At 65.2% G+C, this 57,671-nt stretch carries 23 protein-coding genes and 2 pseudogenes (2 of these 25 only partly in view); 10 read left to right on the forward strand and 15 right to left on the reverse strand.

Annotated elements, in window-relative coordinates; genetic code table 11:
• The 4 genes from RRX38_RS04040 to RRX38_RS04055 form a co-directional block, all read left to right on the forward strand.
• Window positions 1-442: the end of a zinc-dependent alcohol dehydrogenase family protein gene (locus tag RRX38_RS04040; protein ID WP_315961638.1), read on the forward strand. Its footprint begins 581 nt before the window's first position; only the last 442 of its 1,023 coding nucleotides appear in the window; its start codon lies off the left edge, out of view; the stop codon is at window positions 440-442.
• Between the two features lie 499 nt (window positions 443-941).
• Window positions 942-2,396, forward strand: coding sequence for a hypothetical protein (locus RRX38_RS04045; RefSeq protein ID WP_315961639.1), 1,455 nt, complete (start codon window positions 942-944; stop codon window positions 2,394-2,396).
• Between the two features lie 71 nt (window positions 2,397-2,467).
• Complete coding sequence (locus tag RRX38_RS04050; protein ID WP_315961640.1) at window positions 2,468-3,862, forward strand: PLP-dependent aminotransferase family protein; 1,395 nt, start codon at window positions 2,468-2,470, stop codon at window positions 3,860-3,862.
• Between the two features lie 154 nt (window positions 3,863-4,016).
• Entirely contained in the window at window positions 4,017-4,652 is a 636-nt protein-coding gene (locus RRX38_RS04055; protein WP_295475456.1) for a trypsin-like peptidase domain-containing protein, read from the forward strand.
• A 3-nt stretch (window positions 4,653-4,655) separates the two neighbouring features.
• Here the strand turns inward: RRX38_RS04055 and RRX38_RS04060 are convergent, their stop codons facing one another.
• From RRX38_RS04060 to tauA, 8 genes are all read right to left on the reverse strand, one after another.
• Window positions 4,656-5,846, reverse strand: a complete 1,191-nt coding sequence (locus tag RRX38_RS04060; protein ID WP_315961641.1) for an HlyD family type I secretion periplasmic adaptor subunit — start codon at window positions 5,844-5,846, stop codon at window positions 4,656-4,658.
• Window positions 5,843-8,002, reverse strand: coding sequence for a type I secretion system permease/ATPase (locus tag RRX38_RS04065; RefSeq protein WP_315961642.1), 2,160 nt, complete (start codon window positions 8,000-8,002; stop codon window positions 5,843-5,845). The genes RRX38_RS04060 and RRX38_RS04065 overlap by 4 nt, the downstream gene beginning before the upstream one ends.
• Complete coding sequence (locus RRX38_RS04070) at window positions 7,999-9,390, reverse strand: TolC family outer membrane protein (protein ID WP_410524894.1); 1,392 nt, start codon at window positions 9,388-9,390, stop codon at window positions 7,999-8,001. The genes RRX38_RS04065 and RRX38_RS04070 overlap by 4 nt, the downstream gene beginning before the upstream one ends.
• Window positions 9,391-9,627: 237 nt before the next feature.
• Window positions 9,628-23,133, reverse strand: a complete 13,506-nt coding sequence (locus tag RRX38_RS04075; protein WP_315961644.1) for a BapA/Bap/LapF family large adhesin — start codon at window positions 23,131-23,133, stop codon at window positions 9,628-9,630.
• Between the two features lie 497 nt (window positions 23,134-23,630).
• The gene (tauD, locus tag RRX38_RS04080; protein ID WP_315961645.1) at window positions 23,631-24,464 is read right to left on the reverse strand and encodes a taurine dioxygenase; all 834 of its coding nucleotides are present in this window, start codon (window positions 24,462-24,464) and stop codon (window positions 23,631-23,633) included.
• A 31-nt stretch (window positions 24,465-24,495) separates the two neighbouring features.
• Complete coding sequence (tauC, locus tag RRX38_RS04085) at window positions 24,496-25,341, reverse strand: taurine ABC transporter permease TauC (protein ID WP_410524866.1); 846 nt, start codon at window positions 25,339-25,341, stop codon at window positions 24,496-24,498.
• Window positions 25,338-26,132 (reverse strand): taurine ABC transporter ATP-binding subunit, encoded by a 795-nt coding sequence (gene tauB / locus RRX38_RS04090; RefSeq protein WP_295475436.1) that lies wholly within the window; start codon window positions 26,130-26,132, stop codon window positions 25,338-25,340. Before tauB ends, tauC begins: the two co-directional genes overlap by 4 nt.
• A gap of 28 nt (window positions 26,133-26,160) precedes the next feature.
• Window positions 26,161-27,144 carry a taurine ABC transporter substrate-binding protein gene (gene tauA / locus RRX38_RS04095; protein WP_315961646.1) on the reverse strand — a complete coding sequence of 328 codons (984 nt, stop codon included), beginning with the start codon at window positions 27,142-27,144 and terminating at the stop codon, window positions 26,161-26,163.
• 293 nt (window positions 27,145-27,437) lie between these two features.
• Between tauA and RRX38_RS04100 the strand changes: the two genes are divergently transcribed.
• A complete protein-coding gene (locus RRX38_RS04100; protein ID WP_315961647.1) occupies window positions 27,438-27,842 on the forward strand; it encodes an antitoxin Xre-like helix-turn-helix domain-containing protein in 405 nt (134 codons plus the stop codon).
• On the forward strand, window positions 27,836-28,528 hold the full coding sequence (locus RRX38_RS04105) for an RES family NAD+ phosphorylase (RefSeq protein WP_315961648.1): 693 nt from the start codon (window positions 27,836-27,838) through the stop codon (window positions 28,526-28,528). Before RRX38_RS04100 ends, RRX38_RS04105 begins: the two co-directional genes overlap by 7 nt.
• Window positions 28,529-28,711: 183 nt before the next feature.
• Here RRX38_RS04105 and betA read toward each other — a convergent pair.
• Both betA and betB read right to left on the reverse strand, forming a co-directional pair.
• Window positions 28,712-30,391: pseudogene (gene betA / locus RRX38_RS04110) on the reverse strand (choline dehydrogenase); the annotation flags it as partial.
• Between the two features lie 121 nt (window positions 30,392-30,512).
• Complete coding sequence (gene betB, locus RRX38_RS04115; protein WP_315961649.1) at window positions 30,513-31,985, reverse strand: betaine-aldehyde dehydrogenase; 1,473 nt, start codon at window positions 31,983-31,985, stop codon at window positions 30,513-30,515.
• Window positions 31,986-32,781: 796 nt separating this feature from the next.
• On the opposite strand from betB, the gene RRX38_RS04120 reads away from it, so the two are divergent.
• A complete protein-coding gene (locus tag RRX38_RS04120; RefSeq protein WP_315961650.1) occupies window positions 32,782-33,201 on the forward strand; it encodes a hypothetical protein in 420 nt (139 codons plus the stop codon).
• 351 nt (window positions 33,202-33,552) lie between these two features.
• Here the strand turns inward: RRX38_RS04120 and RRX38_RS04125 are convergent, their stop codons facing one another.
• Both RRX38_RS04125 and RRX38_RS04130 read right to left on the reverse strand, forming a co-directional pair.
• Window positions 33,553-34,257 (reverse strand): DUF3841 domain-containing protein, encoded by a 705-nt coding sequence (locus RRX38_RS04125; protein WP_295475419.1) that lies wholly within the window; start codon window positions 34,255-34,257, stop codon window positions 33,553-33,555.
• A 160-nt stretch (window positions 34,258-34,417) separates the two neighbouring features.
• Entirely contained in the window at window positions 34,418-35,590 is a 1,173-nt protein-coding gene (locus RRX38_RS04130) for an efflux RND transporter periplasmic adaptor subunit (protein ID WP_315961651.1), read from the reverse strand.
• 393 nt (window positions 35,591-35,983) lie between these two features.
• Here RRX38_RS04130 and RRX38_RS04135 point away from each other — a divergent pair, with 393 nt between their 5' ends.
• The 3 genes and pseudogenes from RRX38_RS04135 to RRX38_RS04145 all read left to right on the forward strand — a co-directional run bounded on the left by RRX38_RS04135 (window position 35,984) and on the right by RRX38_RS04145 (window position 39,798).
• Window positions 35,984-36,775 carry a helix-turn-helix transcriptional regulator gene (locus RRX38_RS04135; RefSeq protein ID WP_295475415.1) on the forward strand — a complete coding sequence of 264 codons (792 nt, stop codon included), beginning with the start codon at window positions 35,984-35,986 and terminating at the stop codon, window positions 36,773-36,775.
• A gap of 63 nt (window positions 36,776-36,838) precedes the next feature.
• Window positions 36,839-38,244 (forward strand): annotated as a pseudogene (locus RRX38_RS04140) (efflux transporter outer membrane subunit).
• A gap of 714 nt (window positions 38,245-38,958) precedes the next feature.
• Window positions 38,959-39,798, forward strand: a complete 840-nt coding sequence (locus RRX38_RS04145; RefSeq protein ID WP_315961652.1) for a helix-turn-helix transcriptional regulator — start codon at window positions 38,959-38,961, stop codon at window positions 39,796-39,798.
• 228 nt (window positions 39,799-40,026) lie between these two features.
• Here RRX38_RS04145 and RRX38_RS04150 read toward each other — a convergent pair whose 3' ends face one another.
• The 3 genes in view from RRX38_RS04150 to RRX38_RS04160 are tightly spaced (at most 60 nt apart) and all read right to left on the reverse strand, a layout consistent with a single transcriptional unit that may run on beyond the window.
• Window positions 40,027-41,988: a MacB family efflux pump subunit gene (locus tag RRX38_RS04150; RefSeq protein WP_315961653.1), complete on the reverse strand. Its 1,962-nt coding sequence runs from the start codon at window positions 41,986-41,988 to the stop codon at window positions 40,027-40,029.
• Window positions 41,985-43,163, reverse strand: coding sequence for a macrolide transporter subunit MacA (gene macA / locus RRX38_RS04155; protein WP_315961654.1), 1,179 nt, complete (start codon window positions 43,161-43,163; stop codon window positions 41,985-41,987). The genes RRX38_RS04150 and macA overlap by 4 nt, the downstream gene beginning before the upstream one ends.
• 60 nt (window positions 43,164-43,223) lie before the next feature.
• Window positions 43,224-57,671: the 3' end of a non-ribosomal peptide synthase/polyketide synthase gene (locus RRX38_RS04160; protein WP_315961655.1), read on the reverse strand. Its footprint extends 16,317 nt past the window's final position; 14,448 of the gene's 30,765 nt are visible here — the last part of the coding sequence; its start codon lies off the right edge, out of view — the gene reads right to left on this strand; the stop codon is at window positions 43,224-43,226.

Here is a 57,671-nt window from a genome sequence, read left to right on the forward strand (position 1 = left end):
AGTGGTGACCGAAGAGCAGGACCTGCTCATGGCGATCAACAAGTACACCGACAGTCGCGGTGTGGACGTGGTCTGCGACGGCATGGGTGGCCCACAGATGTCGCTGATGGGCGACGTGCTGGCGCCACGTGGCAGCCTGATCCTCTACGGCCTGCAGGGCGGCAACCAGACCCCGTTCCCGGCTTGCGCGGCGTTCCAGAAGAACATCCAGTTCTACCTGCACTGCCTGGGCAACTTCACCGGCAAGCCGCAGTTGGGTATCGATCAGGACAACGAAGCACTGCAGCGTGCCCTGCGTGATATCAACCAGCTGACCGGCGACGGCGTGCTGCAGCCCCTGGCGATCAAGCCATTCGCATTCGAGCAGGTCGCCCAGGCGCACCGTTATATGGACGGTTGCCCGATCGGCGGCCGCGCCGTACTGGAGCTGCCGGTCACCTGACCCCTACCGATTCGCCCTGCTCACCAGGAACCCGGTCGCTGACAACGACCGGGTTCTTTGTTTTTCAAACTTCCTACAAGTAATAGCGTGTATTTGTAGGAGTGTTCGCTACTCGATTAGGCGCATGTCTGACGTTTTGTCGTGCCGATAAACATATGAAACTCCAGCACGCGCCAAGCATTATCTGACCCGGTATGTCCGGTCTGCTTCAGTCTGATACGAAGAGGCGCTGCGGGGCGCCGTGCCAAGGGCTGGGGCGATGCCGGGCCAGGTACGCAGCACAAAGCACAGCGCGTGTAATGGTTCTTCAAATGTCGTGAACATGGCGTTTAAAGAGACGAAAAGGGTGATCTTTGACCCTTTTCGCGTCGCTTGTAATCAAAAAGTCGATCCCGATAATGAGCCGTGATCTATTACTCAGGGAAAGAGCCGTGCTCAACGACAATAATGATTTCCAGCACTCTGCCGTTCCAACTTCGTGGCCTGCGGAGTTCGCATGATGAGCGATCTCCATGAACAGGCGATGAACTATGTCTACCAGCAAGTTCTGCAGCGTTTGCTGGGGCACCTGAGCCGTGCCGAACGCACCGCGTTGCAGCTGTTGATCCAGCGCTTGCTGGTGGCGGCGGGCGGCGCCGAACGCATCAGTGACTTCGTCCTGCTGGTGCCCTTCGGTGGTGGCAAGGACAGTGCCTACACCCTGGCGCTGTTGCGCGCTGCGCAACTGAGCATCTGCACCCGGGCGCCAGGCACCTTCAAGCTGCGCGTCGCGACCCTGCGTCATGCGGGCCTCAGCCCGGCGGTGATGGGCAATATCCATCGGGTGTATTCGGCGTTGTTCCTGTATGACGATCCGCGGGTCGAAATGCTGGTTTTCGATGATCAGCGCACCCATGCGTTCGAGCCGGACCTGCCGTTCTCCGCCGCTGGCCGACGCCAGAACCGCGCCGACATGCTGCGTGCCGGACACCTGACGGCGGGCGACGGGCGCAGCACCTTCTGTGACAGCTGCCACCTGAACCTGGCCGATGCGTTCTACCGTGCGATGACCTGGGGGGAGGGCGTCGGGGCGGTGGCCACTGGCGACTCACGCAAGGAGCAGAAGCAGTACATCACCTGGCTGATGCGTCTGGCCCAGGCGACCGGGCAACAGAACGGGCACTGGCGTCACCAGAGTTTTCAGGCGGTGATGCGCAGCCTTGGCAGCCTGACCCAGGCCTGGCGCCAGGAACTGTATGGCGAAGCCGAGGCCGCAAAGCCGCTTGGGCTGCCGGCCGGCAAAGCCGTAATGCCGGTACACGTGGCGGTGGGCGAGCTGTTCAATGGGCGGGCCGATGAGCACTGGGACTTGCTGACCGACTTTCTCGGCTTTCGCTTCGACGACCTGGCCCTGGCCTTCAGCGAGTCGGACTGCGCCAACCCGCTGCTGATGGCGCATCTGCAAGGCTTGCGCAGCCAATACCTGGACGGCGGCCGGTATGCCGATGGCATTGCCAGCTACCTGCAGGACGCGCGCCGGCTGATGCGTCGCAAGCGTATGCCGGCGCGGCTGGTCGCCCAGGTGCTGGCCGCCTTCGACGGCGACGCCTGCATCCAGGCTCAGCGCGCGCTGGCCGCCGGTTTCGCCCAGCAGGCCTATGGCCTCAACGAAGCGCAACTGGTGTGCATGCTGTATTCACCGTTCGTCGATCAGGGGCAGGGGATGGAGCGCTACCTGCGTGATTGCCACCCCGGCATGCTGGTGGCACTGCCTGACCTGCACCGCGCGTTGTCCGGCCAGCAGGTACCGGAGCAGGTCCTGCAATGGCTGATGGAAAGCAGCGCAATGAGCCTGGCCGAGCTGCAGGCGTTGTACGCCAGGCGACGCATCGACCTGGCCAGCAGCGACTCGATCATCGCGCGTATCCGCGCCGCCGACCCCGAACGCTCGCTGCAGCGCCGCGCTGTAGCCTGAACCCGGCGTGCCCGAGCCGCCGGGCTCGGTGGCAACTGCCTGACTCATTTCCCTTTCCGGATGGCCATGCCATGAAAGAAAAAGACGATTTCGCCTATCAGACGGTGTATCGCTACCTCGTGCGCCTGATCGACGAGATGCAGACTGACTCGACCCTCAAGATGCCGTCGCTGCGCCAGCTGGCAAGGCGCCTGCGGGTATCGATCTCCACCATTCAGAGCGCCTATGGTCTGCTGGAGCAGGAAGGGCGTATCTGCTCGGTGCCCAAGTCGGGTTACTACGCCATGCCCGGCAGCTTCGACGGCGAGGCTGCCTGCCCCGGTGGCAGCCTGCTCGACCGCCTTTACCACAACGTTCGCCGACCAGGGGTGACCATGCTGTCGGGCGACGAACCGCACCTGCTGCTGTCGCTGGAAGGCGCCTTGCAGAGTACCGAACGCGAACTGATGCGCCAGTACCCGCAGCCGCTGGCCACCGGCTTCCAGCCGTTTGGCGATCTGGAACTGCGCAGCGCCCTGGCCGCGCGATACACCCGCAATGCACAGGATTGCTGGCATGCCGAGCAGGTATACGTCGGCCCGGATCTGCTGGGCATGCTCAAGATCGTCGTGCAGACCCTCAATCTGGTCGGCACCACGGTGCTGGTGGAGTCGCCTTGCACCTGGACGGTCCTGCGCCTGTTGCAGGCGCTGAACGTCCAGGTGGTCGAGCTGCCGCTGGGCGAAGATGGCAACGTGCGCCTGACCGAACTCGACCACCTGCTGCTGGAGTACCCGATCAGCCTGGCCATCCTGCCGTCCTCGTTGAACCCGGTACGCGGCACACGGCAGAGCCTGGACAATCGCCGCGGCATGGCCCAGTTGCTCAACCGCTACGGCACCTGGGTGCTGGAGAACGACAGCCATGGCGAGCTGGCCTTCGCCGCTGCGGGGCCCTGCCTGCGCGAGCTGATCGACCCACAGCGGCTGTTGATTCTCGGCAGTTTCGACAAGGTGCTGGGGCCGGAAGCGCCCTATGGCTACCTGCTGTGCAAGCAGTTCGACGAGCGCTGGCAGGCGTACTTTCTGCTGCGCGCCTTCGACCTGCCGCCCGTGCGCCAGAAGGCCATCGCCCGGTTGTGCAACAGCGGGCGCCTGGATGAGCATCTGGCGGAACTGCGCAGGACGCTGGAGGCGCGCATGCAACAGATGGGCGAACTGCTCGACCGCCATCTGGGCTGTTGGTTGCGTTATGAACTGCCGGTGGGCGGCAGCGGCATCTGGGCGCAGAGCCAGCAGTGCGTAGACATGCGCCAGGTCTTCGACCACCTGTTGCAACGTCGGTTGGTGATCGCGCCGGGTGAGTTGTTCAGCCTCAGTGGCTTGCATCGCCAGCACCTGCGCATCAGTTACGCGCTGGACTGGAGCCAGGACGTAGCAGGGCTGCTCATGGCGCTGGGCGAGGCGCTGCAACAGGCGCGACGCTGAAACAGGGCCTGCCGACCGGCGGCAGTGATGGCATATTGATTCGGTGATGGCGCAATGACATATTTGCCACGTCGCCATCCACCCCATCGTGAGCATCATGTTTTCCTGCAAACCACTCCTGGCAGCATGCTTGCTGCTCGGCGGTTGCAATGGAATGTCCACCGCGTTCGTCAAGGATCCCGATCAGAACCAAGCCTTTCTCGTCCACGCCGGCGGCCCGCTGTCGCTGGTGATGATGGGCAGCGCCGTGCAATGGAACGAAGACTACGCCGTCACGGTGAAGCACTTGCCGTACGTACCCGGTGCCGTGTTCCAGGGGCGTGGCGACGTGCAGTTCTTCCGCCACAAGGCCGCCCAGGCGCCGCTGTGGCGGCAGTACCGCCCCGGTGAGGAACTCACGGCGATCGGTTTCAACTCGATGTACATGCCCAGTACCGGGCGTGGTCAAGCGCTGGGCGCCATGGTGCGTCTGGATGCCAGCGATGGCGGGGTGCTGTATGCCACCCATAACGGCGCGACGGTCAAGGGCATGTCAGGTGGCCCGGTATTCGCCGACGATGGCCGTGCGGTAGGCATCAGCGTGGCCTATCTGGAGCGCAGCGACCTGGAAAGCCTCAAACGCGCCGACCTGCCACCCCAGGCCCAGGTGAGCATTTTCCTGCCCTATACGGAAATCAACCGTGAGTGGCAGCGTTTCCAGACTCAATTGCAGGCCGGCGGTCACCCAACCCCAGCGCCCGTCGGGCTCAGCGCCAGCCTGGCCGTGCAGGGCCTGCCAGTGAAGATGTAAAGGCTAACGCTCGCGCAAGGCTTCCCCGGCACGATTCAGGGGCTTGAGCAGGTAGTCCAGCACGCTCTTCTCGCCCGTACGGATATCCACGGTGGCGACCATGCCCGGCACGATGGGAAAGGCCGTGCCGGCCTTGTTGTACAGCGCATCGTGTTCGGTGCGGATGTACACCCGGTAATAGAACACTTCCGGCTTGGCCTCGTCCTGCAGGGTGTCGGGCGAAATGCCCACCACCTTGCCGTTCAGGCTGCCGTACACCGAATAGTCATAGGCGGTGATCTTCACCTTGGCGGCCTGCTCGGGGTGGATAAAGGCGATGTCGCGGGGTGAAATCCGCGTCTCGATAAGCAGCTGTTCGTCCATCGGTACGATCTGCATCAGTTGTCCGTTGGGCGGAATCACCCCGCCGATGGTGCTCGTTTCGATGTCCTTGACGATGCCGCGCACGGGGGAACGCAGGGTCAGGCGTGACAGCGAGTCGGCTCGGCCACGCACCACTTCGGCCAGCGAGTCGGCCTCGGCGCTGGCCTTGGCCAGTTCCTGACGGGCCTGAACCATGTAATCCGAGCGCGTCTCGGTGGCCTTCAGCTCCAGCTCGGCGCGCTGGCGATTCAGGCGAATCACTTCCACCCGGCTGGAGGCACCGGCACGTGCCAGCTTCTCGGTGATCGCCAGCTCGTTGCGCACCAGGTCCAGCGAGCGCTGCAGCCCGGCCAAGGTATCTTCCAGCCCCTGACGGCGAGTCTGGTACAGCGCGGTTTCGGCACGGACCAGCTCGGGCGAGTCGTTCAAGGCTTCGGGAAAGCTGAGCGGCTGGCCACTGACCTCGGCCTGCAGGCGGCTGACGCTGGCCAGCGCAGCGCGGTACTTGGCTTCGCTTTCGCCGACGTTGGACTGGGTCTTGATCGGGTCGAGCTGCGCCAGCACGTCGCCGCGCTCGACCCGCGAACCTTCGCTGACCGTCATCCGGGTGATGATGCCGCCTTCCAGCGACTGGATGACCTGCTCTCGGGAGCTGGGCACTACCTTGCCTGTGCCGCTGGACACCTCCACCACCTCGAACAGCGCCGCCCAGGCCAGGAAACCGGCCAGCATCAAGGCACAGACCCACACCACGCCACGCGCGCTGCGCAGGTCGGCGTCGTCGGCGCCGTCCAGGTACGACGAAGCCAGGTGGGGTAGGCTGCGGCTCATGATGGGTCTCCCGCGCCCTGGCGCAGCTGCGCCAGGGCGGTTTCACGTGGGGCATCGATGACCACGCGCCCGTTGTCCAGCACGATGATGCGGCTCATGCGTTGCAGCACACTCAGGCGGTGGGTGGCCATGACCAGGGTGCGGCCATCGCTCCAGCGCAGCAGTTCGTCGAGCAGGCGCTTTTCCGTCACGTCGTCCAGCGCTGCCGTCGGTTCGTCGAGCAGCAGCACCTGCGGCTGGCGCAGCAGCAGGCGCGCCAGCAATAGGCTCTGGCGCTGGCCGCCGGACAGCCCCAGGCCGCCTTCCAGAATCAGGTGGTCCAGGCCTCGCGGCAGACGGCGGATGAATTCCAGCGCGCCACTGATCGACAGTGCCGCCAACAGCTCCTGGTCGCTGGCGCGTCCGGCACCGAGCATCAGGTTGTCGCGCAAGGTGCCATGGAACAACCGTGCGTGCTGTTGCAGCAGGCCTACGTCGCGGCGCAGGTCGGCCGGGTCGATATGGCCCAGGGCGATGCCGTCCAGGGTCATGTCGCCACGGGCCAGGTCCATGGTGCCGCCCAGGGCCTGCAACAGGGTCGACTTGCCGGCTCCGTTGCGGCCCAGCACGGCGATGTGTTCGCCGGGACGGATGCGCAGCTCGTCGATCAGCAGCGCCTCAGCGGCCTCCGGGCTGTAGCGCAGGGTCACGCCCTTGAAGTGGTAGTCGCCGCGAATGGCCGGCAGGTGCACACGCTGGCTGCCCTGCGGGTGATCCACCGGCTGCTGCATCAGGTTGTTCAGGCCCTTGAGGGCGACCTTGGCCTGCTGCCAGCGGGTCAGCACCTGGTTAAGCTGCGCCATCGGCGCCATCATCCGCGAAGCCAGCATCGAGGCCGCGACCAGCGTACCGGTGGTGAGGTCACCCGCAATGACCATCGGCGCGCCGAACAGGATCACCACCGCGAACACGGCGCTCTGTACGGTCTGGGTCCAGGTCACCAGGCCGTTGGTCAGCGTACGCAGGCGCAGGCTGGTGTCTGCCGTGCTGGCGTTGTAGCGGTTCCACTGCTCTTGAAAGCGCAGCTCGGCCTGCAGCGCCTTGATGTCGTCCAGACCCTGGATGCTCTCTACCAGCATCGCGTTGCGCAGCGCCGATTCACGCATGTTGGCGTTGGCCAGGCGCGCCAGACGGCGCTGATAGAGCAGGCCGGGGGCGAGCATCAGCACCAGCGCCACCAGTGGAATCACCACCAGGGCGCCGCCGATCATCCAGAACACCAGCAGGAACAGCAGAAAGAACGGCAGGTCGGCCAGCGCCGTGGCGGTGCTGGACGTGATCAGGTCGCGGACCTGTTCAAGCTCGCGCAATTGGGCGATGAACGAGCCGGTGGACTTGGGCCGTACCGAATTGCGCAGGCGCAGCGCGTGGCCATAGACCAGATCGGAAACGCGCAAGTCGGCGCGCTTGCCCAGCAGGTCAGTGATGCGCAGGCGCATGATGCGCATCGTGAAGTCGAAGAGCACCGCCAGCAGCACGCCGCCGAACAGCACGTACAGAGTCGGCAGCGACTCGGCCGGGATCACCCGATCGTAGACCTGCATGGAGAACAGCACGCCGGCCATGGCCAACAGGTTGGCCACCAGCGACGCCAGCATCACATGGCCGTAGGGGCGCAGGTCACGCAGGACGATGCGCCGGAACCAATGTTCGTCATACGGCTGCACGTAGTCGTCGGTGCGCACGTCGGACAAGGGCCGGGCCGGGCGCAGGATTGCCAGGCGTATGACTCTTGCCTGCAGCTCGGCCAGGGGAATGCGTTGCTGCAGACCCTGGTCGCCCGCCAGCGCCACCCCGGCCTGTTGATCGTCCAGGCTTTGCAGCACACCGACCTGGCCGTCGTCCAGTTCGATCACCACCGGAGTGCGCCAGCGACTCAACCCGGCGCTGCCCGGGCTTTCGAACTTGATGGTCAGGCCAGCCTGGCGGGCCATCTGCCGCACCAGATCGTCGATATCGCGCTCCGGTGCCTGGCCGGCCAGGCGCACACTGTGTTCAGAGACGTCCATGCGGTAATGGCGGGCAACCAACAGAATGGCCTCCAGCCACTGGCCGTAGTCCGCTGGTACGTCGCGCCGCCCGGCTCCGGGCGGCGGCGGAATCACGGCATCGTTCATGGCAGTACCCTCACGCCTTGTACGTCGCGCTCCTGCAGGCCGAAGACCTGACGCAGGCTGCCGCTGTTGTACAGGCAGTCGATCTGCAGGCGCTGCAGGTCGGCGCGGGTGCCGGCCAGCTCGAAGCGCGACTGGTGGATTTCCTGCTCGGCGTTGAGCAGGTCGAGCAACGGTCGGGTGCCGAGGTCGAGGTATTGCCGGCCATAGAGTTCGCGGGCCTCACTGATGCTTTGCTGGCGCTGCTGCAGGGCGCGCTGGCGCAGGTCCAGGCTGCCGGTCTGCACCCGTGACTCGGCCAGCGCCTGGGTGGCTTGCAGCTGTGCGCTGTGCTCGGCGGCATCGGCGGCGCTCAATGCATGGCCGGCAGCGCGGCTGCGGGCGCGGATGGCGCCGCCCTGGTAGATCGGCACCTCCAGGTTCAGATAGATGCCGGCCTGGGTGCGATCCATGGCGGGGTTGTTGCCGTTGTAGCTGCTGTCCAGGTAGTGGTTGACGGTGGGCTCCAGTGACAGCGTGGGCCAGGCCTCGGCACGCGCCACGGCCAGTTCGGCCTGGGCTTCGCTGCGCTGTGCCAGGGCCACCAGCACCGCCGGCAATGGCTGCCCGCTGTCGGCCGGGTGCTCGCAGGCGCGGCTGGCAGTGGCCGGGAATTGCTCTGCCACGTCTGGAGTGCTGGCCACGCCCATCAAGTGCGCCAGCGCGGCCTGCCAGCGAGCGTACTGAGCCTTGTAATCCTGCAGGGTGGCCACTGCGCCTTCGGCGCGTGACTGGGCCTGGATCAGGTCCGAGCGGGTGCTGGCGCCTAGTTCGCTGCGCTGGCGGGCCAGTTCGACGATGCTGCCCACGCCCTGGATCTGCTGGCGGGCGATGTCCATCAGGTGGCGGTAGCGCTGTACCTCGATCCAGGCTTGGGCGGTGTCGCGGGCGACCTGGTCGATGGCCAGCAGAATCTGCGCCTGGCTGCGCGCGGCCCGTGCCTTGGACGCCGCCACGCGGTTGTCGACCTTGCCGAAGTCATAAAGCATCTGCTTGACCGACAGGCTCAGCGCACGGGTGCTGCGATCGCCGCCGTAGCCGGTCTCGAAACCGTTACGGATGCCGCCGGTGACTTGCGGGTAATAGCCGGCCTCGGCCACCTGAATGCCTTCACCCTGTTGTTGCAGCACGGCCACCGCCTCGGCGATGGCCGGGTGCCAACTGACCGCCTGCTGCACGGCCTGCTCAAGGCCCAGGCGTGTGGCGCTGACGTTCTGTCCGGCCGGGCGCATGGGCGTGCCGGCCTGCTGGGTCTGGCGCAACTGGCCAGGGCTGATGTCGAGCAGATTGGCGTCCTTCGGCGGTTCCTGGCCGCAGGCCGCCTGGTTGAACAGCAGCACCGCCGTCGCCAGCCAGGCGACGGAGGCGAGCCGGATGACACAGGCATCGGCTGATTTCACAGACTTCCCTTACTGTTGTGGCGTCTTCCTGGTTAAAGCCGATAGCGTTCCGTTAGGCGTCATGGGGCTCGGTAGGAGCGGCTTTAGCCGCGAAAGCCCCAGGAAACTCACTGCGGCCGCATCGCGGCTGAAGCCGCTCCTACCCGGCCTAACCGAACAGTATTGGGGTCAAACCCAATTGCTGGCCCTTCAAACCACTTGTATGCCGGCTTGTACCCACAGGTGCCGGGTCGGATCCTCTTCGGGGGTGTACTGGATGAATTGAAGACCATCGGCCAGCTGTGTGCCATCACTCAGCCAACGGCCCTCGATCAACACGCTGTCCTGCTCGCCGCCCTTGATCAGCAGCGTGCTCTGGCCAGGTTCGGTTACGGCCACCAGGTCGGCCAGGCCCAGCGTCAATTGCACGCTGCTGGCGTCATTGAGGTCGATCACCTCGATATTGCTCAAGCGGCCTTGCAGCAGGCTGAGGTCGATGGCCGCATCGCCGCCGGCCCATAGCAGGGTGTCGGTGCCGCTGCCGCCATCGACCCGCGCGAAATCCAGGTCGCTGACGATCAGGGTGTCGTCACCGGCACCGCCCAGCAGGGTCACTGCACCGCCTTGCGAGCCGTCCAATACGTCGGCCTCATCAGTGCCACTGAGCACTTCTGCGCCGCCGGCCAGCGCCAGGTTGCCGTCGTCGTCCGCATTGGCCAAGGCCATACGGGCACTGGCGCTACCTTGCGCGTTGAGGGCGACGGTCAGGGTCGCGGTGTCGCTGCTGCCGTTGGGATGGGTGAGTTGGTAGGTAAAGGTGTCGCTGTTGCCCACCACGGCGCTGCCCAGCCCGGGCTTGAGGGTGTAGATGTAGCTGCCGTCGGCCTTGACCAGCAGGGTGCCGTAGGTGCCGGTCAGCAGGGTGCCGTTGTAGCCAGGCGTCGTGAAGGTGTTGGCGGCGGTCATCACGCTGAGCACCGTCAACGCCGACCCCAGGGTGTCCGCGGCTCCGCCACTGGTGTCGGTGAGCAGGTTGCCGGACACCGGGGTATAGCCGGTGACCACCTGCTGATTGGTGTAGGTGGCGGTGTTGACCAGGCTGACCGTCACGGTATTGAGCAGGCTGACACCGGTGACCCGCAGGTTGACCCGGTAGGTGCCGGCGGTCTGGTCGTCGATGCTCAACCCGTACTGGCCGTTGCCAAGGTTCAGCAGGGTGGCACCGGAAACGCTTTTCACCAGAACGTACTGGTTGCTGGCGTTGAGCTTGTACAGCTCGACGGTGGTGTTACCCAGCAAACTCAGCAGGTTGCTGGCACTGAGCAGCACCTTCAGGTCGCTGACGGTGTTGTTGGCCACGCTGAAGGTGTAGGCGCCATTGATCGCGCTCAGTAGCGTGGAAGCCGAGCCCAGAGTCGACGTCTCGGTGGTCACCAGGTTGCCGAGGCTGATGCGTGTCGCGGCGCTGTCGTTCACCGCATCGAGCAGCAGTGCCGGAGCAGCCAGGTTGGTATCGCTCCACACCTCGGCGGCCTGCGGGCTGTCGATGCGTACATAGAGCACCGCCGGATCGCTCAGGCCATTGGGATGCACCAGCTGGTAGTTGAACACGTCGACCTTGCCAACGCTGCTGGCCGCACCGCTGGGCCGGTAGCTGTAGTTGCCCTGCGCGTCGATGGTCAGGGCACCGTACAGGCCCTGCACCACGGTGCCGCTGCCAGCACTGACATAGCCCGCATTGCCATTCTGGATACGCACCACGGCGGCGTTGTCGGGGCCGGTGATATCGACACTGCCGGTCGGACCAGGATCGGTCACCACGTTGCCGGTGATGGCCGCCCCGGCACTGCCGGTGAACTGGGTCAGGCTGTTGATATCCAGCTGCAGGTTGCTGTTGATCGTGGTCGCCACGCTGAGGCTATTGGTGGCCAGGGTCAGCCGGTACTCACCGGCCAGCAACGTCCCGGCCCTGACCTGCACCCCGGAACCCGCCAGCACGCTGAGGTTGAGCAGGCCGCCGTTGCCGGCGTTGCCGAGGGTGACCCAGGCGCCGCTGGCGTCCTTGACCTGCAGGGTGAAGGTGGCCTGCGTGCCCAGCGACAGCAGGCCGCCATCGAGCAGGGTCAGGGTCGGGGTGGCGGTGGTGCCATTGGCCACGGTGAAGTTCACCGTGTGGTTGAGGCCCACCCCCAGCAGCACCGGAATGCTCTCGGTGCTGTTGGTGCGGGTAGTCACCGCCGCCAGATTGACGGTGGCGGTGGCCAGGTTGTCGTTGGCCACCACCGGGCGGTCGGCGTCGATGTCCGGGGCGGTGAGGGTGACCACCGGCGACAGGTTACCGGCCCGGTCGGCCACGCTGATGCTCAGCACTTCGCCGTTGATCTGCGCGGCGTTGAGGTTGACGCTGAATCCGCCGCCTACGCCCACGGTGGCGGTGCCCAGCGTGGTGCCGGTGGCGCTCTTGACCGTGACCGTGGCGCCGACCTCGGCGTTGCCGCTCAGGGTCAGGCCGTCGGCCGAGAGTTGCAGGCCGCTGGCAGCGGCTGGCGGCGTCAGGTCCGGTGTAGTGAGCGGCAGCGCCGTGGAGACGTTACCGGCCAGGTCCACCTGGGTGACCTGCAAAGCCTGGCCACTGACCTGGGCCGGGCTGAGTACCACCGACCAACTGCCATTCAAGGCCACTTGCGCGGTGCCGAGCTGGGTGCCGCTGGCATCACGTACCACGATACGGTCACCGGCGATGCCGGTGCCGGTGACCAGCGTACCGGTGGCATTGATCTGCACCGTGGCCGGTGCGACAGGCGGGGTGGTGTCGGGCGCGGTCACGCTGGCGATGGGTGAAAGATTGGCGCGGGCATCGCTGAGCTGCACGGTCAGCAGTTGGCCGTCGTTCTGCGCCGGGGACAGGCTGACGCTGAACTGGCCGTCGGCACCGACCACGCCCGTACCCAGCACTTGGTTGGCAGTGCCACGCACCGTGACGCTGGCGCCGACTTCACCGCGCCCGCTCAGGCTGGTACCCGCGCCAGACACGCTCAGCGCAGTGGCAATGGCCGGTGGCGTGATATCGGGCGCATTGACCGTCGCCACGACAGAGACGTTGCCGGCCGGGTCGGTCTGGCTGACCCGCAGGCTTTCGAAGTTCAGCTGGGCGCTGGACAGCAACACACTGAAGCTGCCGTCGCTGGCCACCAGTGCGTTACCCAGCGGCGCGCCACTGGCGCTGGTGACGAACACCCGTGCGCCGGGCTCGCCATTGCCGGTCAGTTGCAGCCCGGCGGCATTCACCGCCAGGTTGGTCGGAGCCAGCGGCGCGGTGGTATCGGCCGCCACGAGCGTGGCTGGCAGCGAGGTGTTCGAGGCCGCGTCGGTCAGGGTCACGGTGAGCGTCTGGCCATTGGTCTGCGCACTGTTGAGGTTGATGCTGAAGGTCCCGCCGGCGCCTACCGTGCCGGTGCCCAGCTCGACACCGCTGGCGTTGACCACGCGCACGCTGGCCCCGGCTTCACCGATGCCGCTCAACAGGGTGCCCGTAGCGTTGAGCTGCAGGCTGGCAGCTGCCAGCGGTGCGGTCAGATCCGGCGCCTGAAGGGGTTGTACCGGGGACAGGTTGCCAGCCGCGTCGGCTTGCACGGCGCTGAGCAACTGGCCGTTGAGCTGCGGGCTGCTCAGGGTCACGCTGAAGGTGCCGCTGGCACTGACCGTAGCGCTGCCCAGCTCGGTGCCGAGGGCATTGCTGATCGTGACCTTGGCACCGGCCTCGCCGGTACCGGTAACCCGCGTGCCGCCAGGTTCCAGTTGCAGGTTGGCCAGCGGTGCGGGCGGGGTGCTGTCGCCAGCGGTGAGCAGGGCAGGGATCGACTCCCCGGCACTGGCGGTGCTGGCGGACACCGACAGCAACTGGCCGTTGGTCTGCGCAGGTTGCAGGCTGACGCTGAAGGTTCCGTCGGGTTGCGTGGTAGCGCTGCCCAGCGAGGTGCCATCCTGGGCGCGCACCGTGACGGTGGTGCCAACGCTGGCCTGGCCGCTCAAGAGCGTGCCTTCGGCATTGAGCACCAGGTTCAGCGGCGCGAAAGGCGGCAGCACAGTGGGCGCCGCAAAGCTGGTGAGCGACGAGTCGTTGCCGGCGGCGTCGGTCTGGATCACGCGCAGGGCTTCGCCTTGCACCACGGCCCCGGTGAAGGTGAGGGTGAAGGTGCCATTCGCGGCCACCAGGCTTTCGCCCAGTCCAGTGCCATCGGCGCGGGTAACGCGCACCGTGGCCCCGGCCTCACCCAGACCCGACACCTGGCTCAGGTCGTCGCTGAAGGCCAGGCTGCTGGCCAGAATGGCGTCCGGTGGCGTGGTGTCCAAGGCGGGGATGCTGGCCACGGGCGAGACATTGCCGGCAGCGTCGGTGGCCACCACGCTCAGCAAGGCACCGGTGTTCTGTGGCGGTTTCAGGGTGATGCTGAATGTGCCATCGGTGGCCGTCCCGCTGCCCAGCAAAGTCCCGTCCTGGGCACGCACGGTAACGGTGCTGCCCACCTCGGCAGTGCCTTGCAACAGCGACTCGACGGTCATGGGCGTGAGCGTTGGCGCGACGGGCGGTGTCAGGTCCGGGGCGCTCAGGGTCACCGCACTCGATGGGTTATTGGACTGATCGGTCTGGATGACGCTGAGCACCTCGCCATTCAATTGCGGGCTGTTCAACGGCACCTGGAAGCTGCCATCGGCGGCGACCTCGACGCTGCCCAGCACAGTGCCGCCGACGCTGACCCGCACCGACGCGCCGGCTTCGCCGCGGCCGCTGAGGGTCAAGCCGTCGGCACTCAACAACAACGCGGTGACCGGTGCTGGCGGTGTCACGTCCAGCGCCTGCAGCGGCGCATCGGCCGAGGTCACGCCCGCGCCGCTGATCTGCCGGACCTGCAGCAGCTCGCCATTGAGCTGCGCTTCAGTGAGCGTAAGGCTGAAAGCACCGCCGCCGCCGACCGTGACAGTTCCGAGCAGGCCGTCGTCGGGGCCGTAGACTTGCACCGTGGCTCCGGGCAGGCCGGTGCCGGTCAGGGTCAGGCCGTCGCCGTCCAACGCCAGGTCGGTTGGCGCCGCTGGCACACTGAGGTCTGGCACTTGCAAGGCGGTGGCGCTGGACTGGTTGCCGGCGGCATCGCGCTGCACCACGGTCAGGGCCTGGCCCTGCAGGGTCAGAGTGCCGAGGTCGAGACTGAAGCGCCCGTCCGCGCCCACCGGCGCGCTGCCGACCCGTGTGCTGCCATCGAACACCTCGACCGTGGCATTGGGCTCGCCATTGCCCACCAGCAACTGCCCGGCGACATCGAACTGCAGGTCGCTCACTGCCGCCGGGGGCAGCAGGTCCGGCGTGGTGAAGGGGGCTGGCACGGACATGTTCTGCGCGGCATCCATGAGAATCACCTGCAGAACCCCGCCATCGGCGCTGCCAGGGGCCAGGCTGACACTGAAACGTCCATCGGCTCCGACCGTCGCGTTGCCTGCCGAGGTGCCGTCGGCACGCAGCACCATGACGTCGGCGTTCACTTCACCGCGGCCGCTGAGCTGCGTCCCGGCCGCATTCAGGGCCAACTCCTGGGCGGCGGCCGGAGGGGTCAGGTCCGGGGCGGTGAGGGTGCTGACCGGGCCAGGGTTGCCAGCAGCATCGACCTGGTTGACGCGCAACACCTGCAGGTCGATCTGTGCAGGTTGCAGGGTGACGCTGTAGCTGCCGTCGGCCAGGACCACGGCGCTGCCCAGCAGCACGCCGTTGGTGTTGGTCACCCGTACCGTGGCGCCGGGTTCGCCGCTGCCGGTCACCAGGGTGCCGAGCGGGTTGATGACAGGGTCTTGCAGCGCCACCGGAGGCGTGGTGTCCGGTGCGGTGAGGCTCACGGCCGGCGACAGATTACCGGCCCGGTCGCTCTGGGTGAGGCTCAGCAATTGCGCGTTGGTCTGCGCGCTGTCGAGGGTCACACTGAACGCACCGTTGTCGGCCACCGTGGTGGTACCCAGCTCACTGCCATCGGCCGCGCGTACTACCACGGTGGCGCCGCGCTCGCCCCGACCGACGATGGTCAGGCCGTCGATGGAAATCTCCAGGTTGCTGAGGGGCAGGGGTGGGGTGGTGTCCATCGGCGTCAGGGTGGCCGGTAACGAGACATTGCCAGCCGCGTCGGTAAGGGTCACCGCCAGCGCCTGGCCGTCCACCGGGGCTTGCGACAGCGTGACCTGGAAGCTGCCGTCGGCGAGCACCACGCCACTGCCGAGCAGGCCGCCATTGGCATCCACCACCCTGACGGTGGCGCCGACTTCGCCAGTGCCCGACAGCACCAGGCCGGTGCCATCCAGTTGCAGGTTCGCCGCCGCCAGGGGCGCCACCAAGTCCGGGGCGGTGAGGCTTACCGCGGGGGAGACATTGCCCGCCAGGTCGGTCTGGGTCAGGCTCAGCACCTGGCCGGCCTGTTGCGCGCTGCTGAGCGTGGTGCTGAAGCGGCCATCAGCGCCCACTTGAACGCTTGCCAGGATTTGCCCACCGGCACCGAGCACTTGCACGGTGGCCAGCGGTTCACCGCTTCCGTCCAGGGTTACGCCATCAGTGGCCAGGCGATACTCGGCCAGCGGCAAGGGCGCGGTGCTGTCGGTGGCAATCAGCTCCGCTGGCAGGGAGCTGAGGCCATTGCTCTGCGCGCTGACCTCGAGGCGCTCACCATTGAGCTGGGCGCTGGCCAGGCTCACGCTGAAGCTGCCGTCGCCGATCACCAGCGCGCTGCCCAGTATCACGCCGCCGCTGCCGCGCACGGTCACCGTCGAGCCAGCACTGCCGGTACCGCTGAGTACCAGGCCGTCGCCGCTGAGTTGCAGGTCGGCGGGTACCGCCGGGGCCAGGTTCCCTGGGGTGGTGACGCTGGCCGCTGGCGAAACGTTGCCGGCGGCATCGCTTTGCAGCACCTCCAGCAGACTGCCGGCCTGGGCCGCTGGCGCCAGGTTGACGTTGAAACGCCCGTCCGCGCCGACGCTGGCCGAGCCGAGCAGGCTGCCGTCCGCACTGCGCACCTGTACCTGGGCACCGGGTTCGCCAAGGCCGGAGAGCACACTGCCATCGGGCGTCACCGCCAGGGCGGTCACGGCTAGGGGCGCGGTGACGTCGGTGGCTGTGTAGAGGGCGGCGAGGGAAACATTGCCTGCGGCGTCCTGCGCGGTCACCCGCAGTACCTGGCCATTGAGTTGCGCCTGGTTGAGGTTGAGCAGGAACGTCCCGTCGGCGGCAACCACGCCACTGCCGATCACCTGGCCGGCGCCATCGCGAACGGTGATGGCGCTGCCAGCCTCGGCGGTACCGCTCAATTGCAGGCCGCTGGGGTTGAGCGCCAGATCTGCAGGTGCCAAGGGGGCGACCAGATCCGGGGCGATGACCTGCTGCGAAGGGCCTTCGTTACCGGGCGGATCTTCCTGATTGACGGTGAGCACCTGCGCGTTGATCTGTGCGCTGCTCAGGGTCACGCTGAACGAACCATTGGCGGCCACCAGGGCACGGCCCAGTTCACTGCCATCGGCGGCCCGCACGAATACCGTGGCGCCAGGTTCGCCATTGCCGGTCACGGTCAGGCCATCGCGATTAATGACTACATTCGACAAGGCTTCCGGAGCTGTGATGTCGTCGGCGAGCACTGCCACGGCGGCAGAGGCATTGCCGGCGGCATCCACCTGAATCACTGCCAGGGTCTCGCCATTGGCCGGAGCCGGCACCAGGTTCACCGCGAACGCCCCATTGGCGGCCACCAGAGCGCTGCCCAGCAGGGTGCCGTTGGCACTGCGCACTTCGACCCGCGCGCCCGCTTCACCCTGGCCGGTCAGTTGCGAGCCGTCGAGGCTGATATCAGTGGCCGTGACCGGCGCCGGTGGCGTGCGGTCGAGGGTGGCCAGGTTCACCACCGGTGACAGATTGTCGGCTCCATCGCGCAACTGCACCTGCAGCGGCGCGCCGGTCAGCTGCGCGGCTGGCAGGGTGACCTCGAAAGTGCCGGCGGGCAGCACCACGCTGCGGGCCAACAACGTGCCTTGTGCATCGAGCACTTCCACTTGGGTGCCGGGTTCGCCCTGGCCGCTGACCAGGGTGCCGGCCAGGTTGATCGTCACCTCGGTGGGCGCTGCGGGGGGCAGAAGATCGGGGGCGGTGAGACTCACCGGCTGCGAGACGTTGCCCGCGGCATCGGTGAGGGTGACCAACAGCACCTGGCCGTCGATCTGCGCCGGCGCCAAGGCAGCCATGAAGAGGCCGCTGGCGCCGATGGTCAGGCTGCCGAGTTCGACACCCGCGGCATTCTTCACAGATAGCCGGGTGCCAGGCTCGCCGCGCCCGCTGAGCTGCGTGCCGTCACCACTCAGCACCAGGCTGACGGGGGCCAGGGGCGCGCTGGTGTCTGCTGCGCTCAGCGTGCCAGGCACCGACACCTGACCGTTGGCATCTGCGGCCACCACTTCCAGAATCTGGCCGTTGGTCTGCGGCGGATCGAGCGTCACGCTGAACAGCCCGTCGGCACCCACCGGGCCGACGCTGCCCAGTACCCCGCCACGGTCGTCGGTGACGGTAATGGTGGTGCCTGCAGTGGCCTGGCCACTGAGTTGCGTACCGTCTGCCGAGAGCACCAGCGCGGTGGGTGTGGCGATGCCCGACCCGTCCGGCCCTGCGAGGGTCACGGCGGGCAGGGTGTTGCCGGCCAGGTCGCGGGCCACCAGGCTGATTTCACTGCCTTGCCCGGCCGCCACGGGCAGGGTGAAGATGAACACGCCATCGGGTCCGATGCTGGCCGTGCCTCGGGCGACGCCGTCGACGCTGATGTCCACCAGGGTGCCGGCCTCACCGGTGCCGGAGACTTGCAGCCCGTCGGGGCTGACCAGCAGGTTGGCGAGGGCCTCGGGCGGGGTGGTATCCGCTGCGGTGTAGGGTGCGAAGGGTGAACTGCGTCCGTCGACGCTGGCCTGCACGAGCAACTGCTCGCCATTGGTGCGAGGCGTACCCAGGTCGAGGCTGAAGCTACCGTCCGCGTTGGCGATACCGTCAACGATGAGACTGCCGTCGGCGGCGAACACTTGCACCACGGCACCGCCCTGGGTCTGGCCAGTGAGGATCTGGCCAGTGTCATCCAACGCCAGCCCGCCAGGCGCGACCGGTGGTGTCAGGTTGGGCGCGCTGATACTCTCGCCGGTCGAGGCATTGGCGCTGGCGTCGGTCTGTACCACGCTGAGTGACTGACCGCCGACCTGCGGCGGGTTCAGGCTGACGCTGAAGCTGCCATCGGCTGCCACCTGGGCAGTGCCCAGAATCAGGTTGCCTGGGCTACGGACGGTGACGGTGGCGCCGGCCTCGCCGAGGCCGGTCAGCTGGTTGCCGCTGGCATTGATCAGCAGATTGCTGACCGGGTCGGGGGCGGTGACATCGGCTGCGGTCACCCAGGTTGGCGCAGAGCTGAGGGTGGTGGTGCTCTGTACCACTTGCAAGCGCTCGCCATCGAGCTGGGCGGTATTCAGGTCGAAGCTGAAGCGGCCATCCGAACCCACCGTGCCGCTGCCAATCAGCGTGCCGGTGGCATCGCGCACGCTGATGCTGGCATTGGCTACGCCACTGCCGCTGAGGGTCAGGCCGTTGCTGGCCAGGGATACATCGCCGGGCGGTGCGGGTGGCTGGATGTCGGGAGCATTGAGGGCGAATGGCGGCGACGCGTTGGATGCCGCGTCGGTCTGGACAATGCTCAACAGCTGGCCATTGACCTGGGCGGGACTCAGGCTCACTTCAAAGCGGCCGTTGCTGCCGACCAGCCCCGCGCCGAGCAGGTTGTCCTGCGCATCGAAGATCTGCACGCGCGCGCCCACTTCGCCGTTACCACTGACCTGGCTGCCGTTGGCGGAGATCACTACATTGCTGACCGGGTCGGGCGGCGTGGTGTCGACTGGGCTGATCTCGGCAGGCAACGAGGCATTGCCGGCCGGGTCTACCTGGACCACGCTCAGCGGCTGGTCGGCAGCGGGGACCGGCGACAGGCCCACGCTGAAAGTGCCGCCCGGTTGCACGGTGTCACGCCCAAGTTCGACGCCATTGGCGCCGCGCACGATGACGGTGGCGCCCGCCTCACCGTTACCCGTGACCTCAGTACGGTCGGCACTCAGGTCAAGGCCGGTGACAGCGGCAGGCGGCTGGGTGTCGGGCACCAGCAAAGCCGTTGCAGCGGAGGTCTGGCCGCCAGCGCTGGCGACCACCTGCAAGGTCTGGCCATTGTTTTGTACGGCGGCAAGCGTCACCGTGAAGCGCCCGTCCGCACCGACCTGCGCAGTCCCCAGTGGTGTGCCATCGCTGTCGCGTACGCTGACCGTAGAGCCCGCCTGGCCGGTGCCGCTGAGCTGCAGGCCGCTGCCGTCCAGGCTCAGGTTGGCAGGCTGCAGATCGCCCAGACTGTTCGGCGCATTGACGCCCAGGGGCGTGGAGGCATTGCCCTGGGCGTCAGTGAGGATGACCTGCAACGCCTGGCCTTGGGTCTGCGCGCTGCTCAAGGGCACCGAAAAACTGCCGGTTTCACCCACTACGGCAGTGCCCAGCACCACGCCCTGGGCATCACGCACCGTGACCTGCGCGCCGGGCTCGCCATTGCCGCTGAGCAACAGGCCGTTGGGATTGATCGCCAGGTCGGTGGGCTGCGCCGGGGCGGTGCTGTCGTCGGCCTGCAAAGGCGTGGGGATCGATTCGGCTCCGGAGGCGTCGATGACCACCACGTCCAGGCGTTCGCCGTTGATCTGCGGGCCGCTCAACGGGATCTGGAAGGTGCCGTCGGCGCCAACCGGTCCGCTGCCCAGGACATTGCCGTTGGCGTCTCGCACTTCAACCCGGGTGCCGGGCACACCGCTGCCGGACACTTCGCGACCGCTAGCGTCAAGGCTGACATCCTGCACGGCCACCGGCCCACTGGCGTCGGGCACCTGTACTTCGATTGGCGCTGAAGGCAGGCCGGAGGCGTCGGTCTGGGTCACCGACAGCACCACGCCTTCGGCAACCGGTGAGTCGAGGTCGAGGATGAAGGTGCCGTTATCCGCGACCACGCCGCTGGCCACGACATTGCCTTGTTCATCGCGAACGGTAACCGTGGCGCCGGGCTGGCCGCGCCCGGAGATCACGCTGCCATCAGGGCTGACCACCAGGTCGCTGACGACCGGCGGCGCATCGGTGTCCGGCGCCTGCACCACTTCGTTGACGGTGCTGTTGCCAGCGCTGTCTACCGCCACGACGTTCAGCGACTCGCCACTGAGCTGCGCGGGAGCCAGGGTCACGGTAAAGGTGCCGTCTGGCCCGATCAGCGACGAGCCCAGGGTGCGCCCGGCTGCACTGCGCACGAACACACGCAGCCCGGCCAGCCCCTTACCGGTGACTGACAGCCCATCCGCGGCGACGCTCACTTCCGACAACGCCTGGGGCTGCTGCGGCGCCGTGGGCGCCTGAATAGGGCTGTTGGCGGAAACGTTGCCGGCGCTGTCGGTCAGGGTCACTTCCAACTGCTGCCCGGCGAGCTGGGCAGGGCGCAGTTCGACACTGAACTGGCCGTCCAGGCCGACCACCGCCGTGCCGACGCTATTGCCTTGGGCGTCGAGCACTCGCACCTGCGCCCCGGCTTCGCCGCGCCCGGTCAACAGGCCGCCATCGCTGCTGATGGCCAAGCCCGTCGGTACGGCGGGCGGTGTGACATCTGCCGGGTCCGGAACGATCAACGGATCAGTGGCGGAGCTGTTCTGCGCCTGATCCGTGACATTGATGCCAAGTACTTCGCCGGTGCTCAGCGGGGTTGCGAAACTGATCGTGAAGCGGCCATCCGCTGCGGCTACGGCACTGCCCAGCAGGCTGCCGTCGGCCGCCAGAACCTTGACCGTAGCCCCCGGCTCGGCACGCCCGCTGAGGCTGCTGCGGGTGTCATCGAATTGCAGGCCGGTAGCGGCCTGGGGGGGCGTGACATCGGGTGCGCTCAGCGAGGTCGAGGGCGAGGTTCGTCCTTGGCTATCGCTCTGGCTGACACTCAACGCCTGGCCGTCAAGCTGCGCGCTGTTCAACGTCACACTGAAGCTGCCATCGGCGTTCACCAGGGTGTTGCCCAGCACCTGGCCGCCGGCGCCGCGTACCGTCAGTTGCGCGCCGGGCACCCCGCGCCCCGTGAGGGTCAGGCCGTCCGGACTGACCGCCAGGTCGGTGGGTGCGGCAATTGCGGGGCCGGACGGCGGTGTGCTGGCAATCGGTGAAGTGTTGCCGGCGGCATCGGTCTGGCTGACGCTCAGGCCGGCAGTGGACGACTGCGAAGTGCTGAAGGTGACGGTGAAGGTGCCGTCACTGGCCACCAGCGCGCTGCCCAGCAGGCTGCCATTGGCGGCCCGTACATTCACCGTGGCGCCCGGCTCGCCGGTGCCGGACAGGCTCGTGCCATCGGCGGCCAGTTGCAGGTTGCCGGGCGCTGCCGGGGCAGTGACATCGGCGGCGGTTAGCGAAGCGGGCAGGGACACCCTGCCGTCGGCATCGGTCTGCTGCACGCTGAGGGTTTGGCCATCGAGCTGGGCGTTGGCCAGCGGCACGCTGAAACGCCCATCGGCCCCGACCACGGCGCTCCCCAACAGGCTGCCGTCTGCCGCGCGTACGCTCACCGTAGCACCGACTTGGCCACTGCCGCTGAGCACCAGGCCATCGGCGCTCAGGGCCAAGCTGCCTGGTTGCGCGGGGGCCGCCGGGTCGCTGATGAGCACTGTGGCGGGGGCCGAAGTGTTGCCGGCCTGATCGGTCTGTTCGACGCTCAGTTGTGTGCCCGGAGGTTGTGCGCTGTTCAGCGCAACACTGAAGGTGCCGTCGTCACCCACCACGGCGGAGCCAAGCGCGGTGCCGTTGGCATCGCGTACGCTGACCGTCGCGCCTGGTTCGCCGGTACCCGTAACGGACTGGCCATCGGCGCTGGCCTGCAGATCGGCAGGAGCATCGGGCGCGGTGGTGTCGGGGGCGCTGACCGGTGCCTGTTCGGAAGCGTTGCCTGCCGGGTCGGTCTGGTCGACGACCACTTGCTCGCCATTGGTCAGGGGCGGATTCAAGCCGATGCTGAAGTTGCCATCCGCACCGACCGGAGCAGAGCCCAGCAGGTTACCGGATGGGTCGCGCACGTTGACCGTCGAACCCGGTGTGCCGGTGCCGGTAAGGGTTTGGCCGTCGCTGGACAATGCCAGGTTGGACGGCGCGAACGGGACCGCGCTGCCACTGCCGCTGCTGCCGCCACCACCGGCCGCACTCGAAGCGGCGGCAGCCGCACCGCCAGCACCCAGCACGCCGAGGCCGGCGAAGGCGAAGGTCTGTGTCGCGCCGCTGACCACTCCGGTACTCGCGATGAGCGTATCGAGGGACGAGACTTCGCTGAAGGTGAAGCCATTGAACGCATTCGCATCGTACTGGGCCTGCCACAGCACGCCGTCGTCGCCCTGGAACACCAGGTCGCTGCCGATATCCTGGGCGTTGACCGTGAAGAAGTTACTGATGGTGAGCTGTTCGCCCGACTTGAGCGTCAGGATCAGGTCCTGGCCATTGCGGGCCACTGAGGCAACCTGGCCGGGAGGAATGGGCATCTGCACAACGCCGGGCTGGCTGAGCTGAACGTTGCCCCAGGGTTGAGCGGAGAGGGTGGATGAGGATTTATCGGCGACCACGATGTTGTCCATGACAGCTCCTGCCTTTCCTTTTGCCTGCCGCTCCAGGCTGCTCAGCGTCATGGAATCGGGCAATACGTTTGAAGGGATTCAGAAGATTCCCGTAATAGTCCTGCTGATTTAGTTGGGTATAGCAAAGGAATGGATCCTATTCTGGCGACAAACGGTCATGAGCTGGCTATTGGCCCGCTTTGCAGCGGGCCTTGTTCACCCATGAGGCCCCGCAAACACGGCGCGATACTGGCAATTGGCAACCCGAACTGCCGTTGGTCGGAATAGGTGTATGAAAGCGTTAGGAAAAACGTTGAAACGATTCAAGTCGGGGAGGGAGCTGCCAGGGTCGATGGGAGGGGCACAGCGGGCGGGGGCTTCAATGTTAGGAGTAGGAACGGCTTTGGCGGCGAAGCGACCGCATGTTCACAACATATGCAGTGAATTTCCTGGCGCTTTCGCGGCTAAAGCCGCTCCTACCGACCGTCCTATCAGCGGTTGAAACCGATCGGTCTATTTCAGAAAGGTGCGTCACCCAGGATGGTGGCGCGATGCATGACGCGACGCTGGGGCCGGTAGTCGTCGATGGCGAAGTGCTGGGTAATGCGATTGTCCCAGAACGCGACGTCGTCCTGCTGCCATTGCCAGCGCACGGTGAACTGCGGCTGCGCGCTGTGGCTGAACAACAGGCGCAGAATCGCATCGCTCTCGGCCTCGGACAGCTCGTTGATACGGGTGGTGAAGCCCTCGTTGACGAACAGCCCCCTGCGCCCGGTAACGGGATGAGTGCGCACCACCGGGTGGCTGCTGGGCGGGTTGCGACGCTTGGCTTCTTCGAAACGCAAGCGGTCCTGTTCACTGACGGCGAAGCGCGATTCCGGGAAGGACTTGCTCAGATCATGGGTGGCGGTCAGGCCGTCGAGCAGGCGTTTGAGGGGTTCGGACAGCGCCTCGTAGGCCGCACTGCTGCTTGCCCAGAGCGTGTCGCCGCCGTAGGGCGGAACTTGCTTTGCGCTGAGCACGGCGCCGAGCGCCGGGGTCTTGAGGAAGCTCACGTCGGAGTGCCACAGCGCGTTGTCGCGCAGGTCGTTGCGCTCGGTATCGAGGATCAACACCTCCGGTTGCTCGGGTACGCTCGGGTAGATCGGGTGGATGTGCAGGTCGCCGAAACAGGCCGCCAGGCGTGCCTGCTGCGTCGGCTCCAGGGGCTGGTCGCGAAAGAACAGCACCTGGTGGTCGAGCAAGGCCTGGTGCAGCGCCTGGTGCGACTCGCGGCTCAACGGCTGGCGCAGGTCGATGCCCTCGACGCGGGCGCCCAATGCCGGGCTGATGGGGGTGATGATCAGACTCATGGTGAGGTATCTGCCGTGTCGGTCGAAGTGTTCAGTGGCTGCGGCCGTGCCAGGGCACCAGCCGACGTTGCAGGGCACGCAGTCCCAGTTCCATGGCGAAGGCCACCAGGGCGATGACGAAGATCCCCAGCACCACCACATCGGTGACCAGGAACTGTGCGGCCGACTGGACCATGAAGCCCAGGCCATTGGTGGCGGCGATCAGTTCAGCGGCCACGAGGGTCGACCAGCCCACGCCCAGGCCGATGCGAATGCCGATGAGAATGTCCGGCAGTGCCGCCGGCAGGATCACGTGGCGAATCAACTGCGCGCGGCTGGCGCCCAGCGATTGCGCGGCCCGCAGCTTGGCCGGGTCGACGTTGCGTACGCCGGTGGCCGTGGCGATGGCGATGGGCGCGAAGATCGCCAGGTAGATGAGCAGCACTTTGGACAGCTCGCCGATGCCGAACCAGATGACGATCAGCGGCAGATAGGCCAGCGGCGGCACCGGGCGGTAGAACTCGATCAGCGGGTCGAAGATGCCCTGGGCCACCCGGTTGCAGCCGATGGCGATACCCACCGGAATGGCCAGTAGCACGGCCGCCAGCAGGGCCAGGCCGATACGCTGCAGGCTGGCGCCCAGGTGCTGCCAGAGGGTCGACTCCATGTAGCCTTCGGTAGCCAGCAGCCAAGCCTTGTGCAGGACGGCAGCGGGCGAGGGCAGGAACAGTGGCTCGACCAGCGCCGCGGCAGTCACTGCCCACCACAGTGCCAGCAGGGTGACGAAGGTCATTGCCGTGATGCTGCGAATGCCGAGCCGCCACTTGCGGCCTGCGTGGTGCACCGGGCGGGTCGGGGCCAGCCTGTGCTGGCCAGCATGGACGTTGCTGTTGCTCATGCGGGCTCCTTGCGCCCAGCGGCGCGACGTTGTGAGAACACCTGCTCGAGCACGTGCTCGCGGGTGGCGATGAAGTGCGGGTCGGACTTGATGGCCCGGGCCGGCTCGCCGGCGGCATAACGCTGGGCGAAATCCAGCTTGAGGTACTCGTCGATACGCCCCGGCGATGGCGCCAGGAGAATCAGGTCGGTGGCCAGGAACACCGCTTCTTCGATGTCGTGGGTGATCAGGAACACCGGCTTGCGGGTGCGTTGCCAGACCTGCAGCAACAGCTCCTGTACTTGTTCGCGGGTGAAGGCATCCAGTGCGCCGAACGGCTCGTCCATCAGCAGCACGCGCGGGTCGGCGGCCAGGGCGCGAGCCAGGCCAACGCGTTGGCGCTGGCCGCCGGACAACTCCCAGATGTTGCGCGCTTCGAAGCCGGCCAGGCCTACCAGCGCCAGCATCTGCCGCGCGGTGTGCTCACGCTGGCTACGCGGCACGCCGGCCAACTGCAAACCGAAGCCGACGTTGGCCAGTACGTTCAGCCAGGGCAGCAAGGCATCGTCCTGGAACACTACGCCGCGCTCGGCAGATGGGCCGTCGACTGCCACGCCATCCAGGCTGATGCGCCCGGCGTCCGGCTTGACGAAGCCGGCGATCAGGTTGAGCAGCGATGTCTTGCCACTGCCGGATGGGCCCAGCACCACCATCAGTTGCTCGGGGCCGAGGCTCAGGGATATGTCCTTCAACACCGCTTCGGCGGCACCGGGGTAATGCGCGCTGACGCGCTCCAGCTGTAGCAGAGCCATGGTTCGAGGTCTCCTTGTGAGGCGGGCGTTACGGGGCGATGTAGTCGGCGCTGATGTAAGGCCTGTAGTCACCCAGTACGCTCTCGACCTTGCCTTGTTCCTTGAGGAAGGCTGCCGTCTTGGCGATCGCATCGGCGGTACCGCCGCCGAGCAGGGCGGCAGAGCGCTGAGCCTGGGCATCGGGGAAGTTCGAGCCGGCCAGCAGCTCGGGCACGTCTTCGGCGTTGGAGCCGGTCAGCCGTGCGATCTTCTGCACTTGCGGCGAATCGACGGTCCACTGCGCCTTGTGCGTGCTGTAGTCGGCGTAGGCGTCTAGGGTGACCTTGGCGAACTGGCGAATCACCTCCGGGTGCTTGTCGGCGTAGTCCTTGCGCGCCACCCAGACTTCGAAGGTCGGCGCGCCCCAGCGGCCCACTTCGGCGGCATCGGTGAGCACCTTGCCGGTCTTGCGGATCTCGCCCAGCGCCGGCGACCAGACGAAGGCGCCGTCGATGTCGCCGCGCTTCCAGGCTGCGGCGATCTGCAGGGGTTGCAGATTGACCACCTTGACCTTGCCTTCCAGGCCCCACTGTTTCAGCGCCGCGAGCAGGCTGTAATGCGAGGTGGACACGAACGGCGTGGCGATGGTCTTGCCCACCAGGTCCTGGGGCTTGTCGATGCCGCTGCCATTGCGTACCACCAGCGCCTCGGCGGCGTTGATCTGCGCCGAAACGATGAACGCCACGATGGGCAGCTTGCGTGAGGCCGCCGCGGCCAGAGGGCTGGAGCCGAGGTTGCCGATCTGTACGTCACCGGAAGCCAGGGCGGTGACCACTTCCGAGCCGCTGTTGAAACGTCGCCAGTCGATCTTCTCGCCGATGGCTTTCTCGAAGGTGCCGTCGGCCTGCGGGACTTTACCGGGGTCGATGCCGGTCTGGTAGGCGACCACCAAGGGTGCGGCTTGCAGGTTGAAGGCCAGCAACGAGGCGGCGAGGGCAGTGAGCAGTGGACGAACGAATGCTTTACGGGCCATGGCGATTCTTCTTGATATGGACAGGCATGCGGCGGCACAGCGCGCGCGTTACTCCGGGGCCTTGAAGGAGGACCAACGGTGGGAAGAGATATTGAGGTTATAAAAAATAGCCATCCAATAATTAATTGGAATTAGCTTAGAAATAGCCACGGGATGCTGCTGCGGCCCGCTCAAGATCAAGGCTTTCGCGTTCGCGACCCGTATCAGACGGGCGTACCCTGGCATTATCCGCTTTGACTCTGGGGACACATCATTGCTATACCTGCCTCTCCAGATCAGCAGCGAGACCGGCCATGACTACAGCACTCCATACCATGCCGTTCACCAAGAGCCAGTGCGTAACTGGCCTGCGGGCGGCGCTGCGCGTGTTGGACAAATGGCAGGCGTCCGGTGAGCAGGCCTGCCGCATCCTGCGCATTTCGCGCAGCACCTGCACCCGTGCCCGGCAGGCGGATGACGCCTGGTCGGTGAACCTGGACCTGGACCAGATGCAGCGCGTCAGTTTCGTGCTGAACATTCATGCTGCGCTCCGCACGATGTTCGACAACCCCGCCAATGTCTATGGCTTTCCAGCCCTGGCCAATCACAACGAATTTTTCAATGGCCGTGCGCCGCTGGAGATCATGGCCCAGGGCGACATCATCTCGTTGTACGAGACCTTCCGCCGCATCGATGCCTTGCGGTGCGCCCAATGGTGAAGCTTGAAGCGCTGACCGAATTCCCGGGACAAACACTCAAGGCCCACCGGCTGGTCAATTCCCGCTTTCCGCCCATCGACCTGTTCGACGACGTCGCCGACGCGGCGGAATTCGCAACGCTGCATGAGATCCAGGCACTGACCAACCCGCGCTTGCAGAATGAAATCGGCCGTCTTGAACTGATCGCGCTGCCGGAGATTCCCTTCGGCATCGTCGGTTGCTCCTACGCTGTAGCGCCTTTCACCCACGTCAACCCGGCCGGTTCGCGGTTCAGCGACGGCAGCATCGGGGTGCTGTACCTGGCCGACACCGTAGACACCGCGCTCGCCGAAGTGCGCTATCACCAGGATCGCTACTGGTCGAATGTGCCAGGCTTGAGCTACGAGCGCTTCGTGTTCCGCAGCCTGGTGTGCCACTTCAGCAACCAGGGCTGCCGTGACGCGGCGGTGCGCGGTCTCGACGACCCCATCCATGATCCGGATGACTACACCGCTGCCAGGCGCCTGGGTCGCGACGCCCATGACCATGCCTGCCCCGGCCTGCGCTACCGCTCGGTACGCGCGCCCGGCAGCCTGTGCTGGGCCTTGATGACGCCGCGGCACGTGCGCTCAGTGATCCAGAGCGCGCATTTCGAAATGATCTGGAGCGGCCGCATCACCAGCGTCAATCGCATTTCCAACGCCTGAACCCGGCGGGGCAAGCACGCGAGCGGCCTTTACTCGCCTCATGACGCAAAAGAGCGGCGCGGGTTTGCACCCGGCCGCTCTGGTTCGTTCATGCCCCCCGAATCAGGAGGTCACAGGCTCACGCGCTGGCACGCCTTCTTGCAGCGCATCCAGCGACGGGATGCCGTCGGTGTGCTGCGTCTTGCGCATGGGCGGGCGACGCACCGGAGCGACATCGGCCTTGTAGTAGGCCGCCGTGCTGCGAGGCAGCGGCTGACGACCGCGAATGCGGTCGGCGATCTTCTCGGCGATCATGATGGTGGTGGCATTGAGGTTACCGGTGATGATCTCCGGCATGATCGACGCATCCACCACGCGCAGGCTCTGCAGGCCATGTACCCGGCCCTCGGCATCCACCACGGCCATCTCGTCGGTGCCCATCTTGCAGGTGCAGGAGGGGTGATAGGCGGTTTCTGCATGCTCACGCACGAAGGCATCGAGCTGTTCATCGGTCTGCACGTCCAGGCCGGGGCTGATCTCGCGACCCCGATAGGGGTCCAGCGCCGGTTGGGCGATGATTTCACGGGTGATGCGGATCGCGTCGCGGAACTCCTGCCAGTCCTGCTCGGTAGACATGTAGTTGAACAGGATGCTCGGGTGTTCGTGCGGGTCCTTGGACTTGATCTGTACGCGGCCACGGCTCGGTGAGCGCATCGAGCCCACGTGAGCCTGGAAGCCGTGCTCCTTGACGCCCTTGGTACCGTTGTAATTGATCGCGACCGGCAGGAAGTGGTACTGGATGTTCGGCCATTCGAATTCCGGACGGGTCCGAATGAAACCGCCGGCTTCGAACTGGTTGCTGGCGCCGATGCCGGTACCGTTGAACAGCCACTCGGCACCGATAGCTGGCTGATTCCACCACAGCAGCGACGGGTAAAGCGACACCGGCTGGGTGCAGGCGTACTGGATGTACATTTCCAGGTGATCTTGCAGGTTCTCACCCACGCCTGGCAGTTCGTGCACCACCGGAACCTGATGCTTGTTCAGCAGCTCGGCCGGGCCGACGCCGGAGCGCTGCAGGATCTGCGGCGAGGCAATGGCACCGGCGCACAGCAGCACTTCCTTGCGGGCCTTGGCCTGTACGGCATTGGTCGAACTGCCCACCAGGTAGCTGACGCCCACGGCACGCTTGCCTTCGAAGAGGATGCGGTCAGTGGTGGCATGGGTGACGATGGTCAGGGTATTGCGCTGCTTGGCCGTGTCCAGGTAACCGCGGGCGGTGCTGGCGCGGCGCCCATTCGGCGTCACGGTGCGGTCCATCGGGCCGAAGCCTTCCTGCTGGTAACCGTTGAGGTCGTCAGTGCGCGGATAACCGGCCTGTACGCCGGCCTCGACCATGGCGGCGAACAGTGGGTTGTTGTCGGCCTTGGGCGTGGCCACGCTGACCGGTCCGTCGCCACCATGCCAGTCGTTGGGGCCGATGTCGCGGGTCTCGGCCTTGCGGTAGTAGGGCAGGCAGTCCAGGTAGGTCCAGTCTTCCAGGCCGGGCAGCTTGGCCCAGCTGTCCAGGTCCATGGCGTTGCCGCGGATGTAGCACATGCCGTTGATCAGCGACGAGCCACCCAGGCCCTTGCCGCGCCCGCACTCCATGCGACGGTTGTTCATGTGCGGTTCTGGGTCGGTCTCGTAGGCCCAGTTGTAGCGGCGGCCTTGCAGCGGGTAGGCGAGGGCGGCCGGCATCTGGGTGCGGAAGTCCAGACGGTAGTCCGGGCCACCGGCTTCCAGCAGCAGGACGGTGACACCCGCGTCTTCGGTCAGACGCGCAGCGAGGGTATTACCGGCCGAGCCGGCACCGATGATGATGTAGTCGAATTCTTGGGACATACAGACGTCCTCATGTAGGAGCGGCTTGAGCCGCGAAAACGGTTACTGGCGCACTTGCACCCCATGCAAGTGCGCGGCAGGAGCAAAAGCCGCAGCGGCGAGGTGCCGATGCGGCCTGGCGTCAGAACACCGAGGCGTAGTCGCCCAGTTCGACCTGGATCGACTTGATGCGGGTGTACTGGGCCAGCGACGAGATGCCGTTTTCACGCCCGACACCGGACTGCTTGTAGCCGCCGACCGGCATCTGTGCAGCCGACTCGCCCCAGGCGTTGATCCAGCAGATACCGGCTTCCAGCTGGTGGATGACGCGGTGGGCGCGGTTCAGGTCGCGGGTCACGATACCGGCGGCCAAACCATAGTCAGTGGCATTGGCACGGCGGATGGCCTCTTCCTCGGTGTCGTAGCTGAGGATGCTCATCACCGGACCGAAGATCTCTTCCTGGACGATGGTCATGTCGTCGCGGCAGTCGGTGAATACGGTCGGCGCCACATAGGCGCCCTGGGCGAGAGCACCTTCGGTAAGGCGCTCACCGCCACACAGCAGGCGTGCGCCTTGCTCCTTGCCCTTGGCGATGTAGCCCAGCACGCTTTCCATGTGCGCAAAGCTCACCAGCGGGCCGAAGTTGATGTTCTCGTCGGTCGGGTCGCCGATGCGAATGCGCTTGACACGCTCCAGCACCTTGGCTTCGAAGGCCGCCTTCATGCTCGAAGGGATGAACACGCGGGTACCGTTGGTGCAAACCTGCCCGGAGCTGTAGAAGTTGGCCATCATCGCGATGTCAGCGGCCTTGTCCAGGTCGGCGTCTTCGAAAATGATCAGCGGCGACTTGCCGCCCAGCTCCATGGTCACTTCCTTGAGGGTCGAGGCCGAAGCACTGGCCATGACCTTCTTGCCGGTGCTGGTGCCGCCGGTGAAGGAGACTTTCTCGATCTGCGGGTGTTCGGTGAGCAGGCTGCCTACGTCGCGGCCACTGCCGGTCAGCACGTTGAACACGCCATCGGGCAGACCGGCTTCAGTGAAGATTTCCGCCAGCTTCAGGGTGGTCAGCGAGGTGACTTCGCTGGGCTTGAAGATCATCGCGTTACCCGCGGCCAGGGCCGGGGCGGACTTCCACAGGGCGATCTGGATCGGGTAGTTCCACGCACCGATACCGGCGGTGATACCCAGTGGCTCGCGGCGGGTATAGACAAAGGAGGTGTCACGCAGCGGGATCTGCTCGCCTTCGATGGCCACCGCAAGGCCGGCGTAGTACTCCAGCACATCGGCACCGGTGACCACGTCGACGTAGCGGGTTTCCGAGTAGGCCTTGCCGGTGTCGAGGGTTTCCAGCATGGCGAGTTCGTCGTTGCGCTCGCGGAGCAGGTCGACGGCACGGCGCAGGATGCGCGAACGTTCTGTAGCGGTCATCGCCGCCCAGACTTTCTGGCCTTTCTCAGCGCTCTTTACCGCGCGCTCTACGTCGGCGGCCGTTGCGCGCTGAACCTTGGCCAGCACTTCACCGGTGGCAGGGTTGATGGCATCAAAGGTTTCCGAGCCGCTGGCATCGACATATGCGCCATCGATATAGAGTTTTTGAGTTTCGAAACGGGCCATAAAGTTCTCGCAAGTGCAATGGTTTATCGGCGATCCGCATCCTTCGGGCGTGCGGTTTTGAGCTTGCCGGCAGCGGCTGCCAGCGATGTTTTTCGCCAGGAAGCGGTCCGTGGAGGAGGCCGCATGACAAAAATCAGCCTACTTTATCTATATTGAACAATCAATCAATAAAAAATCCGGACCCAATCAAGATGGTGCTCATGATGCGTGGCTGAAACGATCGAGCGGTGCAAGAAAGAGGGTGTCCGTAAAGGGTGTGACAGGCGTCAGTGGAAGACGTTCGTTACTTTTTGCTGGAATTTGCCGTGGATTCGTAGCAGCGCAGAATCCGTGCTTTAAGCGAGGCTACCCAGAGTGGGGCGACGCTCCAGCAGGAAAAGGCTCTGCGGCGAGGCTTCTAAGGCTCTGTGGCGTTACGAAACGAGGCTTCTGAGATAACGGAGGGCAGGGCGACGATTAGGTGGCCGACGCCGAGCATTAAATAACTCAACTAAATGTTCGTTTAGTTGAGTTATCAGTTTTCTGCATGATGATGGGTTGCCATGGAATACGGAGGCGGGTGGAGAGTCAAGCCCTGACAGGCCGAGTACATCTTTTAGAGGCACAAAATGCGGTTTTTGCTGTCTTCGAGTTCCGCCAAGTGACCCTTTGAAAAACCACCCTGTGGCACAAGAACTCAAAACTTTGTGATCGATGGGTGGCCGGAGCCGGATTCCGGCCTATCTGACGCCTGGCGTCACAGCCCTTGGCGCCGAAGAAACATTCATTCATTTCGTGTTGAAGGAGCAATTCCACCATGGAGCACTACCTGTCAAAGCCCTGGTATGACTCACGTCCCGTACCGGTGTTCATGACCGTCTTTTACTGCTTGATCGTCCTGTTCCAAACCGGTTTCTGGGTATTCACCGAAGGCTATATACAAGCCAGGCTGGGTGATATCTCGATCTTTTCGCTACTGATTTATTGTGTGGTTTCAGGGCTGATGGGCCTGGGCGGCTTGTTGCTCTGGAGCAAGAAGAAAAGCTGTTCGTGGTGCTTTGTCCTGGCTCTGGTGACTGGCCTGGCGATCATCTTCAGCCACCTGCGCGGTGAGTCTGCGGCGCATCTACTGAGCATGCCGATGTTCAAAGAGTACGCCCTGGTTTTCGGCATCTGGGTGTACAGCCTGCAGTTGCGAACGACCAATTATTTTTCCGGTAGCCGGGCAGCGGACTGAAACAAAGTGAACGGGCACACTCATGATGAGGCTTCATCGAGAAACGCTGTCGTGAGTGTGCCGTGCCTTTGGTGGGGAACGACAGCGTGAAATACGTCTGGGATAGGCTCACATTTGGTAATACATTGTTACGCATAATGTATATTATGTTAAATTATGTATTACATATTACAGCTCCTGAGCAACATGTCCCCTAGAATCCCCTCGTTCGCGCCACTGGGATCAAAATATCCCCTAACGGCCCTGTACTTGAAAATCTGTCAGTCCGCTCTGGTACCTAACTCCAACTCCCACACGTTTTCCAGCAACCTTGGCTGAGCCCAGCAAATCCAGAGGTGTCGGGCGTTCCAGTCAGAACGCGACTGGCGCCTCGTGCTCATCAACCTCGAAATCCGGCGCAGGCTCCACAACCCCTTTGACCATGTCAGGCGTCAAGGTCCAAAAAACACCCTGGATCGATTTCTGCTGGAAATCCACAGTAAAGCCGTTGACGACATCCAGTCGAAAGATGTCCAGCCAGGTCGCTTGGACTGCCGAATGAAATGGCTCCGGCAGCGGCTTATCGTCATAGATACAGAGACCCGCTGCGTTAATCTCGCGCTCGAATCGTTCCTCAGCTTCGCCTTCCGCATTAATCCAATAGTTCAGCGGGACATGCCACATATCAAAGTCAGAAAGCAGCAGCTCGTGACGGGGAATACTCAACTCCAGCAGAAGCTGATCGTCGGTACCGCACCGAGCGGTGGGTTTGGTTTCTCCATAACCCGCTCTGACCCAGCACCACCAGGGACTCACGCCGGTTTTTGCTGAGGGGATGCCTGAAGCCTCCATGACGTCAATCATCCACTGATAGGCCATGCGGAACATCGGGTCGTCGTCAGCAAACTCGATCGAGCAATGCCGCAAGCGCCCGGTCATGAGCGGCTCAAGTATCTCGTGTGGGATGAACATCCATGCAGTCACACGCCCATGGTCATCGGCGAAGTGGTCACACCACTGCTTGCGGGTCTGTGCGAGATCGGGGGCTAAATGTTCGTCTGTTGCCGGCCTGGCCATCTGCCTTCCTACTATGTGGACATGCGGACGTTTCCGGTCCGAGTCACCGAACGGACGCTACGGTGCGCCTCTCGTCCAGCCTAAAGCCAAAAGTAGCATTTCGACACGGTTACGCGACAAGGGTCCAGTTTGATCATGGGCCTGGTCATCAGGCGTGCACCTACAACGTTCCTTTATCCCTTTCCGCCAACACCACCCGCTCCCCAGCCTTCAGCCCCGACCGCACCTGCACCTGGCTCTGATTACGCAAACCGGTCTCGACCTGTGTCGTGCGCACCTTGTCACCCTCCTCCAGCACCCTGACCTCGAAGCGCCCCTGCGCATCCTTGGCGCCAAGCGCTGCCAGGGGAATGCTCAGGGCGTTTTCAGCCACGCCCAGCACGATGCGCACATCGGCGCTCATGCTCACGCGCAGGCGCCCCTGCGGGTTGGGCACGTCGAACACCGCCGTGTAGAACACCGCCTCCTTGCCCGAGCCGGCATTGCTCCCCTGCCCGGTCAGATATTGAGGCGCCGGTTCGATTTCGCGCAGGGTCGCCTCATAACGTGTGTCGGGGTCGCCCATCAGGGTGAAGTACACCGGCAGGCCCGGGTGAATACGCAGTACATCCGCTTCGGCCACCTGCGCCTTGATCGTCATCCGGCTCAGGTCGGCCATTTTCAACAGGACTGGCGGCGCCTGCTCAGCGATGACCGTCTGGCCTGGCTGGGTGACGATGGCCAACACGGTGCCGTCGGCCGGGGCCAGGATGCGGGTGTAGTCCAGGTTGACCTGGGCGGTGTCGCGTTGAACGCGTGCCTTGCGCGACTGCTCCATCTGCGAGGCGTAGTCGCCTTTGGCCTGGGCATAGGCGGCACGTGCCTGCTCGGCTTCTTGCGCAGAGACGGCTCCATGCTGGATGAGACGCTGATAGCGCCGTTGCGCCTGCTCGGCACGCTCGAGCTTGAAGCGGGCGGCGTCGGCCTGCGCACCAAGCAGCTGCACTTGCACCTGTGCCTGGCGCAACGCATTGCGCGCCGGCAAGGGGTCGATCTCGGCGAGCAACTGGCCCTGGCGAACCTGGTCGTTAGGCGCGACCAGCACTTGCTTGACCTGCCCGGAAACTTGAGCGCCTACATCCAGCTGGCGGCTACCTTGCAGTACGCCGCTGGCGATCACTGCCTGTTCAAGGCGTCCTTCGCGTACCGGCGCAGTGATGTAACCCGACTCTTCAGGTTCGGTTGCATAGCGATAGAACGCATAACTTGCCAGCGAGAACAGCGAGTCGACCAGCACCAGGCGCACCAGAATCTTGCGCCAGCTCCAGCCGCGAAAGGGCCATTTAAACTTCACCACCTCGCTCCTAGTTTGTACGGTTGTACCAATACTCTAGTTTGTACGGTTGTACCAAGTTATTAGTTCGTACGGATGTACCAACTTAATCAGCCGTACCATGGACTTTGACCGGGAACTAAAGGCGCTCAAATCATTCAAATGCGGCATTTACTTTAGGCCGACCGCCGGTTTTGCGTCTGTCCCTGCAAACCGGGACAAGTTGTGGTGCCAGTCGGATAATGGCACATTAACTACAATCCTTTGTCCCTGTTTTCGGCGACAGACACTCTTCAGCTCACTCTGTAGTTTCGACGTATCAGATGGCCGGATCACTGCATTGTCCGGTCCTGTACACGTTCAATGGAAGCGCTACGGACAGCGGTGTACCGGAGCCTGTGACGAGAGAGAACGATGAATTCCAAGCTACAGGAAACAGGTAAGCATTCCGCCTACTTCTTGGCCCTGGGGCGGTTGATATCAAGCGTGGGCAGCAATGACTTCGTGTCGCAAATGCACGACTTGATCAATGATTCAGTGCCGATCGATCTGACCGAACTCAGTGAGTGGACGATTGATGAACACGAGCGCAAGGTGATCAACACCTGGCTTATCGGCAGTGCTCCGGCAGCCTCTGGAACTTGCGCCCAGGACCATGACTGGTTATTGGAACGCCTGCTCGAATCGGAAGAAGCCCCGCTCATACACAGCAAATACCCCAGCGCCATGGTCAAGGAACCTACTCCCTGCCTGGATGCCTGGTGCTGTAACGTCGCGTCCAGAAAGTCCAATCGCTACTGGCTGATTTCACTGCACCGCCACACCCCGCAAAAAGACTTCTCGATCCATGAACTCTCGTTTCTGAAGAACTTTTCAGAAACGCTTTTGCCGCTGCTCGAGCGTCATGCCCAGGCGACGCGGGAGCTCTGCGACTTGCCTCAGATGACGCCCGACACTTCCGGTGGGCGGGAGCTGCAGCGCGACTTCAATGAGAAACTCAAGCTCACTGACACCCAGCTGTCCACGCGGGAGCGAGAGATCTGCCTGGGCCTGCTTGCGGGCGCCACGGTGCCCGAAATGGCCGAAAAACTGCACGTGAAAAACAGCTCCATTGAAACCTATTTGAAGCGTGCGGCTGCCAAGCTAGGGGTGAAAGGACGTCACGGACTGGTCAAATGGATGATCGGGATGAGCCAGAGCGGTTGAGCGCCGCAACCAAGCCACCCTCTTTGACCGAAGCTTGCAGAATGTTCAGATAAGGTTGCGTCCATGTTTCGCTACTCCCCCGGTTGGCTGACGCTCGCTTTACTCAGTGGCTGTTCACTGATTCCGATTACCAGCGCCCTGCTCCGCCAGCGCCTGCAGCCTATGCACAAGGCAGCGCCGTGCTGAGCACGGGTGAAGCCAGGCAATACGGTTGGCAACAGGTCTTCCGCGACCCGGCCCTGGTGCAGTTGCTGGATACGGCAATGACCCACAATCGTGATCTGCGCGTGGCCCTGCTCAACATTCAGGCGTTTCAGGCGCAATACCGTATTCAGCGCAGTGCGTTGTTTCCCAGCGTATCGATACAGGGCTCCGGCACTCGCCAGAGCGTACCGGCGGACCTGTCCACTTCGGGGGTACGCAGCACGGCGGGTAATTACTCGGTCGGGCTGGGCATCAGCGCCTATGAGCTGGACCTGTTCGGCCGCAACCGCAGCCTGAGCCAGGAAAAGATCGAGGCGTATCTGGCCCAGGAGCAGGCCCAGCGCAGCACCCGGCTGAGTCTGATCGGCAACGTCGCCACGGCCTACCTGAGCTGGCGCGCCGACCAGGAACAGCTGGCGCTGGCGCGACAGACTCTGGAAGCCTACGAAAAGAGCCTGTCGCTGACCACGCAGCAGCTCAGCGCCGGCGGCGCCACGGCCCTGGCCCAGAGCCAGGCCAGTACTCAGGTCGAGAGCGCCCGGGCGCGGGTGGCGCAATACCAGCGGCAAGTGGACCAGGGCCAGAACAATCTGCAACTGCTCACAGGCGCTCCCGTGCAGATCAGCGTTCCCAGCGAACCGATCAGTGATGATCTGATCGCCCAGATGCCCGCCGGGTTGCCTTCACAACTGCTGCAACGCCGGCCTGACATCCTGCAGGCCGAACACCAGCTCAAGGCGGCCAATGCCAACATCGGTGCAGCGCGGGCGGCGTTTTTTCCCAGCATCACCTTGACTGCCAACGGCGGCACCGCCAGCAGTGAGTTGTCCGGTCTGTTCAAGGCGGGCTCCAAGGCCTGGACGTTTCAGCCGCAGATCAATATCCCGCTGTTCAATGCCGGTAACCTGCGCGCCAGCCTGGATTACGCCAAGATCCAGAAAGACATCGACGTCGCGCAGTACGAGAAAAGTATTCAGACCGCGTTCCAGGAAGTGTCCGATGGGTTGGCCGCGCGCCAGACTTACCGCCAGCAAGTCATGGCTCAACATAATCTGGTCAAGGCCAGCGAGAATTACTATCGGCTTGCCGAATCACGTTATCGAGAAGGGCTGGACAGCAGCTTGACCTTCCTCGATGCCCAACGCTCTTTGTACAGTGCTCAAAGCTCGCTGATTAACGATCGCCTCTCGCAATTGACGGCAGAGGTCAATCTTTACAAAGCACTGGGTGGCGACTGGCAGCAGGAGCCGTCTCAAGAGTTATAGATCCCGTTACGCACTTACTTAAGTCGATTTTTATCGAGGATCGTGTTGCCTGTGGGCATGCACCGATCCATTCAAACAAACGTTTGGTAAGTTCAAACGCTTGTTGGCTTTATTCAAACAACCGTTCGATATAATCAAACGGCTGTTCGTTGCCGCCACGATTGCAAAATTCGCGAAAAAACAAGTATTTAACGCTGTAAAAATAGAGGCTAAAGTAGATGCTCAACCCCTCTAAGAGGTAGCACATTGATGTCACTCCTTACAATGCTGGGTGCGATGAAAAAATATGAGCTGGGATGAAAAAAATATCAGTGCGAGTGTTAGATAATGCTGGCCTCACCTAGTTGTTATCGGTATTGTTACTCCTACGGAAACATATCATTACACTCACCCACTGCATCTACCGGCTGACCGAGCGACTCAACTGGAGTAGACCCATGAAGACAGACCTTGAACAACTGACCTCGACCGCAGACTTGGTCTTTTCGGTAAGTGATAGCATTTAGCCCTATTCTAATAACTTTCTGCTTTGTGCCCGTTAACTGCCTGTCGAATCCAGGAGATCAGGATTATGCCTAGTCATTCATCGCCCTAGCCTTCCCTTCTTTCAGTTGCCCACACACTTATACTTAAACTCATTAATGCCTTTTATTGCATTGACGTCATTCAATTTGATTATTGAGTCATGGTTATTGAATTTAGAAGGGAAGTTTGATGAACATCCAACAGCTCTTTCCGCACTTGGGAAAAGTGATCGCTGGCGCCGGTAGCCGACATTTCACGCGCTTACTTCACGATCTGATCAACGCCTCGTTACCGGTAGACGCTACACACGTTACTCAATACCGCGCCAGCTCCGGCATCCCTGTGGCCGGTCCGGTACCCAGAAATTGCATCGGCAGCACCTCACCCAACAGCGCTCCCCCGCCGGAACCTATCGTACTGAGCCCAGAGCAACTCAAGGCGGCACAACTTTATGAACATGCCGGCGATACCTACCGCGTGATCGCCGGTCAAGTGGGTAACGAACCGGTAAAGGCCGCTGCCAATTGCCAGATGCATTTGGCTTCCTACCAGCAGAAGAATGGCCAACGCTGCGTGATTTCGGTATTTCGTACCGCATCTGAAGAAGCCTTCACCCCCCAGGAGCGGGCAAAGTTGAAAGACCTGGCGCTGATGCTGCTGCCGATCATCGAAGAACACATCGCAAGCACCACGCCTTCCGCCAGCAACGTCACCGCACTGCATGGCCGCGCCCACCGCGTAGACAACAAGGTTCCTGCCCTCAGTGGCTTGCGTGAACGCTTCCAGGAACGTCTCTGCGCGTGCGAACTGAACCTTTCCGAGCGCGAAACCGAAGTGTGCATCGGCCTGCTGGCCGGCCACACGGTGCCTGAGTTGGCCGAGCGGCTGGCGCTGAAGGTCAGTACCGTGGAAAGCTATTTCAAGCGCGCTGCCGTGAAGATGAGCATCAACGGCCGCCGTGCTCTGTTGCGCTGGCTGCACGCCAGTGAACCGACTGAAAACCTTCAATTGCTGCGCAAGGGCGCCTGATCGGCCCATTGCCAGCCCCCTCCCTCAAGGTGGTGGCAGGCCGGCTGCAATCAGCCGTTCTGCCACCACCTTGAACCTTCCCCCCGACGCGACACCCCTCTGCGCTTGCCCGTGGGAGCGGCTTTAGCCGCGAAAGCATCAGGGAAATCACAGCATCTGCTGTGAACAGACGCTCGCTTCGCGGCTGAAGCCGCCCCTGTGCGCGGAGCGGCGGTCGGCTTTGGGATGTCAGTCCCGCGCCAAGGCGTTGATCGGGTCCAGGCGCGCCGCATTGCGTGCGGGCACGAAGCCGAACACCACGCCGATCAGGGTCGAGCACACGAAGGCGGTGATGATCGAACCCAGCGAAAAGACCATCTGCCATTCCTTCACCACCAGCGAGAACACATAGCCGATCGCGAACGACAGGCCGATGCCGATCACCCCACCCAGCAGGCAAACCATCACTGCCTCGACCAGAAACTGCTGGCGAATGTCCGAGGCTCGCGCGCCCACCGCCATGCGGATACCGATTTCGCGGGTCCGCTCGGTCACCGACACCAGCATGATGTTCATCACGCCAATGCCGCCCACCACCAGCGAGATGATCGCGATCAGCGACAGCAGCAGCGCCAGCGACTGGCTGGTCTTCTGCACCGTCTGCAGGATGGTATCCAGGTTGTAGGTGAAGAAATCCTTGGTGCCGTGGCGCTGCTCCAGCAGCTTGGTGACCTTCTCCTCGACCAGCTTGCTGGGCTGGCCGTCCTTGACCCGCACGGTAATGCTGTCCAGGTAACGCTGGCCCAGCAGGCGGCCCGAGGCGGTTTCGTAAGGCATCCACACATTGAGGTTCTTGCTGGTGACGAACACGCTCTTCTTGTCTTCGGTCACCCCGATCACCGTGCACGGCAGGTTGTCGACCAGAATCACCTGGCCCAGCGGGTTGGTGCCTTTGGGAAACAGCCTGTCCCGGGTGTTGTGGTCGATCACTACTACCTGGGCCTGGCGCCGACTGTCCTGCGCGCTGAATCCCACGCCCTCGCCCAGCTTGATGCCGCGCACGCGGAAGTAATTGTCGCCCACGCCGTTCACCGTCGCCGTCAGGTCCTGATTGCGATAGCGCAGCAGCAGGTTGCGGCCGACGTTAGGCGTGGCACTGTCGATGTAGTACTCGTTCGACAGCGCCGTCACGTCGCCCAGCGACAGGGTCTCGATCGACGCCGAGCGGCTGTCGCCCCAGTCGGTGCCGGGAAACACCTCGATGGTGGTGCTGCCGATCGCCGCGATGTCATTGAGCACATAGCGCTTGGCCCCCTCACCGACGGCGACGATGGAGACCACCGAAGTAATCCCGATGATGATCCCCAACATGGTCAGCAAGGTGCGCATGCGGTGGGCGACCAACGCGATCCAGGCCATGGTGAAGGCTTCGCGGAACAGCTCCAGGCGCGCGGTCAGCCGGCTGGTACGGCGGTTCTTGTCCGGCAGCGCCTGGGGCTGCGGCGCCTCGGCCTGGACCGGATCGGGGTTGATGCGGTCGGCGACGATACGCCCGTCGCTGATCTCGATGATGCGCCGGGCGTGGGCGGCGACCTTTTCGTCGTGGGTGACCAGGATGACCGTGCGCCCGGCGGCGTTGAGTTCCAGCAGAATGTTCATCACCTCGCGTCCGCTGGCGGTGTCCAGCGCACCGGTCGGCTCATCGGCGAGGATGATCTCGCCGCCGTTGATCAGCGCACGGGCGATACTCACCCGCTGCTGCTGGCCACCGGACAACTGGTTGGGCCGGTTGGCCAGGTGCCCGCCCAGGCCCAGGCGGCTGAGCAATGCCTGGGCGCGGTCGGTACGCGCGGTCTCGCCCACCCCGGCGTAGATCGCCGGCATCTCGACGTTGCTGACTGCACTGAGGTGGCTGAGCAGATGGTAACGCTGGAAGATGAAACCGAAGTGCTCACGGCGCAACGCCGCCAGCTCATCGTTGGCCAGGCTGTGCACCTCACGGCCGCCGACCTTGTAGCTGCCCTCGTCGGCGCGGTCCAGGCAGCCGAGCACGTTCATCAGTGTCGACTTGCCCGAGCCTGAGGCGCCGACGATGGCCAGCAGCTCCCCGGGCTGCACCGTCAGGTCGATGTTGTCCAGCGCGATGAAGTCCTTGTCGCCACCGCTGAAGCGCCGGGTGACGCCACGCAGTTCCAGCAATGGCTCGCTCATGCGCCACCCCCTGCAGTGCTGGCGGTGGCGGTCGCGGTGTCGGGCGTCGCCTCGCCGATCACCACCTGGTCACCCTCCTCCAGGCCCTGGTCGATCTGCACACGCACATTGTTGTTGATACCGGTGCGTACCTGGCGGGTCTGCGGCTTGCCCTGGGCATCCAGCACCCGGACTTCATAAAGGCCGTCCTGCCCCTGGGCGCCCAGCGCCGCCACCGGCACGCTGAGCACACCCTTGGCCTTGTCGAGCACGATATGCACCTGCGCGGTCATCGAGATACGCAGGCGATGCTCCGGGTTGGGCACCTCGAACAGCGCGTTGTAGAACACCGCAGTGTTCTGCCGTGAACTGGTGTTGGCCTGGGTTTCCAGGAAGTTCTGCGGCGCCGGTTCAATACCGCGCAGCGTGGCGTGATAGCGCTTGTCGGCTTCGCCGAGAATGGTGAAGTACACCTCCTGGCCGGGCTTGATATGAATCACGTCGGCTTCCGAGACCTGGGCCTTGACCGTCATGGTGCTCAGGTCGGCCAGTTTCAGCAGCACCGGCGCCAGTTGCTGGGCGATCACGGTCTGGCCTTCCTGAGTCACGATGCCCACCACCGTGCCGTCGATGGGCGCATTGATGCGGGTGTAGTCGAGGTTGACCTGCGCGGTTTCCACCTGGATTTTCGCGTCCAGCAACTGCGCATCGAGTACCCGCAGGTTGGCACCCTGCACCTGATACTCGGACTTGGCCGCCTCAAAGCTTTCCCGCGACACCGCTTCGCTGGGCAGCAGCCGCTGTGCTCGCTCATAGTCCGCCTTGGCCTTGGCCAGTTGCGCCTGGGTCGCCTCGCGCTTGGCCGCCAGTTCCTGCGCGTTGACCTGCGCCTGGCGCAGCGAGTTGCGCAGTACCACCGGGTCGATCTCGGCCAGCCACTGGCCTTTTTTCACCTCATCGCCCAGCTTGACCTTGAGGCTTTTCAGTTGCCCGGACACCTGGGCACCGACATCGACCTGCTTGACCCCCTGCAGGATGCCGGTGGCCAGCACCGAGTTCTCGATGTCGCCCCGCTCGGCACGCGCGGTCAGGTATTGCGGCGCGGCCTCTTCCGAGCGCGTGCTGGCGTAGACCAGGCCGCCAATGACCAGCAAGGCCGTGAGGATGATGCTCTTTCGGTATTTGAACTTAGCCATATCGAACCATGCTTGTGTGAGAACCTGCCCGGCCGGCGGCCGGGCTCAGGTGACAACGCCTTACTGTTCAAGCCCCTCCCGCCACCACTGCGCCAGGCGCAGCACATGGGCGCCCTTGAGCATCGTGAAATGGTTGCCCGGGCCATGCCACACGGTCAGCCTCGGTACCCGCGCCGCCCAACCGTCGCGCATCGCCTGCTGTTCACGCCGGTTATTGGCGCTGTCGAGGGTGGGGTCTTCGGCCAGCACCAGGCGCACCGGACCTTCATAGGTCTGGCTCGGCTGGTAGCGGGTGCGCAGCGCCGTGGCGAAGGCGCGCATCGGGCCTTCCATGGCGGTTGCGGGTGAGCGCGCCGGGAGAATCCCCGCCCTGACCATGCCGGCGTGCAACAGGCGCATCTGCTGCGGGTCATCGGCGGCTTCCAGCTGGGCCGGGTCGATGCCCAGTGGCTTGCCGCTGGCCAGCTGGATGGCCTCGATCAGGCGCCGCAGGGCCTGGGTCTGGGTATAAGGCCGCCCCACCACGCCATTGCCGCCGGGCGCTTCGCTGTCGATCAGGGTCAGCGACGCCACCTCACGACCTTGCGCCTGCAGGCGCAGGGCCATTTCGTAGGCCACCCAACCGCCGAACGAGTGCCCAAGCAGATGCACCGGGCCGTTCGGCTGCACGGAATCGATCGCTGCCAGGTAGGCCGTGGCAGCGGTTTCCACCGTCCCGAACGGCACGCTGACGCCGTCCAGGCCCCGTGGCTGCAGCCCGTGCAACGGCCACTGCGCGCCCAGCGCGCCGGCCAGTTCGATGAACCCGGTCACACTGTCACCGGCCCCTGGTACACAGAACACCGGCACCTGGCCTGGCTGGCCCGACTGAATCGTCAACAGTGGCTGGAACGGCGACGCCGGCGCCGGCTGTGGCGCGCTCGCCATGGCCGCGTCGATGGCCTCGCCCAGCGCCTGAACCTGCGGTGCCAGCATCATGCTCTGGTGGTCGCCCGGCACGTTGACCCGATGCAACTGGTTGCGCGGCATGATGGTGTCCCAGCCGAGCCAGCCGTCATGGGCCGGGGCATCGGCGGCGCGCTCGTTGGCCACGAACAGATGCACCGCCAGCGGCGATGCATACGGCCGGTAATGCGCCAACCCGTGGCCATGGGCAACCTCGCGGGCCAGGTAGTGCCGCAGGGCCTGCTCGTCCAGCTCGGCCAGCGCCGGTGGCAGCAGGCGCTGCTCGGTGCAGAAGGCCAGGGTCTGCTCGAAACTGGTCTGCTGGGCCAGCGCCTTGCCAGCCTCCAGCGCCTGCCGGGTACGTGCCTGCTCGGTGGCGTCCTGCGTGGTCGCCGCCAGGAACACCTCGCAGCGGTCCAGCAGGTGAATGCCCAGCGCTGCCGGGCCACTCCAGCGCGCCCGGCCCTGGTCGACCATTCGCGGGTAGTAGCTGTCGAGCAGGCCGAGGAAGGCCACCTGCTGGTTCTGCGCCAGCAGCTGGTTGGCCATTTCGTAGGCCAGGATGCCGCCGAACGACCAGCCGGCGAGGCGATAAGGCCCTTGCGGCTGCACCTTGCGCATCAGCCCGATCAGACGGCGGGCCATGCACTCCAGGGTTTGCAACGGCGCCTCGCCCCAGGGCTGTGCCGGCAGGCCATAGACCGGCACGTCAGCACCGATGTGCTTGCCCAGGACCGGGAAGTACAGGTCCAGCCCGCTGAATTCGTGCACCAGGAACAGTGCCGCCTGGTTACCACCGCTACGCACCTTGATCGCCTCCTCTATGGCGGGGGCCTGCACCACGCGCAGGCGTAAGTGGCTGGCCATGGCCGCCACGCTGTCATGTTCGAACACCTCGGCCAGGCTCACTTGCAGGTCGGCCTGGGCCAGCGCACCGACCAGGCGCACGGCGAGCAGCGAATGCCCGCCGGCTTCGAAGAAGCTTTCGTGGCGACCGATGCGCTCGGCCCCCAGGACCTGCGCCCACAGTTTCGCCAGGGTGGTTTCCAGACCTTCTAGCGGTGCCTCGTAGCCCTGGCCGGTAAAGGCCGGCTCGGCCGGTGCCGGCAAAGCCGCAACGTCGAGCTTGCCATTGGCGGTGTGCGGCAAGGCCGCCACCTGCACATACGCCGCCGGCACCATGTAGTCGGGCAGCGCGGCACGCATGTGCTCACGCAGTTGCGCCGGGGTGGGTGCCTGCTGGCTGGTGAACCAGGCCACCAGTTGCCTGTCGCCCCCCTCACGTTGCAGCACTTGCACGGTGGCCTGCTCGATGGCGCCATGGGTGGCCAGACGGGCATGGATTTCACCCAGCTCGATGCGATAGCCGCGCAGTTTGATCTGCTGGTCGGCACGCCCCAGGTAGTGCACTGTGCCGTCGGCCAACCAGCAGCCCAGGTCGCCGCTGCGGTACAGGCGTGCGCCGGGCTGTTCGCTGAACGGGTCGGCGATGAACGCTGCGGCACTGAGTTGCGGCCGGTTCAGGTAGCCCAGGGCTACGCCATCACCGCCAATGCAGATTTCCCCGGCCACGCCCACCGGCACAGGCTGCTGGCGTTCATCCAGTACATACACCTGGGTGTTCGACAGCGGCCGGCCAATCGGCAGGCTCACGGCATCCGGCGCCACTTCGGTGACGGCATGGGTGGTGGCGAAGGTAGTGGTTTCGGTCGGACCGTAGGCGTGGATCAGGCTCTGCCCGGGTGCCAGCGTGCGCATGGCGCGGAACATCGCCACATCGGCGCGTTCGCCGCCGCTCAGCAGCACGCGCAGGCCGGCCAGCGCCGGGCCGATCAGGCCCACGTACTGGTTGAACACCGCCGTGGTGAGGAACATCACCGACACCTGCTGCTCGGTCAGGACCTGCGCCAGTTGCTCAGGCGCCAGCAGGCAGTCGTGGTCGATCACCACCACCCGGCCGCCGTTGAGCAGTGCGCCCCAGACTTCCAGGGTGCTGGCATCGAATGCCGGGTTGGAGGCGAACGCCACGCGATCGTCCGGGGTGAAAACCATGAAGCCATTGTTCAGCACCAGGCGGCTGACACCCCGCTGCGGCGCCACCACGCCCTTGGGCGTGCCGGTCGAGCCGGAGGTGTACAGCACGTAGGCCGCTGAATCGCCGTCGACGCCTTGCGCCTCGACGTCATCCTGGGGCGCGCCGGTGTCTTGCGCCACATCCAGCCAGCGGGTGTCTGCGGGCAGTGCATGGCCGGCGATGCTCAAGGTCAGCACCGCGCCGCTGTCCTGCAGAATGGCCTGCTGACGGGCCTGCGGTGCATGGCGGTCGAGCGGAACATAGGCCGCGCCACACTTGAGCACTGCCAGGGCGCTGACCAGCCAGTGCAGCGAGCGGTCCAGAAGCAGCGCCACACGGTCGCCCGGGCTTACGCCTTCGCTGCGCAGGCGCGCCGCCAGGGCGTTGGCCTGCCGATCAAGCTCGCGGTAGCCGGTGCACTGGCCATTGTGCTCCACGGCCACGGCCTCCGGCTGGCGCGCCACCACGGCGGCGAACAGCCGGTGCAGCGGTTGCTCGCCGGGGTAGTCGGCCTGGGTCTGGTTGAAGCCCAACAGCAGTTGATGACGCTCGGCCAGCGGCAGTACCGGCACATCGTGCACGGGTTGCGTCGGCGCGTGCTGCAGCGCCTCGGCCAGGCCTTCGAGGCAGTGCTCCAGGTACTGGCACAGACGCTCGGCACCCGCCTGAGGCAAGGCCTGGGCACTGAGCATCAGTCCCTGCCCCAGATCGTCGACGCTCATCACGATCGGGTAGTTGCTCCACTCGTCGCCGCCCAGGCCCTCGATACCGGCCCAGGCATCATTGGCCTGCGCATCGCCGCCCAGCGCGGTGTGGCGGAAGTTGAGCAGCGTGTTGAACAGCGGCGCTGGCGCCTGCACGGCACTGCAACGCAGGGCCTGGGCCAGCGAGGCATGCTCATGGCCCAGCAGCGCGGCCAGCGCCGCATGTGCGTCCCGCAGGGCCTGCTCGGTGCCCGTGGCGCCGGCTTCAAGGCGCAGAGGCAGGGTGTTGATCAGCAGCCCGAGCGTCCGGTCGGCCCCTTCGCCGCCTTGCAGACGGCCCATCAGCACCGTACCGAACACCACCGACTGTTGCCCGCTGAGCACACTGAGCACGCGTGCCCAGGCCAGGTGCACCAGGCTGGCCACGCTCACCCCGGCACTGCGTGCACAGGCTCGCAGACGCAGGTTCAGTGCCTCAGGCAGTACACGGCGCGCCTGTTCGAGGGTGCTGGCGTCCACGGCCACGTCTTCGATACCGAATGCCAGCGTGGCCTGGCTGACTTCGCCGAGCATGGCCTCGAAGAACTGCTGATGGCTCTCGGCGCTGGCCCCCAGGCGTGCCTGGGCCACGTAATTGCGATACGGCACTGGCGCGGGCAGCTGCGCCTGGGTACCGCTCAACCAGGCCTGCATTTCCTCGCGCACGGTGTCCAGCGCCGCGTGATCCAGCACCAGGTGATGGAACAGCAGCAGGCCGATCCAGCGCTGCTGCTCGTCGTCATAGGCACACACCCACTGCAGCATGGGAGCCTGGCGTGCATCAAGGCGTGCCACGCGCGGGTCGAAGCGGTCGCGCAGTTGCGTGCCCAGATCGCCCTGGCGCGGGTCCAGGGCCAGCACCTGCATGGGCAACGCGGCTTCACGCAGCACCACCTGCACCGGCTCGCTGAGTCCTTCCCAATGCACGGCCGTGCGCAGGATGTCATGCCGCGCGATCACGCCGCGCAGGGCATCGCAGAAGGCCTGCAGGCGGTCATGATCGGCAAAGGTGAACAGCGCCTGTTGCAGGTACGCATCACCCTGCTCGGACGCCAGGTGGTGGTACAGGATGCCTTCCTGCAGCGGCGCCAATGGGTAAATGTCCTGCACGTTGGCGGCGCCACCGGGCACCTTGGCCAGCAGCTGGTCAAGCTCGTCCTGGCCCAGCGTCACCAGCGGCAGCATCGCCGGGGTGATGCGCTCGCAGCCCTGTGCCGGAATCAGGTTGGCCGGTACGGCCACTTCCTGGCCCTGCCCCACGGCGCTGGCCAGAGCGGCCAGGGTCGGCTGGCCGAACAGCACGCGTACGTCGGCATTGAGGCCCACTTTGCGCATGCGCTCGATCAGGCTCACCGCCAGCAGCGAATGGCCACCCAGCTCGAAGAAGTGGTCATGCCGCCCTACCTGCTCGACATTCAGCAACTCGGCCCACAGCTGCGCCAGGGTGGTTTCCAGCTCGCCCTGCGGTGCGACGTAGTCGCGCTGGCTGTAATGGCTGGCCTGCGGCGCCGGCAGCGCGTTGCGGGCCAGCTTGCCGTTGGCGCTCAGTGGCAGCTCGGCCAGCGCTACATAGGCAGCCGGCACCATATACTCGGGCAATTGCCCGCCCAGGAAGGCGCGCAAGGTGTCACCGGCAGGCGCCTGTGCACCCTGGGCCAGGGTGTAGTACGCCACCAGGCGTTTGCCGCCCGCCTCCTCGCGCGCCACGACGATCGCTTCGTGGATCTGCGGATGGCGATTCAGGCAGGCCTGCACCTCACCCAGTTCGATACGGAAACCGCGAATCTTCACCTGGTCGTCGTTGCGCCCCAGGTACAGCAGCGTGCCGTCGGCCAGGTAGCGGCCCAAGTCACCGGTGCGGTACATGCGCGCACCTGGCGCGGGGTTGAACGGGTCGGCCAGGAAGCGTTCTTCGGTAAGCTCCGGGCGGCCCAGGTAGCCACGCGCGACCTGCACACCACCGATGTACAGCTCGCCGGTACAGCCCAGCGGCACCGGCTGGCCGGCCGGGTCGAGCAGGTACAGGCGGGTGTTGGCCACCGGACGACCGATTGGCGTGTTGTCCGGGGCGTCGGCACCGTTGCAGGCCCAGGCGGTGACATCCACCGCGGCTTCCGTCGGCCCATACAGGTTGTGCAGCGCCACCGCCGGCAAGCGTGCTTGCAGACGCCGCACGCAATGCCCGGGCAAGGCTTCGCCACTGCACATCACCTGGCGTATCGAGGTCAGGCGCTCCAGCCCTTCGTGGGCCAGGAACAGCTCCAGCATCGAGGGCACGAAGTGCAGCGTGGTCACTGCTTCGGCTTCGATCAGCTGGCACAGGTAGTCCGGTTCGCGATGCCCGCCAGGCCGCGCCATCACCAGCCGCGCGCCATTGAACAGCGGCCAGAAGAATTCCCAGACCGAAACGTCGAAGCTGAACGGGGTCTTCTGCAGCACCACATCCTGCTCGCCCAGCTGATAGGCGTCCTGCATCCACAGCAGGCGGTTCATCACCGCCGCGTGTTCGTTCATCACGCCTTTGGGCTGCCCGGTCGAGCCGGAGGTGTAGATCACGTAAGCCAGGTGCGTCGCCGCGTGGTCGCTCAGTTGCGGGTTGCTGTCAGGCTGCTCGGCAAACGCCTCCAGTACCAGCGGCAGGCGCGTGACGCCGCCCTCGGGCAGGCAGGTCTCAAGACCCGGCTGCACCAGCAGCGCCACCGGGCTGGCGTTTTCCAGCATGTAGGCCAGGCGCTCGTGCGGGTAGTCCGGGTCCAGCGGCACGTAGGCGGCCCCGGCCTTGAGGATCCCCAGCAGGCCGGCGACCATCTCCAGGCTGCGCTCGCAGCAGATCGCCACGCGGTCATCGGCACCGATGCCCTGGCCGATCAAGGCATGGGCAATGCGGTTGGCCTGTGCGTTGAGCGTGGTGTAGCTCCAGATCTGCTCTTCATAGACCACCGCCGTGGCCTGTGGCGTGCGCAGTACCTGCGCCTCGAACGCCGCCTGCAGGGTCAATCCTGGCGGGTAATCCTTGGCCGTGGCGTTGAAGTCTTCCAGCAGCAACTGGCGCTCGGCGGCGTCGACCAGGGGCAGGCGCGCCGGCACCTGCTGGGCGTCGCCAGCCAGGGCGCGCAGCACGCTTTCCAGGTAACCCAGATGACGTTCGGCCGTGCTGCGCTGGAACAGTGCGGTGGCGTACTCCAGCGAGCCGTGCAGGCAGCCGTCGATCTCGGCCATGTCCAGCAGCACGTCGAACTTGGCGCTGCGATTGCCCAGGCTCAGGCCTTCCAGGCTCAGCTCGCCAGGCGCCTGCTGCGCGGCCGCAGGGCTTGCCGCCTGCCAGCTGAACATGGCCTGGAACAACGGGCTGTGCGCCAGGCTGCGCGGTGGCTTGACCACCTCCACCACCTGTTCGAACGGCAGATCCTGATGGGCCTGGGCTTCCAGCACGCAGGCCTTGACCCGCTGCAGCAGCTCGCTGCCCTTGGGTTCGCCGCTCAGGTCCAGGCGCAGGGCCAGGGTGTTGACAAACAGGCCGATCAGCCCTTCGAGTTCCACCTGCCCGCGGTTGGCCACCGGCGTGCCGATCACCACGTCGTCCTGGCCAGCCAGGCGGCCCAGCACGACGCCCCAGGCCGTGAGCACGGTCATGAACAGGGTGCAACCCTGGCGCTGGCTCAGCGCCTTGAGGCGCTGGGTCAGCTCGCGGTCCAGTACCAGGCCTACGGCATCGCCTTCATAGCGCTGCTGCGCCGGACGCGGGTAGTCGGTCGGCAGGCTGAGCAACGCCGGTGCACCGGCCAGGGCCTGTTGCCAGTAGCCGCTTTGCTGTTGCAGTACCTGGGCAGTAAGCCAGTTGCGTTGCCACACCGCGTAGTCGGCGTACTGCACCGGCAATGCGGCCAGCGCAGGTTGGCCCTGGCCGCTGTGCGCCAGGTACAGCGCAGCCAGTTCCTCGTTGAGCAGGTCGGTGGACCAGCCGTCGGCGATGATGTGGTGCAGGGTCAGCAACAGCGCGTGATCGTCGTCGCCCAGGCGTACCAGCTGGCCACGCGCAAGCGGGCCGTTTTCCAGGTCGAACGCTGCGCGCGCCTCTTCGGCAGCGAGTACCGCCAGTGCGGTATCGACGTCCGGCAGGCCCTGCAGGCTGTGTTCACGCAGGCTGAAACCGCTGTCGACGGCGCCGATGCGCTGCTCCACGGCCTGCCCCGGCTGTTGCACGAAGGTGGTCCGCAGTGCTTCATGGCGCGCCACCAACGCATCCAGCGCGGCACGCAGCGCAGGCACCTGCAACGGTCCACGCAGGCGCAGCCCGCTGGGGATGTGGTAGGCGGCGCTGTCACCTTCCAGCTGGGCGAGGAACCACAGGCGCTGCTGGGCGAACGACAGCGGCAAGGGCTGCTGCCGCGACACTGGCACGATGGCCGGCTGTTCCCGCCGCGCCGCCTGTGCCAGGCGCTGGGCCATCGCGGCCAGTACCGGGTGGGCGAAGACTTCGGCCAGGTCCAGCTCCACACCCAGTTGTTGGCGCACCCGCGCCAACAGGCGCATGGCCAGCAGCGAGTGGCCGCCACGCTCGAAGAAGTGGTCGTTACGCCCTACCCGTGGCAGGTCCAGCAGGTTCGCCCAGATAGAGGCCAGTGCCTGCTCGGTGGCGTCGGCCGGCGCTTCATAGCTTTCATGCGCCTGCCATTGCTCAGGTGCCGGCAACGCGCTGCGGTCGAGCTTGCGGTTGGCGGTCAGCGGCAGTGCATCGAGCATCACCCAGGCGCTGGGCAGCATGTACTCGGCCAGTTGCTCGGCCAGGGCCTGGCGCAACGTTGCTGCCTGCAGCACCTGCCCTGGCTGGGCCACCACGTAGGCGACCAGGCGTTTCTCGCCCTGCACGTCACGGGTCAGCACGGCGGCTTCTTTCACCCCTTGGCAATCGGCCAAGCATTTCTCGATCTCGCCCAGTTCGATACGGAAGCCCCGCACCTTGACCTGGAAGTCATTGCGCCCCAGGTACTGCAGGCTGCCGTCGGCGTTGTAGCGCGCCAGGTCACCAGTGCGGTACATGCGCGCGTCGGGCGCAGCGCTGAATGGGTCGGCGAGAAAACGCTCGGCATTCACCTGTGGCAGGTTCAGGTAACCGCGTGCCACGCCGTCACCGCCGATGTACAGCTCACCGGCCACGCCCAACGGCACGGGCTGGCGATCGGCATCGAGCAGGTAGATACGCGTGTTGGCCATCGGCTGGCCGATGCTCACCACACTGCCCTGCGCCACGTCGTCGAGCATCGCGGCGGTGCAGGACACCGTGGCCTCGGTAGGACCGTAGGTGTTGACCAGCCGCGTGTGGGCCGGCCGCAAGCGGTTCCACTGTTCGAGTTTCTGCGCCGCCAGGGCGTCGCCGGTCACGTTCAGCAGGCGCACGCCGGCCAGGGCCTGGGCCGCCAGCGCGGGCTGTGCTTGCCACTCGCCGACCAGGCTGTGCCAGTGCGCGGCGGTCAGATGCACCATGCTCGGCCGTGCCACGCCGACACCGGGCAGGCCGTCGCTGGCGAAGATCTCGCGCACCGGCAACACACAGGCACCGGCCATCAGCGCCGGGAAGATTTCCTCCACCGACAGGTCGAAGTTCAGCGAGTTCTGTTGCAGCACGCGGTCACCCGGTTGCAGGCCGAACAGGCGGGCGGCATCCAGGCTGTAGTTGACCAGGCCGCGGTGCTCGATCATCACCCCCTTGGGGTTGCCGGTCGAGCCGGAGGTGTAGATCACATAGGCCAGGTTACGGCTGCCCAGGCCCGCGACCACCGGGTTGTTCGGCTGCGCCGGCAGCGGCTCGTCGAGCGCCAGCAGCGGCAGCTCGGCCAACGGCAGGCGCTGATACAGCTGGCGCTGGCTGACCAGCACCTTGGCGGCGCTGTCGCGCAGCATGTAGTTGAGGCGCTCAGGCGGATAGCTCGGGTCCAGCGGCAGGTAGGCCGCACCGGCCTTGAGCACCCCGAGCATGCCGACCAGCACGTCGATGCCGGGTTGCAGGTACAAGCCCACGCGGTCATCCACGCCGACGCCCATGACAATCAGGCGCTGCGCCACCGTGTTGGCCGCAATGTTGAGTTCCGCATAAGTCAGTTGCTGGCCGTCGGCCTGCACGGCCAGGGCGTCGGGCTGGGAGGCCGCGCGCTGCTCGAACAGCGCATGAATGGTGGCGTGGCTCGGGTAGGCGACCGCAGTGTCGTTGAAGCCCTCCAGCAGTTGCTGGCGTTCCGCCTCGGTGAGCAATGGCAGGCTGGCGACCTGCGTCTGTTGCTGATCGACCATGCCCTGCAGCAGGTGCTGCAGGTAACCGATGTAGCGCTGCACGGTACTGGCATCGAACAGTGCGGTGGCGTACTCCAGGCTGCCCACCAGCTCACCGTCGAGTTCGCCGATGTCCAGGGTCAGGTCGAACTTGGCCACCTGGCTCGGCACCCCGAGCAGGCTCAGTTCCAGGCCGTCCATCGTCAGTTGCGTGCCGGCGAAGTCCTGCCAGCTGAGCATCGCCTGGAACACCGGGCTGTGCGCCAGGCTGCGTGGTGGATTGACCACCTCCACGACCCGCTCGAAAGGCAAGTCCTGATGCGCCTGGGCCGCCAGCACCTGCTGCTTGGCATGCGCCAGCAAGGCTGGCGTGTCTGTTGCGTCGGCCAGATCCAGGCGCACGGCCAGGGTGTTGACGAACATGCCGATCAGCGGCTCCAGCTCGGCACGGCCACGGTTGGCCACCGGCGTGCCGATCACCACGGTTTGCTGTCCGGCCAGGCGGCCCAGCAAGGCGCCCCAGGCCGCCAGTACCGTCATGAACAGCGTGGTGCCATGGCGTTGGCTCAGCACCTTGAGTCGTTGGGTCAAGGTTTTGCCGAGGCGCAGCTCCAGGGTCGCCCCGGCGTTGCTCTGACGGGCCGGGCGTGGCCGGTCGCTAGGCAGCGTCAGCAGCGCTGGCGCATCGCTCAGGTTCGCTTGCCAATAGGCGCTCTGCTCGGCCAGGCCGTCGCCTGCCAGCCAGCGACGCTGCCACAGGGCGTAGTCGGCGTATTGCACCGCCAACGCCGGCAACGGATCGGGTTGGCCGGCGCGCAGCGCACTGTACAGCGCCGACAGCTCGGCGGTCAGCAGGCCCATCGACCAGCCATCGGCGACGATGTGGTGCAGGGTCAGCAGCAGCACGTGGTCCTGCGCGCCCAGACGCAGCAAGCGCGCCCGCATCAGCGGGCCGCAGGCCAGGTCGAACGGCGCCAGCGCTTCTTCACCGGCCAGGGCCAGGGCCTGCTGCTCGGCATCCGCACAGTGGCTGAGGTCCGTGACAGCCAGCTCGAAGCCCTGCCCGACAGGCAGGATCTGCTGCACCGGCAGGGCATCGCCGTCTGCCGCATCGCCTTGGGTGGCAAAGCAGGTGCGCAGTGCCTCGTGACGCTCGACGATGCGTGCCAGGGCGGCCTGCAGCGCGGTGATGTCCAGCACACCCTGCAGGCGCACGGCGGCCGGCATGTTATACGCGGCACTGGCGCCTTCCACCTGGGCCAGCAGCCACAGCCGTTGTTGAGCGAACGACAGCGGCAGATCGCCTTCGCGCGGCGTCGCCACAATGGCCGGCAACTGGCTGCGCCCTGCCTGGCTGACCCGGTTGGCCAACGCACTCAATTGGCTGTGGGCGAACAGCTCGGCCAGGCTCAGCTCGACGCCCAGCAGCAAGCGCACCTGCGAGATCAACCGCACCGCCAGCAGCGAGTGGCCGCCCAAGGCAAAGAAGTGATCGTGACGGCTGACCTGTTCGACCCCCAGCAATTGTTGCCAGAGTTGCGCCAGGGCGGTTTCGATCGGCCCTTGCGGAGCCTCGTAAGCCTGGTTGACGAAGGCTTGCATATCCGGCGCCGGCAGGGCCTTGCGGTCGAGTTTGCCGTTCGGCGTGAGCGGCAGCGCGTCCAGATACACATAAGCCGCCGGGACCATGTATTCCGGCAACTGGCCTTGCAAGTGTTCACGCAGGCTCTGAATGTCCTGTTGCTCGGCACTGGTGTAGTACGCCACCAGGCGCAGATCACCCGGCACGTCTTCACGGGCCATGACCACGGCATCCTGAACACCGTCGAAGCCCGCCAGGCGCGCTTCGATCTCGCCCAGTTCGATGCGGAAACCACGAATCTTCACTTGGTCGTCGTTACGGCCCAGGTATTCCAGGTTGCCATCAGGCAGCCAGCGCGCCAGGTCACCAGTGCGATACATCCGCGCGCCCGGCTCGCGGCTGAACGGATCAGTGAGGAAGCGTTCGGCGGTCAGGTCATCGCGGTTCAGGTAACCGCGCGCGACACCGGCACCGCCGATGTACAACTCGCCCGGCACGCCCAGCGGCACCGGCTGGCGGTGTTCGTCGAGCAGGTAGAACTGGGTATTGCCTACAGGTTTGCCAATATGCGCGGCAAAGCCATCGGCGCGGTCCATGGCCACCCAGCTGGAATAGGTGGTGGTTTCCGACGGGCCATAGAGGTTGCACAGGCGCTGCACCGAGGTCTCGGCAAACAGCTTGTCGACCAGCGCGCCTTTCAGCGCTTCACCGGCGACGTTGACGGTATGCACGCCTTCGTTCAGGCCACCGGATTCCAGGAGGGCCTTCAAGGCGGAAGGCACGGTGTTGATCAGGCTGACATTCGCCTCGCGCGCCGCCAGGGCGTTTTCCACCACATGCACGCAGCCACCGCTGGTCAACGGCGCGAAGCACTCGTACACCGCCAGGTCGAAGTTCAGCGAAGTGGAGAACAGCGTGTTCTGCAGCACCTCAGGCTCGAAGGCCTGTTGTGCCCAGGTCAGGAAGTTGACCGCGTTGCGGTGCTCGATCATCACCCCCTTCGGCAGGCCGGTGGAGCCGGAGGTGTAGATCAGATAAGCCAGGTTCGACGAGGTCAGGCCCGGTACCACCGGGTTGCCCTGCACCTCACGGGCCCAGTCAAAGGTATCGAGGTTTACGACCGATCGGTCGCCGAGCAGTTCAAGAGTGGCGTCCTGGCCAAGCACTGCCGCCGGTTCGCTGTCGGCCAGCATGTAGGCAATGCGCTCGGCCGGGTAATTCGGGTCCAGTGGCACATAGGCACCGCCGGCCTTGAGCACGGCGAGCATCGCCACCAGCATCGAAGTACCGCGTTGCAGGCAGATGCCCACGCGGGCATCCGGCACCACGCCCTGGGCAATCAGGTGCTGGGCCAGGGCATTGGCCCGATTGTTCAGTTCGGCGTAGCTGAGCACCGTGTCGCCATGCGCAACCGCTGGCGCTTCCGGCGTCCTCGCTGCCTGCACTTCGAACAGACCGTGCAGGGTCTGCTGCGCCGGGTAGCTCATCGCCGTGGCGTTGAACTGCTCCAGCAACTGCGTACGCTCGCCCGCAGGCAGCACGTTCAGGCGGTTCATCGGTGTCTGCGGTGCCTGCTCCAGCGCCTGCACCAGGTTGTGCAAGGCTGTCTGCAGGTACTGGCACAGCCGTTCGGCGCCAATCGCCGGCACGGCCTGGGCATTGAGCACCAGGTCCTCGCCCAGGTCATCGACGTTCATCGCCAGCGGGTAGTTGGTGCGCTCTTCCATGCCCAGGGTCTGGATGCCCTGCCAGGCCTCGGTGGCCTGCGCCGTCGGCGCATCGCTGGCGCTGTGACGGTAGTTGAGCAAGGCGCTGAACAGCGTTGCGCCGCTGGGCAAGCCGCTGCAGCGCAGGGCTTGCGACAACGAAGCATGCTCGTGCCTGAGCAGCGCCGAAACCCGCTGGTGGGCCTGACGCAGAGCCGCCTCAGCGCTGTGCTGGCCCAGACTCAGGCGCAGCGGCAAGGTGTTGATGAACATGCCCAGCGCCCGCTCACTGCCGGTGCCGCCATGCAGGCGGCCCATCAGCACGGTGCCGAACACCACTTCTTCACGCCCGGCCAAGGCGCCGACCACCGCACCCCAGGCCAGGTGCGCCAGGCTGGCGACACTGACCCCCGCCTGCCGTGCCTGGGCGCGCAAGCGCTGGCTCAAGTCCGGCGCCAGTGGCAGATGCGCTTCCTCGATACCGCGCCCGTCACCCTGCACATCAGCCAGGCCGAGTGGCAGCGTAGGCGCGTCGATATCGCCCAGCATCTGGGTGAAAAACGCCTCATGGGCGTCATGCCCGAGGCCCGCCTGAGCCTGGGCCACATGGTTGCGATACGGCACCGGCGCGCTCAGTTGCTCGGCCTGGCCTTGCAGGCAGGCCTGCATTTCCTGCACCACCACTTCCACGGCGGTGTGGTCCAGGACCAGGTGATGGAAAAGCAGCACGCCCAGCCAGCGGCCATTGGCCGCGTCGGCGGTGCAGGCCAGGCGCATCAGCGGCGCCTGCGCCAGATCGAGGCGCAGTTGGCGCGGATCGAAACGCTCACGCAGGGCTTGCAGGGCATCGCCTGCAGACGCTTGCAGCTGGACCCGTTCGACACTCAGGCTGGCCTGGCGCCAGACCACCTGCACCGGTTGTTCAAGCCCTTCCCACAGCACGGCGGTGCGCAGGATGTCATGGCGTTGCACCACCTGCTGCAAGGCCTGGGCGAAACGCTCGACCTGCTGTTCGCCGTCGAAGGCGAACAGCACCTGCAGCACGTAGGGGTCGCCTTCGCTGGCGGCCAGGTGGTGGTAAAGAATGCCTTCCTGCAGCGGCGCCAGCGGGTAGATATCCTGCACGTTGGCCGCACCGCCCGGCACGCTGTCGACGATACGCTGGATGCTCGCCTGATCCAGGTCGATCAG

It is taken from the genome of Pseudomonas sp. DTU_2021_1001937_2_SI_NGA_ILE_001 (genome assembly GCF_032463525.1).
Lineage (GTDB): Bacteria > Pseudomonadota > Gammaproteobacteria > Pseudomonadales > Pseudomonadaceae > Aquipseudomonas.

What these genes read in the sequence shown, in the direction of transcription:
- RRX38_RS04045 (WP_315961639.1), top strand. Translation starts at nt 942, where the DNA reads ATGAGCGATCTCCATGAACAGGCGATGAACTATGTCTACCAGCAAGTT.
- RRX38_RS04050 (WP_315961640.1), top strand. Translation starts at nt 2,468, where the DNA reads ATGAAAGAAAAAGACGATTTCGCCTATCAGACGGTGTATCGCTACCTC.
- RRX38_RS04055 (WP_295475456.1), top strand. Translation starts at nt 4,017, where the DNA reads ATGTCCACCGCGTTCGTCAAGGATCCCGATCAGAACCAAGCCTTTCTC.
- RRX38_RS04060 (WP_315961641.1), bottom strand. Translation starts at nt 5,846, where the DNA reads ATGAGCCGCAGCCTACCCCACCTGGCTTCGTCGTACCTGGACGGCGCC.
- RRX38_RS04065 (WP_315961642.1), bottom strand. Translation starts at nt 8,002, where the DNA reads ATGAACGATGCCGTGATTCCGCCGCCGCCCGGAGCCGGGCGGCGCGAC.
- RRX38_RS04075 (WP_315961644.1), bottom strand. Translation starts at nt 23,133, where the DNA reads ATGGACAACATCGTGGTCGCCGATAAATCCTCATCCACCCTCTCCGCT.
- tauD (WP_315961645.1), bottom strand. Translation starts at nt 24,464, where the DNA reads ATGAGTCTGATCATCACCCCCATCAGCCCGGCATTGGGCGCCCGCGTC.
- tauC (WP_410524866.1), bottom strand. Translation starts at nt 25,341, where the DNA reads ATGAGCAACAGCAACGTCCATGCTGGCCAGCACAGGCTGGCCCCGACC.
- tauB (WP_295475436.1), bottom strand. Translation starts at nt 26,132, where the DNA reads ATGGCTCTGCTACAGCTGGAGCGCGTCAGCGCGCATTACCCCGGTGCC.
- tauA (WP_315961646.1), bottom strand. Translation starts at nt 27,144, where the DNA reads ATGGCCCGTAAAGCATTCGTTCGTCCACTGCTCACTGCCCTCGCCGCC.
- RRX38_RS04100 (WP_315961647.1), top strand. Translation starts at nt 27,438, where the DNA reads ATGACTACAGCACTCCATACCATGCCGTTCACCAAGAGCCAGTGCGTA.
- RRX38_RS04105 (WP_315961648.1), top strand. Translation starts at nt 27,836, where the DNA reads ATGGTGAAGCTTGAAGCGCTGACCGAATTCCCGGGACAAACACTCAAG.
- betB (WP_315961649.1), bottom strand. Translation starts at nt 31,985, where the DNA reads ATGGCCCGTTTCGAAACTCAAAAACTCTATATCGATGGCGCATATGTC.
- RRX38_RS04120 (WP_315961650.1), top strand. Translation starts at nt 32,782, where the DNA reads ATGGAGCACTACCTGTCAAAGCCCTGGTATGACTCACGTCCCGTACCG.
- RRX38_RS04125 (WP_295475419.1), bottom strand. Translation starts at nt 34,257, where the DNA reads ATGGCCAGGCCGGCAACAGACGAACATTTAGCCCCCGATCTCGCACAG.
- RRX38_RS04135 (WP_295475415.1), top strand. Translation starts at nt 35,984, where the DNA reads ATGAATTCCAAGCTACAGGAAACAGGTAAGCATTCCGCCTACTTCTTG.
- RRX38_RS04145 (WP_315961652.1), top strand. Translation starts at nt 38,959, where the DNA reads ATGAACATCCAACAGCTCTTTCCGCACTTGGGAAAAGTGATCGCTGGC.
- RRX38_RS04150 (WP_315961653.1), bottom strand. Translation starts at nt 41,988, where the DNA reads ATGAGCGAGCCATTGCTGGAACTGCGTGGCGTCACCCGGCGCTTCAGC.
- macA (WP_315961654.1), bottom strand. Translation starts at nt 43,163, where the DNA reads ATGGCTAAGTTCAAATACCGAAAGAGCATCATCCTCACGGCCTTGCTG.